The sequence below is a fragment of the Embleya sp. NPDC055664 genome (genome assembly GCF_053618075.1).
The window spans coordinates 1-57,671 of the sequence record NZ_JBSHGZ010000018.1 but is presented as its reverse complement, the minus strand read 5'-3'; the positions used below and the strand labels follow the sequence as shown (position 1 = coordinate 57,671).

44 protein-coding genes and 1 pseudogene (1 of these 45 running past the window's edge) are annotated in these 57,671 nt (G+C 71.2%); 24 read left to right on the top strand and 21 right to left on the bottom strand.

The window, feature by feature from the left end:
- Window positions 1-406: the 5' end (the start) of an amino acid adenylation domain-containing protein gene (locus tag ACWGR4_RS26605; protein ID WP_452133987.1), read on the bottom strand. It extends 2,624 nt beyond the left edge of the window; only the first 406 of its 3,030 coding nucleotides appear in the window; its start codon is at window positions 404-406; the stop codon falls past the left edge of the window.
- 217 nt (window positions 407-623) lie between these two features.
- On the opposite strand from ACWGR4_RS26605, the gene ACWGR4_RS26600 reads away from it, so the two are divergent.
- Window positions 624-1,793 carry a winged helix DNA-binding domain-containing protein gene (locus ACWGR4_RS26600; protein WP_452133986.1) on the top strand — a complete coding sequence of 390 codons (1,170 nt, stop codon included), beginning with the start codon at window positions 624-626 and terminating at the stop codon, window positions 1,791-1,793.
- 166 nt (window positions 1,794-1,959) lie between these two features.
- The gene (locus ACWGR4_RS26595; RefSeq protein ID WP_452133985.1) at window positions 1,960-3,483 is read left to right on the top strand and encodes an alpha/beta hydrolase; all 1,524 of its coding nucleotides are present in this window, start codon (window positions 1,960-1,962) and stop codon (window positions 3,481-3,483) included.
- Window positions 3,484-3,585: 102 nt separating this feature from the next.
- Here ACWGR4_RS26595 and ACWGR4_RS26590 read toward each other — a convergent pair whose 3' ends face one another.
- The 4 genes from ACWGR4_RS26590 to ACWGR4_RS26575 form a co-directional block, all read right to left on the bottom strand.
- The gene (locus tag ACWGR4_RS26590) at window positions 3,586-4,362 is read right to left on the bottom strand and encodes a tryptophan 2,3-dioxygenase family protein (protein WP_380000265.1); all 777 of its coding nucleotides are present in this window, start codon (window positions 4,360-4,362) and stop codon (window positions 3,586-3,588) included.
- The gene (locus tag ACWGR4_RS26585; protein WP_452130489.1) at window positions 4,359-5,612 is read right to left on the bottom strand and encodes a pyridoxal phosphate-dependent aminotransferase; all 1,254 of its coding nucleotides are present in this window, start codon (window positions 5,610-5,612) and stop codon (window positions 4,359-4,361) included. Before ACWGR4_RS26585 ends, ACWGR4_RS26590 begins: the two co-directional genes overlap by 4 nt.
- Window positions 5,613-5,769: 157 nt before the next feature.
- Window positions 5,770-6,651 (bottom strand): class I SAM-dependent methyltransferase, encoded by an 882-nt coding sequence (locus tag ACWGR4_RS26580; protein WP_452130490.1) that lies wholly within the window; start codon window positions 6,649-6,651, stop codon window positions 5,770-5,772.
- Between the two features lie 142 nt (window positions 6,652-6,793).
- A complete protein-coding gene (locus tag ACWGR4_RS26575) occupies window positions 6,794-7,669 on the bottom strand; it encodes an SDR family NAD(P)-dependent oxidoreductase (protein ID WP_452130491.1) in 876 nt (291 codons plus the stop codon).
- A 174-nt stretch (window positions 7,670-7,843) separates the two neighbouring features.
- On the opposite strand from ACWGR4_RS26575, the gene ACWGR4_RS26570 reads away from it, so the two are divergent.
- The 8 genes from ACWGR4_RS26570 to ACWGR4_RS26535 are packed head-to-tail and all read left to right on the top strand — an operon-like array spanning window position 7,844 to window position 17,445.
- A complete protein-coding gene (locus tag ACWGR4_RS26570) occupies window positions 7,844-9,667 on the top strand; it encodes an amino acid adenylation domain-containing protein (protein ID WP_452130492.1) in 1,824 nt (607 codons plus the stop codon).
- Window positions 9,667-10,920 (top strand): cytochrome P450, encoded by a 1,254-nt coding sequence (locus tag ACWGR4_RS26565; protein WP_380000255.1) that lies wholly within the window; start codon window positions 9,667-9,669, stop codon window positions 10,918-10,920. The genes ACWGR4_RS26570 and ACWGR4_RS26565 overlap by 1 nt, the downstream gene beginning before the upstream one ends.
- On the top strand, window positions 10,917-12,017 hold the full coding sequence (locus tag ACWGR4_RS26560; protein ID WP_452130493.1) for a cysteine synthase family protein: 1,101 nt from the start codon (window positions 10,917-10,919) through the stop codon (window positions 12,015-12,017). Before ACWGR4_RS26565 ends, ACWGR4_RS26560 begins: the two co-directional genes overlap by 4 nt.
- On the top strand, window positions 12,014-13,243 hold the full coding sequence (locus ACWGR4_RS26555; RefSeq protein WP_452130494.1) for an ATP-grasp domain-containing protein: 1,230 nt from the start codon (window positions 12,014-12,016) through the stop codon (window positions 13,241-13,243). The genes ACWGR4_RS26560 and ACWGR4_RS26555 overlap by 4 nt, the downstream gene beginning before the upstream one ends.
- Window positions 13,240-14,805 (top strand): lyase family protein, encoded by a 1,566-nt coding sequence (locus ACWGR4_RS26550; RefSeq protein ID WP_452130495.1) that lies wholly within the window; start codon window positions 13,240-13,242, stop codon window positions 14,803-14,805. The genes ACWGR4_RS26555 and ACWGR4_RS26550 overlap by 4 nt, the downstream gene beginning before the upstream one ends.
- Window positions 14,805-15,599, top strand: a complete 795-nt coding sequence (locus ACWGR4_RS26545) for a thioesterase II family protein (protein WP_452130496.1) — start codon at window positions 14,805-14,807, stop codon at window positions 15,597-15,599. The genes ACWGR4_RS26550 and ACWGR4_RS26545 overlap by 1 nt, the downstream gene beginning before the upstream one ends.
- Window positions 15,575-16,576 (top strand): ATP-binding cassette domain-containing protein, encoded by a 1,002-nt coding sequence (locus tag ACWGR4_RS26540; protein WP_452130497.1) that lies wholly within the window; start codon window positions 15,575-15,577, stop codon window positions 16,574-16,576. Before ACWGR4_RS26545 ends, ACWGR4_RS26540 begins: the two co-directional genes overlap by 25 nt.
- The gene (locus ACWGR4_RS26535; RefSeq protein ID WP_452130498.1) at window positions 16,573-17,445 is read left to right on the top strand and encodes an ABC transporter permease; all 873 of its coding nucleotides are present in this window, start codon (window positions 16,573-16,575) and stop codon (window positions 17,443-17,445) included. Before ACWGR4_RS26540 ends, ACWGR4_RS26535 begins: the two co-directional genes overlap by 4 nt.
- Before the next feature lie 46 nt (window positions 17,446-17,491).
- On the opposite strand, the gene ACWGR4_RS26530 is transcribed toward ACWGR4_RS26535, so the two are convergent.
- From ACWGR4_RS26530 to ACWGR4_RS26515, 4 genes are read right to left on the bottom strand one after another with little or no spacing between them, the layout of a single operon-like run.
- Window positions 17,492-18,400 carry a pyridoxal-phosphate dependent enzyme gene (locus ACWGR4_RS26530; RefSeq protein ID WP_452130499.1) on the bottom strand — a complete coding sequence of 303 codons (909 nt, stop codon included), beginning with the start codon at window positions 18,398-18,400 and terminating at the stop codon, window positions 17,492-17,494.
- Window positions 18,401-18,412: 12 nt separating this feature from the next.
- On the bottom strand, window positions 18,413-25,345 hold the full coding sequence (locus ACWGR4_RS26525; protein ID WP_452134250.1) for an amino acid adenylation domain-containing protein: 6,933 nt from the start codon (window positions 25,343-25,345) through the stop codon (window positions 18,413-18,415).
- A 17-nt stretch (window positions 25,346-25,362) separates the two neighbouring features.
- Window positions 25,363-26,394 carry an aldo/keto reductase gene (locus ACWGR4_RS26520; RefSeq protein WP_452130502.1) on the bottom strand — a complete coding sequence of 344 codons (1,032 nt, stop codon included), beginning with the start codon at window positions 26,392-26,394 and terminating at the stop codon, window positions 25,363-25,365.
- Window positions 26,387-29,386 carry a non-ribosomal peptide synthetase gene (locus tag ACWGR4_RS26515; RefSeq protein WP_452130503.1) on the bottom strand — a complete coding sequence of 1,000 codons (3,000 nt, stop codon included), beginning with the start codon at window positions 29,384-29,386 and terminating at the stop codon, window positions 26,387-26,389. Before ACWGR4_RS26515 ends, ACWGR4_RS26520 begins: the two co-directional genes overlap by 8 nt.
- A gap of 418 nt (window positions 29,387-29,804) precedes the next feature.
- Between ACWGR4_RS26515 and ACWGR4_RS26510 the strand changes: the two genes are divergently transcribed.
- The 3 genes from ACWGR4_RS26510 to ACWGR4_RS26500 all read left to right on the top strand — a co-directional run bounded on the left by ACWGR4_RS26510 (window position 29,805) and on the right by ACWGR4_RS26500 (window position 32,510).
- Window positions 29,805-30,623 carry a hypothetical protein gene (locus tag ACWGR4_RS26510; RefSeq protein ID WP_452130504.1) on the top strand — a complete coding sequence of 273 codons (819 nt, stop codon included), beginning with the start codon at window positions 29,805-29,807 and terminating at the stop codon, window positions 30,621-30,623.
- Window positions 30,620-31,729, top strand: a complete 1,110-nt coding sequence (menC, locus tag ACWGR4_RS26505) for an o-succinylbenzoate synthase (protein WP_452130505.1) — start codon at window positions 30,620-30,622, stop codon at window positions 31,727-31,729. The genes ACWGR4_RS26510 and menC overlap by 4 nt, the downstream gene beginning before the upstream one ends.
- Window positions 31,730-32,096: 367 nt before the next feature.
- The gene (locus tag ACWGR4_RS26500; RefSeq protein ID WP_452130506.1) at window positions 32,097-32,510 is read left to right on the top strand and encodes a DUF6069 family protein; all 414 of its coding nucleotides are present in this window, start codon (window positions 32,097-32,099) and stop codon (window positions 32,508-32,510) included.
- A gap of 223 nt (window positions 32,511-32,733) precedes the next feature.
- Here the strand turns inward: ACWGR4_RS26500 and ACWGR4_RS26495 are convergent, their stop codons facing one another.
- Window positions 32,734-33,504, bottom strand: coding sequence for an alpha-ketoglutarate-dependent dioxygenase AlkB (locus tag ACWGR4_RS26495; protein ID WP_452130507.1), 771 nt, complete (start codon window positions 33,502-33,504; stop codon window positions 32,734-32,736).
- A complete protein-coding gene (locus ACWGR4_RS26490; protein ID WP_452130508.1) occupies window positions 33,488-34,717 on the bottom strand; it encodes a hypothetical protein in 1,230 nt (409 codons plus the stop codon). The genes ACWGR4_RS26495 and ACWGR4_RS26490 overlap by 17 nt, the downstream gene beginning before the upstream one ends.
- A gap of 367 nt (window positions 34,718-35,084) precedes the next feature.
- On the opposite strand from ACWGR4_RS26490, the gene ACWGR4_RS26485 reads away from it, so the two are divergent.
- Window positions 35,085-35,405, top strand: a complete 321-nt coding sequence (locus tag ACWGR4_RS26485) for a hypothetical protein (RefSeq protein WP_452130509.1) — start codon at window positions 35,085-35,087, stop codon at window positions 35,403-35,405.
- Between the two features lie 294 nt (window positions 35,406-35,699).
- Entirely contained in the window at window positions 35,700-35,960 is a 261-nt protein-coding gene (locus ACWGR4_RS26480; RefSeq protein ID WP_452130510.1) for a hypothetical protein, read from the top strand.
- Here the strand turns inward: ACWGR4_RS26480 and ACWGR4_RS26475 are convergent.
- Window positions 35,926-36,996 (bottom strand): NAD-dependent epimerase/dehydratase family protein, encoded by a 1,071-nt coding sequence (locus tag ACWGR4_RS26475; protein ID WP_452130511.1) that lies wholly within the window; start codon window positions 36,994-36,996, stop codon window positions 35,926-35,928. The two genes, ACWGR4_RS26480 and ACWGR4_RS26475, sit on opposite strands and share 35 nt — an antisense overlap.
- On the bottom strand, window positions 36,993-38,258 hold the full coding sequence (locus ACWGR4_RS26470; RefSeq protein ID WP_452130512.1) for a wax ester/triacylglycerol synthase domain-containing protein: 1,266 nt from the start codon (window positions 38,256-38,258) through the stop codon (window positions 36,993-36,995). Before ACWGR4_RS26470 ends, ACWGR4_RS26475 begins: the two co-directional genes overlap by 4 nt.
- 794 nt (window positions 38,259-39,052) lie before the next feature.
- Between ACWGR4_RS26470 and ACWGR4_RS26465 the strand changes: the two genes are divergently transcribed.
- Complete coding sequence (locus tag ACWGR4_RS26465; RefSeq protein ID WP_452130513.1) at window positions 39,053-39,550, top strand: hypothetical protein; 498 nt, start codon at window positions 39,053-39,055, stop codon at window positions 39,548-39,550.
- A gap of 182 nt (window positions 39,551-39,732) precedes the next feature.
- Here the strand turns inward: ACWGR4_RS26465 and ACWGR4_RS26460 are convergent, their stop codons facing one another.
- Entirely contained in the window at window positions 39,733-40,443 is a 711-nt protein-coding gene (locus tag ACWGR4_RS26460) for a hypothetical protein (RefSeq protein WP_452130514.1), read from the bottom strand.
- Between the two features lie 402 nt (window positions 40,444-40,845).
- On the opposite strand from ACWGR4_RS26460, the gene ACWGR4_RS26455 reads away from it, so the two are divergent.
- On the top strand, window positions 40,846-41,052 hold the full coding sequence (locus ACWGR4_RS26455) for a hypothetical protein (RefSeq protein WP_452130515.1): 207 nt from the start codon (window positions 40,846-40,848) through the stop codon (window positions 41,050-41,052).
- The gene (locus ACWGR4_RS26450; RefSeq protein ID WP_452130516.1) at window positions 41,049-41,435 is read left to right on the top strand and encodes a hypothetical protein; all 387 of its coding nucleotides are present in this window, start codon (window positions 41,049-41,051) and stop codon (window positions 41,433-41,435) included. Before ACWGR4_RS26455 ends, ACWGR4_RS26450 begins: the two co-directional genes overlap by 4 nt.
- A gap of 70 nt (window positions 41,436-41,505) precedes the next feature.
- On the opposite strand, the gene ACWGR4_RS26445 is transcribed toward ACWGR4_RS26450, so the two are convergent.
- From ACWGR4_RS26445 to ACWGR4_RS26435, 3 genes are all read right to left on the bottom strand, one after another.
- On the bottom strand, window positions 41,506-41,943 hold the full coding sequence (locus tag ACWGR4_RS26445; RefSeq protein WP_452130517.1) for a hypothetical protein: 438 nt from the start codon (window positions 41,941-41,943) through the stop codon (window positions 41,506-41,508).
- 188 nt (window positions 41,944-42,131) lie between these two features.
- Complete coding sequence (locus ACWGR4_RS26440) at window positions 42,132-43,112, bottom strand: AraC family transcriptional regulator (protein ID WP_452130518.1); 981 nt, start codon at window positions 43,110-43,112, stop codon at window positions 42,132-42,134.
- A gap of 1,022 nt (window positions 43,113-44,134) precedes the next feature.
- Window positions 44,135-45,262: an FAD-dependent monooxygenase gene (locus tag ACWGR4_RS26435; RefSeq protein ID WP_452130519.1), complete on the bottom strand. Its 1,128-nt coding sequence runs from the start codon at window positions 45,260-45,262 to the stop codon at window positions 44,135-44,137.
- 429 nt (window positions 45,263-45,691) lie between these two features.
- On the opposite strand from ACWGR4_RS26435, the gene ACWGR4_RS26430 reads away from it, so the two are divergent.
- A complete protein-coding gene (locus ACWGR4_RS26430; RefSeq protein WP_452130520.1) occupies window positions 45,692-46,345 on the top strand; it encodes a hypothetical protein in 654 nt (217 codons plus the stop codon).
- A 1,050-nt stretch (window positions 46,346-47,395) separates the two neighbouring features.
- Here the strand turns inward: ACWGR4_RS26430 and ACWGR4_RS26425 are convergent.
- Window positions 47,396-47,590: a hypothetical protein gene (locus ACWGR4_RS26425; protein ID WP_452130521.1), complete on the bottom strand. Its 195-nt coding sequence runs from the start codon at window positions 47,588-47,590 to the stop codon at window positions 47,396-47,398.
- Window positions 47,591-48,110: 520 nt separating this feature from the next.
- On the opposite strand from ACWGR4_RS26425, the gene ACWGR4_RS26420 reads away from it, so the two are divergent.
- Window positions 48,111-48,506, top strand: coding sequence for a DUF2267 domain-containing protein (locus ACWGR4_RS26420; RefSeq protein ID WP_452130522.1), 396 nt, complete (start codon window positions 48,111-48,113; stop codon window positions 48,504-48,506).
- Between the two features lie 239 nt (window positions 48,507-48,745).
- A pseudogene (locus ACWGR4_RS26415) lies at window positions 48,746-48,908 on the top strand (IS481 family transposase); the annotation flags it as partial.
- A gap of 138 nt (window positions 48,909-49,046) precedes the next feature.
- Here ACWGR4_RS26415 and ACWGR4_RS26410 read toward each other — a convergent pair.
- The 3 genes from ACWGR4_RS26410 to ACWGR4_RS26400 all read right to left on the bottom strand — a co-directional run bounded on the left by ACWGR4_RS26410 (window position 49,047) and on the right by ACWGR4_RS26400 (window position 54,138).
- Entirely contained in the window at window positions 49,047-49,679 is a 633-nt protein-coding gene (locus ACWGR4_RS26410; protein WP_452130523.1) for an AfsR/SARP family transcriptional regulator, read from the bottom strand.
- A gap of 325 nt (window positions 49,680-50,004) precedes the next feature.
- Window positions 50,005-51,129, bottom strand: a complete 1,125-nt coding sequence (locus ACWGR4_RS26405; RefSeq protein WP_452130524.1) for a carboxylate-amine ligase — start codon at window positions 51,127-51,129, stop codon at window positions 50,005-50,007.
- 258 nt (window positions 51,130-51,387) lie between these two features.
- Window positions 51,388-54,138 carry a LuxR C-terminal-related transcriptional regulator gene (locus tag ACWGR4_RS26400; RefSeq protein ID WP_452130525.1) on the bottom strand — a complete coding sequence of 917 codons (2,751 nt, stop codon included), beginning with the start codon at window positions 54,136-54,138 and terminating at the stop codon, window positions 51,388-51,390.
- 142 nt (window positions 54,139-54,280) lie between these two features.
- Between ACWGR4_RS26400 and ACWGR4_RS26395 the strand changes: the two genes are divergently transcribed.
- The 3 genes from ACWGR4_RS26395 (at window position 54,281) to ACWGR4_RS26385 (ending at window position 57,606) form a co-directional block, all read left to right on the top strand.
- Complete coding sequence (locus ACWGR4_RS26395; RefSeq protein WP_452130526.1) at window positions 54,281-55,111, top strand: alpha/beta fold hydrolase; 831 nt, start codon at window positions 54,281-54,283, stop codon at window positions 55,109-55,111.
- 700 nt (window positions 55,112-55,811) lie between these two features.
- A complete protein-coding gene (locus ACWGR4_RS26390; RefSeq protein ID WP_452130527.1) occupies window positions 55,812-56,777 on the top strand; it encodes a helix-turn-helix domain-containing protein in 966 nt (321 codons plus the stop codon).
- Between the two features lies 1 nt (window position 56,778).
- A complete protein-coding gene (locus ACWGR4_RS26385) occupies window positions 56,779-57,606 on the top strand; it encodes a helix-turn-helix domain-containing protein (RefSeq protein ID WP_452130528.1) in 828 nt (275 codons plus the stop codon).
- Window positions 57,607-57,671 lie beyond the last annotated feature (65 nt).

The following is a 57,671-nucleotide window of genomic DNA, read 5'->3' as shown; positions in this document are numbered from 1 at the left end:
CCGGGGCCGCATCGATCACCGCCGCCGGCGCGCCCTCGTCCACCAGCACGAGTTCGGGACGGGCATCCGACAGGGTCAACGCGATGCGCTCGCCCGGATGGGCGGGATCCAGCGGCACGTACACCCGACCCGCCCGCATACAACCCAACGCCGCGGCCACCAACGACGCGCCGCGCCGCCCGCACACCGCCACCCACCCGCCGGGGGAGACCCGCCCGGCCACCGCCGCCGCCCAGCGGTCCGCCGCCGCGTCCAGGGCGGCGAACGAGGTCTCGCCGTGCGCGTCGAAGACGGCGGCCAGATCCGGCGAACGGCGCGCGATCGCGGCCACCGCCCGGGGGAGGGACCCGATCGCCGGGTCGGCGCGGTCGGGGTTCGGCTCGTCCGCACGATCGGGAACAGGCATTGCCATCCGTTCCGAGGCGACTCGACTTGCGCCTCATTTCCCGGAGAAATCGCATTACTTGCACGATTACCTCGGACCGGGGAACTCCGCAAAGATTCTGTCGGACATCTGTACGGAATCCTTCCCGGGCACTGATGTCGGCGGATATCGGCGTAGCATCGACAGGCATTCCCGACCCGACGCGTCCGAGAAATCGATCGAACGAAGAGGTGCGCTCGTGAATGACGGCGACAGCGAACAGGTGGACCGGGAGCGGGTGCTCGCGTTCCGCGCGGCCGGCCAACAGTTGACCGACGCGAGTGCGGCGCCCGACCTGTGGGCCGCCGCGGCTGCCGCAGGCGCCCAGAACACCCCACCGGGCAACGGGCCGATCGCGCTGCTGGCCCGCGTGCCGGGACTGACCGTCGACGAGGTGGACCGGGCCCTGGCCGAGGACAAGTCGCTGCTCCAGGCGTGGGCGGTGCGGCAGTCGCCGTACCTGTTCCCGACCCGCGACCTCCCGGTGTTCACCCGGCCGATGTTGCCCGAGGACGAGGAGTCCTGGCGGGTGGCCGTGCAGGGCTTCGTGCCGATGCTCGACGGGATGAAACGTTCGGCGGTCGACGTCGTGGAGCTGACCCGGGCGGCGATCGAAGACGCCCTGGACGGGCAGGTGTTGACCAAGCGCGAATTGGGGGTCGCGCTGGGGAAACGTATGCCCGACGAGTTCTCCGGATGGTTCGAGCCGGACACCTTCAGCGGCTTCACCGCGATCCTGGCCCGGGCCATCTCGCTCACCGGCCTGTTCGTGATCGCGCCGCGCGCGGGCCGCGAGGCGTCGTTCGTGCGGACCGACCAGTGGCTGGGCAAAAAGCCGCCGCATCGGTCCGCATCGGCCACGCGCAAGGAGTTCGTCCGCCGCTACCTGCGCGCCTACGGACCCTCGACTCCCGAGCACCTTGCCGAGTGGGCGGGCACCGCGCAGCCGGTCGCCGCCAAGGCGTGGCAGGCGGCGGCCGACGAGCTGCGCGAGGTGCGCGTCGACGGCCGCACGGCGTGGATCCATCGCGACGACCACCGGGCGCTCGTCGACCCGCCCGAGGCGCGCGGACTGCGCGTCCTCCCGGCCTACGACCCGTGGCTGCACCAGCGCGACCGGGAGACCGCCGTCCCGGACGGCGCGCTGCGCAAACGGGTCTGGAAGCACACCGGCAACCCCGGAGTGGTGCTGCGCGACGGCGAACTCGTGGCCCTGTGGCGGTCCCGAAAGAGCGGCCGCACGCTGCGACTGACCGTGGAGACGGTACGCAAGCTGCGCAAGGCGGACGTGGAGGGCGTCGAGCAACGCGCCGCCGACATCGCGCCGTTCCGGGGCTGCACACGAGCCGAGACCGAATTCACGGACTGAAACCGGGGCCGGACCCGCGTCGGGACCAGGCGTGTGCGCCGAGGGAGCGACAGATCCGACAAAGATCTCGCGCGAGCGAACCGCCCGTGTTCGAGCATGTGGTGGTGTCCGTCGTACCGCGCGCCCGCCGGTCGGGCGAGGCGTGCCCGATCGCGAGGAGACCACCGTGCAGTCGCAGCCGCGACCACCCACCACGTCCCGCCGCCGCTCGTGGCTCGTGTCCACGGCCACCGTGCTGGCCGCCGTGGCGACGACCCTGGCCGTACCGTCCTCGGCCGTCGCGACCCCCGGGCCCGCCGTGCCGAAGCCGACCTGGACCGGCTGCGGCGACGGCTTCGAATGTGCGACCGTCGGCGTCCCGATGCGACCGGGCGCGGCCGACGGCAAGACCGTCGACCTGGCCCTGATCCGCATCCCCGCCCGGGACCGGGCACACCGCATCGGCACACTCTTCGTCAACGGCGGGCTCCAGGGCGGCAACGGCGTGGCCCTGCTGCGCACCCGCACGGCCCCCTTCGCCGCCCTCGCGGACCGCTACGACGTCGTCGGCTTCGACCAGCGCGGCCAGTCGAACAGCGTGCCCGGCGCGCACTGCATGAGCTACGAGCAGGAACGCGAGATCGAGGAACCGCTCCCGGCCTACCCCACGCTCGCCGACCGCCCGGCCAAACTCGCCGAGGCCAAGGCGCTGACCGCCGCATGCGCCCGCAACACCGATCCGACGCTGCTGCGCACGATGAGCACCGCCGACTCGGCCGCCGACCTGGACCTGCTGCGTCGGGCCGTGGGCGACGACCGGCTCCACTACCTGGGCCAGTCCTACGGCACGGTGCTCGGGCAGATCTACGCCGCGCGCTACCCGCACCGGGTCGGTGCGATGGTCCTGGACGCGGCGATCGACGCGCGCGACCACGTCTTTGAGCCGCTGCGCTTCGACCGGGAACAACTCGCCGCCGGCGAGTTCGCGCTCGGCCGCTTCCTGAACTGGTGCAAGGGCAATCCCGCGCTGTGTCCATTCGGGGCCGGGGACCCGGTGAGGGCGTTCGACGCGCTGGTGGACAAGCTGGAACGCAACCGGATCGCCCACCCGGGCCGGCACGACATCCTCACCGGCGGCCTGCTGCTCACCCAGGTCATCGGCGGACTGACCGCCTCCGAAGGTTGGCCGCGCTTCGCGGCGTACCTGGCGGCGACGGCCGCCCAGGACGTGCCCACCACCGAACCACCCACCGGCCCGGACGACGTGACGGCCCAACAGCTCGCGAACTCCTGCCTCGACCGGAACGTGCCCACCGATCTGCGCGTGCACGACCGGCACTTCACCGCGTCGGCAGCGGCGTCGGCGCACTTCGGGCGGCTGTACGGCTACGGCGAACTCAAGTGCGCGCAGTGGCCGGTCCGGCCCGCGCACCGCTTCGAGGGCCCCTGGCGTTACACCGGACACGACCGCGCACTGGTGATCGGCGTCGACGGCGACCCGCTGGCCCCGCTCGCCTGGGCCCGCGATGTGACCGAAACGATGGGCCGCGCACGCCTGTTGAGCGTCAACGGCGATGGGCACACCGCGTACGGACGAGGCAGCGCGTGCGTCGACGACGCGGTCCGGACCTACCTCACGTCCGGCCGGCTGCCGGATCGGGCCGCGAACTGCACGCTGCCGGCGCCGAGTGCGCCGACCGCCAAGGGTTGACCCCACCGCCGCGAGCCGACCCGCGAAAGACCGCCGGTACCGAGCCATTCGGCTCGGTACCGGCGGCGTGTGTGTCGACGCGGGACCGACGAGCTGTCGGTCCTACCGCCCACCCCCGCCGACCCCGACCACTCCCGACCCGTGCAACGCCGAGCGCGCCTCCCACAGTTCGGGAAACGGCACCGCCAGCCGCCGGGCCAGGAAGTCCGCGCCCGTGGTGCGACCGGTACCCGGCCGGGCGCCGATCTGTCGCACCACCACCTCGACATGCGCCAACTGGCAACGGCGCACCGCCTGGGACAGGTCCACCAGACCCTCGGCCAGCAGATACGGCAAGCCGGACTGCGGCGCCCGCCGATACACCTCGGCCACGGTCAGATCCCGCTCGGCCAGAGCGCCCAGAAACTCGCGAAACAGCGCGCTCTCCGCGCCGTACAGCCCCAACGCCCGGTAGAGCGCGTGGAACTGCGCCGACTGGGCCCCGCTGGCCCGCCCGAGCGCGCCGCGAAAGCGGGCGAAGGAGGACACGGTCAGCCGCTCCAGCACGGTGAAGTGCTCGGCGATCATGGCCAGCACGTGTGTGGTGCGCCGGACCTGCTCCAGACACAGGTGCAGATCGCGCGGCCGGGAGCCGATCGCGTCGGCCGCCAACTCCAGGTCGAGGAGTGCCTGTTTGAGCCACAACTCGCAACTCTGGTGCGCGACGATGAAGAAGTGCTCGGCGGCGTGCGTACACCGGTCGCTCTCCGCCGTGGTCGGGGCCTGTGCGCCCAGGATCGTCGACAGGCGCAGATACCCGTCGTAGGTGGGCCCGGCAGCGCCGTCGGCTGCGCTCGTGTTCGGGTGCGGGGCGGACGTACGGGCCGCGGAGCCGTTCACTCCCGACCGCCCGACGCCGTGGTGAGCAGCCGTTCGACGCCGGCCCGCAGCAGCTCGCCGTCGCCGCAGAAGGCGATCCGCAACAACCCGTGTGAGCGCGGCGACTGCCCCAGGCCGGTCACCCGGCAGTGCGCGTCGATGATCGGGCGCAGCGCGAAACCCCGGCCCGGCGCCACCGCCGTACCATGCTCGGCGAGCAACTCGGCCGCGAACACATCCGCGTCCAGGCCCACCGAGGCCAGGTCCAACAGCGCGTACCAACCGCCCGGCGGGACCCGGCCCAGCAGGCCCGCCGCCACCAGGTCCGGCAGCGCCCGATCCCGATTCGCCCGCACCGTCTCGCGGTTGCGCGCCGCCGCGCCGGGGGCGCCGAGCGCGGCGAGTCCCGCGTACTGCACGGGAGTCGGCGGGGCCACGATGCTCGCTTCCTGCACCACCCGCAGCGCGCTCGCCGCGCGCTCGTTCGGCACGGCGATGTAGCCGAGCCGGTAGCCCGTCATCGCGTAGCTCTTGGAGAAGCTGAACGCCGAGTGCACCAGGCGCTCCCGCTCCGGCACGTCCCGCTCCAGCGCGGCCATGGACACGTGCGTGCCCTCGAACACGAAGTGCTCGTACGCCTCGTCGCTGATGATCCGCCAGCGCCGCCGCCGGGCGAGGTCCAACACCGCCCGCAGGAAAGGCTCGTCGAGCACCACACCGGCGGGGTTGGAGGGCGTGTTCAGCAGGATCAGCCGAGTGTCCGCGCCGCCCGCGTCGGCCAGCGAGTCCACGTCGGGCCTAAAGTCCCGGTCCAGCGGGTAGAACCTCGGCCGCAACCCGGCCAGCAGGGCCTGTTGGAGATGGATCGGCCAGTGGATCTCCGGCAACAGGATCTCGTCGCCGGGATCGGCCATCGACTGCATCAACGCCGCGAGCCCCTGACACGACCCGGGGGAGACGAACACCCGGTCCGGAGCGGTGTGATGGCCGTTCTCGGTGGCCAACTTGGCGGCCAGCGCCTCGCGCAGCTCGATCATGCCCTCGGCCGAGGTGTACGCGGCGCGCCCGTCGCGCGCCGCCGCGCCCAGCGCCTCGACCGCCGCGGCCGGGGGCGCGAACGCCGGCTCGCCCACGTGCAATCGGATCGCGGCGCGGCGGTGCGTGCGCTCCCACACCTCTGCCGAGCGGAACACGTCGTGCAGACACGACGGCGGGATGGACGCCGCGCGGGAGACGGCCAAGGGTGCCGCGCTCGTCTCGAAGGTCGACATGAGGACTCTCTTTCCGCTGGTACGCGTGGGTGCGACGGGTGCCGGACGGCTTCGCGAGGCGCGCCACCCGGCGGTGGCGGCGCCGCAGGTCGTCGAGAGCCGCCACCGACACGGCCCGAGGGTTCCGGGCCGGGGCGGGGGCGGATCCGAAGGCGCGTCAGCGCCGCGGTCGGGGCGCGAACTCGTAGAGGTAGAAGCTCTGCAGGTCCGGCGGCCGGTTGCCGATGACGTTGGTCGACAGCGGCCGGAACCCGTTGAGTTCCAGGTCGCGGCGCACGATCAGCGGGGAGAGCTTGTGCTCCTCGTCGAACGATGTGGTCAGGTCGTCGCGGGTGATCTGCAACTCGGCCAGCACCACGGTCCAGTTGTCCTTGGCCATCGCGTAGTCGACGACGAACTTGTACCAGTGCCACAGCGCGCGCCGGCGTTTGGCCTCCAGGTCGCGCGACCACTGTGGGACGACGCCGTCGGCCCGGTACGCGGCCACCTCGCGGTGCGAGGTCAGCACCAGGCCGTCGGCCAGGTGGATCACCTCGGCGGTGGTCACCCGGGCCGCGTCGTTGTCGTCGCAGTACTCCGGGCAGAACTCGTCGCCGATGATCAGCACACCGTCGTCGACGAGCAGCGTGCGCACATGGTCGAGATAGGTGTTCGGCAGGTGGTGGTGCGAGCCCCAGGAGATGACCACGTCCAGCGGCTTCTTCCACTCCTGGAACGGCCGGTCGAAGACCTCGCCGCCGGCGAAGTCGGCGAGCCGCGAGCGGGCCTGGGCGATCAACCGGGGCTCGACCTCGTTGGCGATCACCCGGTGTCCCGGAAGGCTGTGCGCCAACATCGCCGAGACCACGCCGGACCCGGAGCCGACGTCCATCACCGTCAGCGGGCGGCCCAGGGTCTGCGCCCGGCGGCGGACCAGGTCCACGATCAACCGGTCGCCGTCGGTGATGTCGGGGTGGCCGTGGCGCATCGTGTCGCCGATGTCGATGTCGGCGAACTCGGGTCGTCCGTATACGGTCGTGGCGTCTTCGGTGGTGGTCACGGTCTCTCCTCCTGCGATGTCGATGAGGTGTGGTCCGTGGTGGCCCTGGTGGCCCTGGCCCGTGCCGGGCCGCGGTCCGGTGCGGGTCGGGCGCGCGGCGCCCCGGGGTCCGGCGACCGGGGGACGCCGTGCGAAGCCCGCCCTACGCGGTGCGTCCGCCGTCGACCGGTAGCAGTACGCCGGTGATCCACCCGGACCGCTCGGCGTCCAGCAGCGCGCACACCCAGTGGGCGACCTCGTCGGGCGTCCCGAAACGGCCCATCGGGGTGCCGGCGAGCAGGCCCGCCCGCAACGCTGCCGTCGCCGGCCCGTCCAGGCCGAGGTCGTCGTACATCGGGGTCTCCACCGGCCCGGGCAGGACCGCGTTCACCCGTACGTCCGGCGCCAACTCGTGGGCCAGCGAACGGGTCAGGCTGTTCAGCGCGGCCTTGCTCGCGCCGTAGAGGGAGCGTCCCGGCATGGCCAGGACCCCGCCCACGGACGAGACGTTGACCACGCTGCCCCGGTCCGCGCGCAGCGCCGGCAGACAGGCCCGGATCAGCGCGACCGGGCCGCGTACGTGGGTGTCGAGCATGGCGTCCAGATCCGCGCTCGCGGCATCCTCCAACGGCGCGAAGCGGGCCACGCCGGCGTTGTTGACCAGACCGTCGATCCGGCCCAGCCGTTCGATCGCGGCGCCGACCAGTCGATCCGCGCCGGGCTCGGTGCGTACGTCCCACGGCAGTACGGCGGTTCGCGTGCGCTCGCCGGCGGTGCGCCGGATCAGCGCGGCGGTCTCCTCCAGCGCCCCGACCCGCCGGCCCACCAGGGCAACCGAGGCCCCGGCGCATGCGGCCCGCACCGCGACCGCCGCACCGATCCCGGATCCGGCGCCCGTGACGAGAACGACCTTGCCGGTCAGCGCCATCGAGAGGTCCCACGGGGCCGAATCCACAGTGCCCGTCCACGGTGTCGTAGGTGTCGTCGGTGTCTTGTCCACCGTGGCGTCATGTTCGTCGGTGAAATGCCGCGCCGTCATGATTCTTTCCCGGATGTTTCCCGTCGCGCCGCGCCTTCTCGGCGCCGTCCCGACTACCTTCCGAATTCCTTCGCGGACGTTGACCACGAGGCGCGTCCGAACAATTGTCGAAAAGCCATTCCTTTGGCGGTTCGGCGACGCGGAGCGGAGCGGAAGGCGATGACAACGACGAATATGACGGCGTCCGAAGCGCATCCGACGGAGCGCGACGCGGTGGTATTGCACGAACTGGTCGAGTATCAGGCACTGCGCGATCCGGACGCGATCGCGGTCGTCTCGATCGAGGGGGACACCCTCACCTACGGCGAACTCCACGCCCGGGCACGCGGGTTGACGAGTCGCCTGCGCGCCGCCGGGGTGGGCCACGAGGATCGGGTCGCGGTGACCGTGCCGCGCTCCCCGACGGCGATCGTGGCCCTCCTGGGCGTGTTGGCCGCGGGCGCCGCGTACGTGCCGATCGACCCCGACTTCCCCCTGGAGCGGCAACGCTTCATGGTGCGCGACAGTGCCGTTTCGGCCGTGGTCGCCGAACGCAACGCCGGCGTCCCGGACTTCGTGGACGACGGCGTGCCGGTGCTGTACGCCGACGCCGAGGCGGTCGACGGCGACGCGGCCGCGAACGATCCGCTCGCGGAACTCGCGGCCGGTCGGGTGCGACCCGACCAGGCGGCCTACGTGATCTACACGTCCGGATCCACCGGCGTACCCAAGGGTGTCGTGGTCGAACACGCCGCCGTGGTCGCGCTCGTCCTGGACGAGGAACGCATCGCGGTGCGTCCCGGCCAGTCGGTGGCCCAGTACGCGCCGATGGCGTTCGACGCCTCGACATTCGAGATCTGGGCCGCGCTGTGCCGCGGCGGCCGGGTGGAGATCCTGCGCGGCGGGCCCGTCGCGGTCGAGGACCTGTCGGCCGAACTGGCCAAGCGGCGGCCCGACTGGCTGTTCCTGACCACGGGCCTGTTCCACGTCCTGGCCGACCACGCGCCGCACGCACTGGAGCCGGTTGGCACGCTGATCACCGGCGGCGACGTGCTGTCCCCGCAGCACATACGAACGGCCGCTGCCGTGGCGGGACTTCGGGTCCTGGCGGCCTATGGGCCCACGGAGACCACGACGTTCGCGTCGCTGCACGCCGCCGATCCGGACGCGCAGTGGGATCGGGTGCCGATCGGCACGCCGCTGAGCGGACGCACGATGTACGTACTCGACGAGGACCTGCGCGAGGTCGAGCCCGGCGAGGTCGGCGAGTTGTACGTCGGCGGCGTCGGCGTCGCCCGAGGCTACCTGCGGCGCGCGGCCCTGACCGCGGAGCGGTTCCTGCCCGACCCCTTCCGGGGCGGCCGGGCGAGCCGGATGTATCGCACCGGCGACCTCGCGCGGCGCCGCGAGGACGGCGCGTTCGAGTTCCGCGGTCGTACCGACCGGCAGGTCAAGATCCGCGGCTTCCGGATCGAACCAGGGGAGATCGAGGCCGTGCTCAACGGCCGCCCCGAGGTGGCCGAGGCCGTGGTCGCCGTGTTCGGCACCGAGGCGGACGGAAAGCGCCTGGTCGGCTACGCGGTACCGGCCGGCGACGCCCGGGTCACCGCCTCCACGATGCGCGCGTGGCTGGGCGAGCGCCTGCCCGCGCACATGGTCCCCGGCACCTGCCTGGTCCTGGAGGAGATGCCGCACGACCCCAACGGCAAACCGGACCGGTCCGCGCTCGCGGCACCGTGGACCGCGCGCGAGCGACTGGGCGACCTGCCCGAATACCGGGCGCCGCACAGCGAGGCCGAATCGCTGATGGCCGACGTCTGGGCGGAGGTGCTCGGCCTGGACCGGGTCGGCGTCGACGACAACTTCTACGAACTCGGCGGCGACTCGCTGCTCAGCGTGGACACCATCGAACGCCTGCGCAGGCTCGGCATCGACTGCTCGGCCGGAGCGTTCTTCCGGCACCAGACCATCGCCGAACTGGCCGCGGCCACCGGCGGCGACCGCGACGGCGCCCGCTGATGGAGATCACCGCGCCCCCTCCCGGCCTGCGCGTCCCCTACGCCGACATCGACTTCACCGACCCCGCCGTCTACGAGGAGTGCCAACACGCCAGATGGCGCACGATGCGCGAGGACACGGCGGTGACCAGACACACCGCGCCCGCCGTCGGCGACGTCTTCCGGGGCTTCGCACGGCACGCCGAATGCGACCGCATCGTCAAGGACCACCGCGTCTTCGGATCCGAGGACGGCACCATCCTGGCCTCGGTCGGCGTCGGGGACAGCGCCGGCGGGCGCACCATCACGCTGATGGACCCGCCCCTGCACAGTGACATCCGCCGACCCACGATGCGCACCATCGGTCACGCGGTCGTCCGCAAACACGCCGCCGGAATCCGCGAGCGGGTCCGCACCCTGGCCCGACCCCTGCTCGACGGCGGCGAACACGACTTCGCGAAGCTGATGCGGCTGCTGCCGATGGTGGTCATCGGAGAACTCATGGGCATCCCGGACACGTACTGGGAGACCATCGCCCACTACACCACCGCCAGCATCGCGCCCGACGACCCCGAATACGCCAGCGGCGAGACCACCCACGAGACACTGCGCCGCGCCCACCACGAACTCTTCGCGTGCTTCACCGAGATCATCGAAAGCAAGCGCGCCCACCCGGGTGAGGACCTGATCAGCGCGCTGACCACGCTGGAGACCGAGGGCGCGCCGATGGACGACCTGCGCGTCGCGCTGAACTGCTACAGCTTCCTGCTCGGCGCCAACTCCACCACGCCGCACGTGGCTTCACACACCCTGCTCGCCCTCGCCGAGCGTCCGCACCTGTGGGACGGCGCACTGGCCGACGAGCACAGCACGGCCCTGCTGGTGGAGGAGGGCGCGCGCTGGACGACGCCGACCAATCACCTGGTGCGCCGGGTCCGCGAGGACACCGAGGTGGCCGGGACCACGCTGCGCCGAGGCGAGTGGGTGTGCGCCTGGGTGGCCTCGGCGAACCGCGACGAGAGTGTGTTCGCCGACCCCTACACCTTCGACCCGAGCCGATCGCCCAACCCGCACCTTGCGTTCGGCGGCGGCCCGCACTACTGCATCGGCGCGCCGTCGAGCCGGATGGCCCTGGGGATGCTCTTCGACGAACTGGGCACCGCCCTCGAAGGCGCCGAACCCACCGGAAAGGTCACCCACCTGCGTTCCAACTGGATCAACGGGATCACGTCCATGCCGATGCGTTTCCACCGTCGCGGACGGAACAGCCGGTGAACGGGCGGGCGTTGAACCGGCAGGCGTTGAACGGGACGGCGCCGGTCGCGCGAAGCGTCGGGATCGGCGACGCGGTCGCCGCCACCGAGATGCCCCGACTGGTCCGGCTCGAACACAACCTCTACGCGGCCTGCTTCACCGTGATGAAGCTGCTCCCGGCCCGGCACATCCTGGACACCGCCATCGCACGCGGCGAACTGCGGCCGGGCATGACCGTCGTGGAGACCAGCTCCGGCACCTTCGGACTGGGCCTGGCCATGGTGACCGCGCTGCGCGGCTACCCGCTGGTCCTGGTCAGCGACCCCGTCCTGGACGCGCCGCTGCGGGCCAGGCTCGAAGACCTGGGCGCCCGGGTCGAGATCGTCCCCGAGCCGGCGCCGGTCGGCGGACACCAACGCGCCCGCCTCGACCGACTCGACGAGATCCGCAAGGAGTACACGCCGGCCTTCGTGCCTTCGCAATACGACAACCCGCTCAACCCCGACGCCTACACGGCGGTCGCCGACCTGGTCCACGAGCGGATCGGGCCCGTGGACACCCTGGTGGGCTGTGTCGGCTCCGGCGGCTCGATGTGCGGCACGGCGCACGGACTGCGCCGCCACCGCCCCGAAACCCGCGCGGTGGCCGTGGACACCCACCACAGCGTGCTCTTCGGGCTGCCCGACGGCCCCCGCACGCTGCGCGGGCTCGGCAACAGCCTGATGCCGGGCAACGTCGAGCACGACACCTTCGACGACGTGCATTGGCTGGGCGCCGCCGAGGCGTTCGGCGCGACCGGCCGACTGCACCGCGATCACGCGCTGTTCATGGGGCCCACCAGCGGCGCCGCCCACCTGGTCGCCCGCTGGGAGGCCCGCCGGCACCCGGACCGAACGGTGCTGGCGCTGTTCGCCGACGAGGGGCACCGCTACCAGTCCACCTCGGGCGACCCGCACTGGCTGCGCCGGCACGGGCTGCACCTGACCGTACTGCCCACCGAACCGCACACCGTCACCGACCCCGCCCGGGTGCGCGGCCACTGGGACCGCATGGTGTGGGGGCGCCGCGCCGCCCCGGATTCGGCCCGGCCCCCGTACGAAAGGGCGCCGGTGCGATGACCGCGACCCTGGTCCTGGTGGAGAGCAACACCACCGGTAACGGACGAGCCCTGGTGCGGGCCGCGCGCCGCGAGGGCCTGCGGCCGGTACTGCTGTGCGCGCGACCGGAGCGCTACGCCTACGTGCGCAAGGACGACGTCCCGGTCGTGGTCACCGACACCGGGTCGCTCGACGCGCTCGTGGCGGCGGTCCGAGCCCTGCCCGGCCCGGTGGCGGGCGTGGCCGGCACCTCGGACCACTACATCGAGACGGTCGCCGCACTGGCCGGCCGGCTCGGCCTGCCCGGGGCCGACCCGCAGGCAGTGGCGACCTGTCGCGACAAGGGTCGACAGCGCCGCACCCTGGCGGCGGCCGGGGTGGCCGTACCCGAGGGCGTCACCGTCACCGACGTCTCGCTCCTCGACGACGCGCGACGTCGGCTGGGCCCCGGACCGGTGCTGGTCAAGCCGGTGACCGGCAGCGGCAGCGTGGGCGTGCGCCTGTGTACGGACGCGGACGAACTGCGCCGGCACGCGGCGGCGCTGCTGGGCGCGCCCGTCAACGAACGCGGACTCGCCGTGCCCACCGGGGTGTTGCTCCAGGAGTACGTGGCCGGCCCGGAGTTCTCCGTCGAATCGGTCGGCGGCCGGGTGGTCGGCGTGGTGGCCAAACACCTGGGCGAACTGCCGTATTTCGTGGAGACCGGACACGACTTCCCGGCCGTCGCCGAGCCCGAACTGATCGCCGCGCTGCGCTCGCGCGCCACGGCGGCGGTCACGGCGCTGGGGCTCGCCGACCAACCGACGCATGTCGAACTGCGGGTGGGAGCGAGGGGACCGGTGGTGATCGAGGTCAACCCTCGGCTTGCGGGCGGGCATATTCCCGAACTCGTGCTCGCCGCCCATGGGGTGGACCTGATCGACGCGCTTTTGGCCACGGCGTTGGGCCGGTCGGTGGCGCCGCGTCCGGCGGACCGTGCGGGGGCGGCGGCCGTGCGCTTTCTGCTCGCGCCCGCGAGCGGCGTGTGGGCCGGCGTCGACGGGGTTTCGGAGGCGGCCGGGATGCCGGGTGTGCGGCGGGTCGACATCGATCGGGCGGCCGGATCGATCGTGCGGCACGGTGACTTCCGCGACCGGGTCGGCGCGGTGCTGACCACCGCGCCGGACCCGGAGACGGCGGCGACGCTGGCCGAACGGGCCCTGCGCAGGCTTACGGCGCGCACGATGGTGGGGGAGGCGGTGCGGTGAGCGCCGGTTTGCCACAGTCCATCGACGACCGGGTACACACGGGCGGCCGCGTCCCGATGCATCCGCGTGTGCGGGCGCTGACCCAACAGCCGGGAGTGGACGCGGCGTTCGCGGGGGCACTCCGGCTCACCACGCAGATCGACCGGGCACATGTGGTGATGCTCGCCGAACGCGGCATCCTGCCGATGGACGCCGCCGCCCGACTGCTCGCCGCCGTGGACGACCTGCGCGCCGAGGACTTCGCGTCACTGCGCGAGCGCCCGGCCCCGCGCGGCTGGTACCTGATGTACGAACTGTTCCTGACGGAGCGACTGGGCCCGGACGTCGGCGGTCAACTGCAACTCGGCCGTTCACGCAACGACCTCACCGCCACGCTCCAGCAACTCCGGCTGCGCGGTCCGTATCTGGACCTGCTGTGGCAGTCGCTGCGCCTGCTCGGCACACTGACCCGCACGGCACGGCAATACGCACGCGTGGTGATGCCCGCCTTCACCCACCACCAGCCCGCCGTGCCGATCACGTACGGCCACTACCTGAGCGGTGTCGCGGTGGCATTGGCGGCCGACATCGACGCGCTGGCCCGCGTCGCCGAGGACCTGGACCGCAGTCCGCTGGGCGCGGGCGGCGTGGGTGGCACCACGGTGCCGATCGACGCCGGCCGCACCGCCACACTGCTCGGCTTCGCCGGGGCACGGGCCAATTCCGTCGAGGCGGTCGCCTCACGCGACGCGGGGTTGCGGCTGCTGGCGGCCGGCGCCGTCCTGGGCGTGCTGCTCGCCCGGGTGGCCACCGACCTGTCGTCGTGGACCACGTCGGACAGCGCGCTGTTGACCGTCCCCGACGAACTGACCAGCGGCAGTTCGATGATGCCGCAAAAGCGCAACGTCTTCGTCCTGGAACACGTCGCCGGCAAGGCGGCGGCCCCGCTCGGCGCATTCGTCACGGCCGCGACCGCGATGCACAAGACCCCGTTCAGCAACTCCATCGCCGTGCACGCCGAGGGCATGCGCCCGGTCGAGGACGCGGTAGGTCAACTCGCCCAGGCGGCGGAGCTGTTGCGCCTGGTCATCGGCGCAGCCCGACCGGACGCCGAGCGCATGAGGGCCTGCGCGGAAGCCGGCTACACGGCGGCGACCGAGGCCGCCAATCGCCTCGCCCTCGACACGGATCTCGGCTTCCGGGCCGCGCACGCCGCCGTCGCCGGGGCGGTCCGTACCGCACTGGCCAACGACGACGAACCGCTGGCCGACGCATTGGCCCGACTGCCCGACGCGAACGGCCTTACCAGGCCGCCTGCTTCGCCCGACACGGTGGCCGAGAGCGCCGAATACGGCGGTGGCCCCGGCCCCAGGGCGCTCGACGACTGCCTGCGCACGACCCGACACCGCCTCGGCGACCAACTCGCCCTGCTGCGCGCGCTGCGCCACCGCTGGACCGGCTACGAACCCGCCCTGGACGCGGCGGTGGCGGAGGTACGGCGGGCAGGAGCGGCCCATGTCGACACCCGCGGCCGCCCGAATCACCCGACGCCCCACGACCTCTCGGACCGAAGGAGCACGTGATGACCGGCCAACGCCGTGGCCCGTGGGTGACATCGCCCCGTCCGCGCCCCGACGCCGACCTGCGGCTGTACTGCCTCCCCTACGCGGGCGCGGGTGCCTCCGCCTTCCGCGACTGGCCCGAAGCGCTCGATGTGCTCGGGTCGTTCGAGGTCGCGCCGATCCAATACCCGGGACGCGAGACCCGACTCCGCGAGCCCCCGCACATCGACATCGACGCGATGGCCGCCGCGGTCGCCGCGAGCATCGATCGCCCCTACGCCGTCTTCGGGCACAGCATCGGCGGCCGGCTCGCATTCGAACTGTGTCGCAGGCTGCGCGACCTCGACGCACCACCCCCGGTACGGCTGTTCGCGTCCGGATGCCCGGCCCCCCAGTACCCCCCGACCGCGATCCGCGACTCGGACCTGCCCGACGACGAGTTCATCGCCCGCATCGAAGGTATGGGCAGCCTCCCGGCCGAGGTCGTTGCCGACCCGGAACTACGCGAACTGGTCCTGCCCGTACTGCGCTCCGACTTCGCGATGGTCGACGACTACATCTACCTCGCGCAGCCCCCGTTGCCCCACCCCATCAGTGCGTTCGTGGGCGACGCCGACCCGGAGGCCACCGAGGCGACCGCGGCCGGCTGGCAGGAGCAAACCACCGCCGACTTCGCCCTGCACGTCCTCCCGGGCGACCACTTCTTCCTCCACAGCGCCCGCAGCACCCTCCTGACCACTCTGGTCCGTGAACTGTCCGCCCCGACCACCCTCGAAAGGATCGTGGAGTCATGCCGGACGACGCCATCGCCGTAGCGGCGCTGTGCAAGAGGTACGGCGACGTACACGCGCTGGACGGACTCGATCTGACCGTCGAACAGGGCACGATCCTGGGCCTGTTGGGTCCCAACGGAGCCGGCAAGACCACGGTCGTGCGAATCCTGGCCACGCTCCTGCGCCCCGACTCCGGATCCGTGCACGTATGCGGGGTGGACGCACTGCGCCACCCCGAACAGGTCAGGCCCCGCATCGGCCTCACCGGCCAGTACGCGGCGGTCGACGAAAAACTCACCGGCTACGAAAACCTGCGCATGCTCGGCCGCCTCGCCCGCCGCGGTCGCGCCGAATCCCGCACCCGCGCGCACGAACTCCTCGACCAATTCGACCTCGCCGACGCCGCCGAACGCCTGGTCCGCACCTACTCGGGCGGCATGCGCCGCCGGCTCGACCTCGCGGCCAGTCTGATCGCCCGTCCCGAAGTCATCTTCCTCGACGAACCCACCACCGGCCTCGACCCGAGAAGCAGGGAATCGATCTGGCAGGTGATCACCGACCTGTCCGCCGCCGGCACCACGGTCCTTCTGACGACCCAATACCTGGAGGAGGCCGACCACCTCGCGGACACGGTCGCGGTCGTCGAACACGGCACGGTGATCGCACAGGGCACCCCCGACCAACTCAAGGACCGGGTGGGCGGCGAACGCCTGGAGATCCACCTCGACAACCCCGCCACCCACGAACGCGCCGAACAGGCGATCCGCCCGGTCATCCGCGACAGCCCGTGCAACCACGACGGCAAGGGCCGGCTGACGGTGACGACCACCGGCGCGGCACTGCTGATGCCCGACCTCGTCCGCGAGTTGGACGCGGCCAAGGTGACCGTCCTGGACATGGCGGTCCGCCGCCCCACCCTCGACGACGCCTTCTTCGCCCTGACCGACCACCACAAGCTCCCGACTCCCGACGCCGAACACCTCACCGCGGTCACGACCAAGGGGACGGAGCAGCGATGAGCAGCATCTCGCGCGAAAAGTCCGCACCGATCGCGCGCCCCAACCCGGGCACGTCAACGACCCAGGCGGCCCCCGGCGCGGGTACATACGTCCCCAGGGGCGGCATCAAGTGGTGGCTCTCCGACGCCGGGGAAATGGCGCTTCGCAACCTCAAACACCTCCACCGCACCCCCGATCTGCTGATGTACGCGCTCATCCAGCCGGTGATGTTCATCCTGCTGTTCCGCTACGTCCTGGGCGGCGCGATCGAGGTCCCGGGCGGCGACTACGGTCAGTTCCTGCTTCCCGGCATCTTCGTGCAAATGGTGCTGTTCGGGTCGGTCGCGGGCACCGCCGTCGGACTCGCCGACGACATGAACAAGGGCATCATGGACCGCTTCCGCTCGATGCCGGTGAGCCGATCCGCGGTCCTGGCCGGCCGCACGTTCTCCGAACTGGCCCGCACCCTGGTGGCCGTGGTCGTGATGGTCGCCGTCGGTCTTGCGGTCGGCTTCCGCTTCGAAGGCGAACCCCTGCCCATGGCGAGCGCCTTCCTCCTCCTTTTCGCCTTCGGCTATGCCTTCTCGTGGTTGGCCGCCCTCATCGGCATGGCGGTATCCAGCCCGGAAGCCGCCCAAGCGGGCGGCACGGCCTGGCTGTTCCCGTTCACCTTCATCAGCTCGATCTTCGTCCCGGTTTCCACGATGCCGTCCTGGCTCCGCCCCTACGCCGACCACAGCCCGACAACGGTGGTGGTGGACACCATGCGCGCCTGGTTCAACGGTACCGACGCAGGCTCATCCCCCTGGCAGGCATTGGCCTGGACCCTCGCCATAACCGCCATCTGCGCCCCTCTGGCGATAGCCCGATACCACAACAAATCCACCTGACCGGCGGGGAGGCGCGTGGACCGTGCCTCTCGCGCCTCGCACCATCTCAGCGGCCGGTCACCAGGACGATCTGGTCCCCGTGGACCTCGGCGGTCTCGGCATGGGCCAGCAGACCCGCGAGTCCGGCCGCGCCCGCTGCGGTGGGGTGTACTCCGTAGCGGCCCAGCAGGGCTTGGGCGGCCAGTAGTTCGTCGTCGGTCGCGGCGTGGGCCGCGCCGCCCGAGGCGGCGATCGCGGCCAGAGCCTCGGGGCCGTGCAGGGCATGCCAGTTGACCAGTGGCTCGTTGTGCTCCGTCGTGACCACCTCGTGGCTCGACAGCGTGCGGTACGGGCCCGGCCAACTCGTCACGATCGGGTTGTTGCCGGGGGAGCCGACCGCGTGGAGGGCCACCGGCCAGGCCAGGAGGCGGGCTTGGCGATGCGCGGCGACGATCGTCGTACCGTTGCCGACCGGGATCCACAGCGCGGCCGGAGCGGCGCCCAGCTCACGGTGCAGCACGCGCACGACATGCCCGTGCCCCGCCAGGATCGCGTCCGTGCAGGGCCCGTCGACATTGCCGTCCAGAGCGCCCAACTCGACGGCCAGGCGGTGGGATTCGTCGACGGCGTCCTCGTAACCGCCGCGCACGAAACGGATGTCGGCCCCGGCGGTCGCGACGGCGGCGCCGTCACCCCAGTCGGCGGGCAGCACCACCGTGGACCGCAGGCCCGCCGCCGCGCACGCCGTTGCCATCGCCCGGCCGTAACTGCCGCACGAGCCCACGACGATCCGGTCGTGCCCCTCGGCGACGGCGCGGGCCACGACCGCGCGGGCGGCGGGTTCCTTGTGGCTGCCGGAGGCATAGCGGGACTCGTCCTTGAGGAAGACGCGGGCGCCCGGCAGGAGGCCGTCCGCGACGACCAGGGGGGTCAGGTACGGATCGGTGGGCGACGCGAGGGAAATCGGCGGCAACACGGGGGAGTTCCTTCACCGGGTGCGGGCGGAGAGCAGTTCGTCGGCTTCGCGCTGCAGGTCGTCGCGCGAGCCGATCTCGGCGGGCGGTATGGCGTCGGGCAGTTCGTCCTCGATCAGCCGCAACCGGTCGTTGAACCAACCGCGGACGGACCAGGCCAGTTGCAGCACACCGCTCAGGACGATCAACAGGGCCAGGCCCCGTCCCGGGCCCTCGGATTCGAGCAGCGGTTGCACGAACCGCTCGGCCGGCGGCCCGACCACGAGATAACCCAGCGGCATCGTCAGCATCATCAAGGTGATGAACAGGGACAGGACTCGGCCCTGTAGTTCGAACCCGACCTTGCTCTGTACGATCGCGATCCAATGACCTTCGGCGAGGGATTCGCCGAACCCCACAAGGAACATCCCGACGACGATCAGCGCCGGGACGGTGGAGACTCCGACCAGGATCATCGCGAAACTGCCGATGCCCATCGCCATGAGCATCCCGTGACTGCGCCGGGCGGTACCGCCCCACAGACCCATCAGGACGCTGCCCACGATCCCGCCGACGCCGCCGGCACCCAGCGCCAGACCCAACACCGAATCCGACTGCTCCGCCAGCAACATGGGTGTGATGACGGCGAAGCCGAGGGTGTAGAAGACGTGGTCGATGACGAAGAAGCGAAGTGCCGCGCGCAGACCGGGTCGACGGGTGATGTAGCGCCAGCCGTTGCGGATCTCCGCGCCGAAGGTCTCCTCGCGTACCCGGAACATCAGGTTCGGGAAGCGCACGAGAAGCAGCGTGAGTGCCCCGATCGCGAAGGTACCCGTGTCCACGAGGAGCACACCGTCGATACCGATCGGGTCGATCAGCGCGGCACCGAGCATCGGTGAGAACACCAGCCCGACACCGACGCCGAGTTGCCCGATTCCGGCGGCGTGGCCGAGATAACGCTTGGGTACGAGCTGCGCGACCGCCGCGAGGTAGGCCGGCCGCTGGAACGCCCCGGCCACCGACGTCACCGACACGACCAGGTAGACGTGCCACAGGTGCAGGCCGTCGCCGTGCATGAGGACGACCAGGGCCGCCATCGAGACTCCGGCCGTGGTGTCGCTCGCCAGCATCACCTTGCGGCGGTCCCACCGGTCGGCGACGGCCCCGGCGAGCGGTCCCACGAGGATGCCGGGGAGCAGCCCGATCGCGCTCACCACCGCGAAGGAGGTGAGCGAGCCGGTGCGGTCCAGCACCCAGATGCTCAGTACCAGTGTGCTGAGCCCGCTGCCCATCATCGACAGGAGCTGGCCGAGCGCGACCAGCGCGAACTTGCGCAGATCGGGCGCGGTTCCCGCCGCCGGGCTCCGCGCCTCGGCGGGAAACCGCACCGTCGGGTTCACCCTCGACGCGGCGTTCGGCGAAGTGTCCGACCGCCGCGCACCGGCATCGACCCCGGCCACCAGGGCCTCCGCAAGCGGCTCCGCATGGCTCTTGAGGAAGAAGTGCCCCGCACGCGGCAGCACCACCAGGCCGAGATCACCCTCGGTGAAGTGCCGCCATTCCTGGTGGCGTTCCTGATAGTGCTCGGTGACCCGGTCCCGGGCGCCGACGACCGTGAGTACCGGAGCCTTCAGCGGACGGTACGCCCGCCGGTACGCCGCCGTGAAGTACTCCTCGGCGTCGCGCGCGTCGTGGCGGACGTTGCGCAGTACGAAGGCCTCCTGCCCATCGTCGTCCAGATCGGTGAATCCGCCGCGCGCGCGGAGGTAGGCCAGGTATTCACGGTCGGAGGTGAATCGATCCACCGGTACGTGCCGGTAGATCCAGTCGAAGAACCGTCCCGGCAGCCGGGCGGTCGGGAATCCCGCCCCGAGCGCGACGCCGGCCAGCCGTACACCCGCCGCCTCGGCGCGCCGTGCCACCTCCACCGTGAGTGCGACGCCCAGGCAGTGGCCGTAGAGCAGGACCGGGCCCTCGATCGTGCGGATTTCGTCGACGATGCGGTCGGAGACGACGGCGATCGGCTCCAACTCCTCGTCCGGCCTGGATCGATCGTGGCCCGGCAACTCCGCGGCGCGCAAGGCCCAGTTCGGCGGAAGCGCGTCGGCGAGCGGCTGATAGGCGACGGCGCTGCCCCCGGAGTAGGGCACCGCGACGACGGTGTGCCCGCCGGTCGCCGGGTCGGCGTCGGTGACGGTGAGCCGGTGCAGCAGCCCCTGATCGGCGGGTCCGGTCACCGAGCGCGCGTCGAGATGCGCGGCCAGGCGGCGGATGGTGGCGTACCGATAGAACTCGACCAGGCTGGGCGCCGGTTCGATGCGCCGGACGACCCGGAGAGCCGAGAACGAGTCGCCGCCGAGGTCGAAGAAGCCGTCGTCGATGCCGGGTTCGGGAACTCCGAGGACTTCCGCCCAGATCGCCGCGATCCGCTTCTCGGTACCGGTCCGAGCGAGCGTCACGGCGGACTCGGGCCCGGTCCCGGTCGGGGCGGGCAGTGCGCGCCGGTCCAGTTTGCCGTTCGGCGTCGAAGGGAGCGCGGGCAGCGTGACGATACGGGTGGGAACCATGTGCGCGGGCAGACCTGCGGCGAGCATCTCGCGGTAGGCGGCCTCGTCGACGTCCGCCCCGTCGCGGGTCACCACGTAGCCGACGAGCCGGCTGACGCCGCCGGGCGGCCCGTGTACGGCCACGGCGCATGCCTCCACCTGCGCCGGCATGCCGAGCCGGGCCTCGATCTCGCCGAGTTCGATCCGGTACCCGTTGATCTTGACCTGGTCGTCGAGCCTGCCGAGGAAGTCGACCGTGCCGTCGAGGTGGAATCGGGCCGAGTCGCCGGTGCGGTACATCCGGGCGCCGGGCGCGGCGACGAACGGATCGCTCACGAACCGCTCGGCGGTCAGCTCGGGCCGCTCGTGATAGCCGGGTGCGACGCCGAGCCCGCCCAGATACAGCTCACCGACCACGCCCGCGGGAACCGGTCGGCGGTGCGCGTCGAGGACGTAGACCCGGTTGTTCGGGAAGGGCCGTCCGATCGGCAACGGCGCGTCGTCGGCGAGGTGTTCGACCGAACCCTCGAACAGCACGTTGTCGACGGTGGCCTCGGTGACACCGTACGAATTGACGACGCGGTTGCCCGGCCCGACCAGGCGTTTCGCCAACGCGTACTCCTTGACGTGCCACTTCTCGCCGCCGCCGATCAGCAGCCGGACGAACGCCAGGTCCGCTCCGCTGCGTTCGGTGTGGTCGAGGAGCGCGCGCAGCACCGCGGGCACCAGTTCGGTGCAGGCGACGTGCTCGGTCTTCATCAGCGCGTGGAGATCGGCCGGGTCGAGCAGGGTCTCGCGCGGGGCGACCACCAGCCGGCCGCCGCTGAGGTGGGCCCGGAGCGTTTCGCCCACGAACATGTCGAAGGAGAAGCTCGCCGCCTGCAGGTAGGTCCACTCCGGCCGCAGCCGGTACGCCTGCCGCCACATGCCGGCGGCGTGCACGAGGTTGCCGTGCGTGACCACGACGCCCTTGGGCCTGCCGGTGGATCCCGAGGTGTAGATGACATACGCGGGATCGTCGGCCGTGTTGCACAGGGACAGGTCGCCGTCGTCGTCGGGAAGCCCTTCGGGCAGCCCTTCGGCGAGGTAGTCCCGGTTGATCACGACCGTCGCCCCGCTGTCGGCCGGCATGTACTCCAGCCGGTCGCTCGGGTAGGCCGGATCCAATGGCACGTATGCGCCACCCGCCTTGAGCACCGCCCACATCGCGGTGAAGAGTTCGACGCCGCGATCCAGGTTGATCGCGACCCGATGGCCCGGCCGAACCCCCTCCCGGCGCAGTCTCCGGGCGAGCCGATTGGCCCGGCGGTTCAACTCCCCGTAGGCCAAGGTGTCGTCGCCGACGGTGAGCGCGGGTGCGTCGGGTGTGGCTGCGGCGTGGCGTTCGAACAGCTGGTGTACGGCGACGGCATCCGGGATGGGGGCGACGATGTCGTTCCAGTCGTCCACGATGCGCCGATGCTCACCTGCGGTGAGCATCGGCAGCCGGGTGACCGGCGTACTCGCCCCGCCGATCGCCGCGTCGAGGAGCGTCAGCAGGTGGTCGACGAACGCCTCGACGCGTGCCTCGTCGAAGAGTTCGGCGGCGTAGTCCGCGTTCAACACCGCGCCGTCGGCGGGGAAGTCGAGCCCGATCGCGAGGTCGACCATGGTCGCGGCCGGCGCCAACTCACCGGCGTAGCGAAGGAGCTGATCGTCCGCCGTCGGCGTGTTGTGTACGGTCAGCATCACCGGACTCAGCCGCTTGGCCCCGCCGGGCCGCGCCAACGCGTCCACCAGATCCGGCAGCGCGAGTTGTCCGCGGTCGAGGTCGCCCAGAACCGCGTCCCGTACCCGCGCGACGAGTTCGGCGAACGACGGATCGCCGGACACATCGCCGCGCAGCGGCAGTACGTTCAACGCGGGGCCGATCAACGAGGCCGACTCGGCGGTCGATCGCCCGGCAACCGGTGCGAGCACGGTGACGTCCGTCCGCCCGGTGTACCGGCGCAGGACGACCTGGAGCCCGGCCAGGACCACCATGAACAGGCTTGCCCGCTGTGCGCCGGCGTAGGAACGCAGCCGATCCAGCAGGTCGGGATCGAGGGGACGGCTGATGCGGCCGGCGGCGTACGAGGGGGCGGCCGGGCGCGGCCGGTCGGTGGGCAGTTCCATGTCGAGATCGGCGCCGTCGAAGCGCTCCCGCCAGTACGAGACGAGTGCCGCGTCGGCCTTCGCATCGGCGGCGCGCGCGGCGAGATCGGGCGCGGCGGCGGCCGGCGGCAACCCGGCGCCGGTGATCGGATCCGCACCTTCGCGCACGGCCCGGTACAGCGCGGCGAGTTCCCGCCCCAGCACCCCCGCCGACCATCCGTCGAACGCGAGGTGATGCACGATCAGCACGAGCACGTCGCCGTTCAAGAAGGCGTGTGCGACGGGGCCGTGCCGGACGTCGATGCCCGCCCGATCCGGCTCGCCCGGCGTCAACGGGATCTCCGCCGCAGGTGCGACGACCATGCTCGGCTCGGTGCCGTCGTCGGGGAAGCGCGCCCGCAACAGCGGGTGCCTGCGCGTCAGTTCCGCGAGCGCCGTGGTCAGTGTCGGAACATCCGCCGGCGCTGCCCAGCGGTAGCGAATTCCCAGCGTGTACACGGGCAGATCGGCGCACAGCTGCTCGGCGATCCAATAGTCGCGCTGCATCGGACTCAGCCGGTGCGGGACCCCCTCGGCCAGGGTGGCGACGGGAGGCCCGTCCGCGGCGCCCTTCCCACCGCCGATCAGCTCCGCGAGCGCGGCGACGGTCGGATCCGCGTACCACCGGGTGAGCGTCAACTCCGCGCCGTGCCGCAACCGCAGGGCGGCGATGAGCCGTACGGCGTCCAGGGAATCGCCGCCGAGCGCAAGAAAATCATCGGCCGCACTCGTCACGGGAACGCCGAGAATCTCCCCCATCAGCGCACCGGCGCTGCGCTCCGCCGCCGTCCCGGCGACAACTGGAGCGTCCGGCTGCGGCACCGGCACCGGCACCGTCGCCGCGAGCGCCGCCTTGTCGATTTTCCCCTGCGGGTTCAGCGGAAACCGCCGATGCCCGACCAGCGCGGCCGGGACGAGATGGGCCGGCACCAGGTCGGCGAGCGCGGCCCGTACCGCCGCCAGGTCGGTCGTGGCCTCGGTGACGACATGCCCGATCAGCTTGGCGCGGCCGGTGTGCTCGTCGACCAGGACGACCGCGTCGGTGATGCCGTCGAGCGTGCGCAGCGTCGCCTCCACCTCCGCCGGCTCCACCCGGTGGCCCCGGATCTTCACCTGGTCGTCGAGCCGCCCCAGGAACTCCAACTGCCCATCGGCAGCACGCCGCACGCGGTCCCCGGTGCGGTACTCACGGCCCCGCCCCGGCGTCGTGACGAACCGTTCGGCGGTCAGCTCGGGACGGTTCAGGTAGCCGTCGACCACGCCGATGCCGCCGATCAGCAGCTCGTCGTCGGCGCCGATCCGGCAGGTCACGCCCGGGTGGGGGAGGCCGATCGGGACCACGTCCCCCGACCACTCGGTCACGTCCGCGGCCGTGGCGCCGACGGTGGTCTCGGTGGGGCCGTACGTGTTGAACAGCCGCGCGGCGCCGCCCACCGCGGTCTGCCAGCGGCGTACCGCGTCGGGTCGCGCGGTCTCGCCGCCGATGATCACGCACCGTACGGCGGCCGGGAGCTTGGTCTCGCCCCGGTCCAGCGCCGCGACCAATTGGTGCCAGTACGCGGTCGGCAGGTCCAGGACGGTGATCCCGAGCGCGTCGCAACGGTCGAGGAACAGGTCCGGCCTGCTGATCATGTCGTCGTCGCGCAGCACCAGGGTGGCGCCCCGGAGCAGCGGACAGAAGATCTCCTCGACACTCGTATCGAAGCTCAACGAGGCGAACTGCAGGATCCGGTCGCCCGCCGCGAAACCGAACCGGTCCGCGAACACAGCCGTGAAATCCCGCAGTTGCCGACGCCCGACCAGGACGCCCTTCGGCCGACCCGTCGAACCGGAGGTGAAGATGACGTACGCGGGGTCCCGTCGGCGCACGCTCTCGTCCAGCGGCAGCACGCCGTCGACCGTGATCAGCGCGCGCGGCCGGGTCTCCTCGATCATCAGGTCCAGGCGGGCCGCCGGGTACACCGGGTCGAGGGGTACGTACCCGGCCCCGGCACGCAGCACCGCAAGGATCGCCACGATGGCGTCCCGGCCGCGCGGCAGCCGGATTCCGACGAGATCACCCGGTCGTACGCCCGCGTCGGCCAGTCGGTCCGCCAGGTCGGCGACCAGGGCGAACAGGGCCGCGTAGTCCAGTTCGCCGTGCGCGTCGGCCAGTGCCGGCGCGTGCGGCGTCCGGGCGGCCTGCGTGGCCAGGGACGACCAGACGTCGCCGTCGACGGCGGCGGGCGATGTGTCGTGGGTTCGGGTCACCCGGATCTCCTCGGTGCTCACATCGACCAGTGCGTCGGCCGCCGGTCCCAGCGGTGGGCGCGCAGCGCTTCGAGCAACTCCGCCGGCAGCGGCGCCGATCCGGACACGCGCAGGTTCGAGCGCACGTGCTCGGGGCGGCGCATGCCCGGGATGACCACGGAGACGGCGGGATGGTGCAGTGCGAAACGCAGCGCCAGTTCCGGCAGGGTCTGCTCGGCGGGGACGAGGCCGCGCAGCGCGTCGACACGTTCGATGGTCGGCGGCAGGTTCTCCGGCCCGAAGTAGACGGCGCGCCAGTCCTCGGGGGGAAACACGGTGTCGGCGCTCAGGTTCCCGGTCAGCGAACCCTCGTCGAAGGGGACCCTGGCGATGATCGCGATGTCCTCCTCGATCGCGCGCGGGAACAACTCGTCCTCGGGAGCCTGGTCGAAGATGTTGTAGATGACCTGGATCGCGTCGACCAACCCGGTGTCGAGCGCGGCGAAGCAGTTCGTCGGCTCCCAGCGGTTGACGCTGATGCCGAATCCGTCGATCAGGTCCTGCTCCTTGAGCAGGGTGACGGCCTTCTGCCAGGCGGGCTCCGCGGCCCAGCGGTCCTCCCAGACGTGGAGCTGGAGAAGGTCGATCCTGTCGACGCCGAGGTTGTCCAGGCTGCGCCGCGTGTAGTCGAGGATGTGGTCGAGGGGGAAGACGTCCTCGATGGTGTCCTGCGGGCGCGGGGGCCATTCGCGGTTGAGCGGGGGAACCTTGGTGGCCAGCCGGATCCCGGCGTCGGGGCGGCGGTCGCGCAGTTCGCCCAGCAGTTCCTCGGACTTGCCGCGCCCGTAGGCCCAGGCCGTGTCGAAGAACGTACAGCCCATGTCCACGGCGAGGTCGAGGGCATCCGGGGCGATGTCGTAGTCCCAGCCGGTGAATCCGCCCGGGCCGCCGCCGATTCCCCACATGCCGTAGCCGACCTCGCCGACCCTCCAGCCGAGGCGTCCCATGGTGCGCCGGCGCATCGGCGTCTGTTGCTCGTTGACGACCATCGGTCGCTCCTCGTCATGCACCGACAGGCTCCTTCGGGCGGGTGTGCGATGTGGTGAACAGGGCGGGGTTGTCCTGCAGGAGGTTTTCGAGCACGCCGCGAAGGCCCGCCTCGTCGTTGCCGCAGCCGGCGGCGCGGTGCTCGAAGACGGCGAGCAGCGCGCCCAGTTCGGTGTCCCCGGTCGCCGCGGCGGTGCGCAGCCGGGACAGGAACAGCGAGCAGGACACCCGCTCCGCGCGCGCGTCGGCCAGTTCGTCGAAGTGCACGCTGCCCGGGCTGAAGAGGTGCACGGCACGTCCGTGCATCGCCGGATCCCGGATCGCCTCGACGATGGCCCGGGCGATCGTGTCCAGCGGGCTGTAATCCGACCGGATCGTCGCCCGGGGCACCGCGCCCAGCCGCTCGAAAGCGGTGAGCAGCAGATGGGTGAGCGCGGTCGGGTTGGGTACGGCGGTGGTATCGACGGCGGGCATGACCTCGCCCAGGCGCAGCACCGTCACGGGCAGGTCGTCGGCGGCGTCGACGAGCCGCTCGGCCACCCACTTCGACAGGCTGTAGCCGCTCGACGGCCGGGTCACGGCGGTGATGTCCACGTCCTCGGACACCGGGTGGCCGACGGCCAGTGCGTGGTCGTGCAGGACGCCGAGCGTCGAGATGTAGTGCAGGGGGATGCCGCCGGCTTCGCGGGCGAGGCGGATCAGCTCCGCCGTGCCCAGCACGTTGGGCTCGCGGTGCATGCGGTAGTCGTACAGGAGGTTCACCAGGGCGCCGCCGTGCACGATCAGGTCGCACTCCTCGGCGAGCCGGCGTCGGCGGGTGTCCGTCAGCCCGAAGCCGGGGAGGGCCAGGTCTGCGGCGACCGCGGTGATCCGGCCGGTGTACCCGGTGTGGTTCAGGCCCTGCGCGGACAGGGCGTCCAGGAGCCGTTGCCGCGCGTGGGAATCGTCGGTGCCGCGGGTCAGGCAGAGCACCGTCAGGTCGGTATTTGCGAGGAGTTCGTGGAGCAGTCGGGTACCGACGAACCCGGTCGCGCCGGTGAGCAGCGCCGTGCGCGGCGCCCGGCTGCGTCGCGCGGGACGAGGTGCAGGGATCGCCACGAGGCCGGCGAGGTCGGTGGCGACCAGGTCGGCCGAGGACGGTATGCGGTCGTGTCCGCGCCGTGTGATCAGCCGGCGCAGGCCGCTTGCCGTCGGATGTTCGACCATGTCCCGGACGCCGATGTCCGTGCCGAACCGGTCGCTCAGCTCGACCACGGCCGCAACCGCCTGCAGCGAGTTTCCTCCCGCGGCGAAGAAGTCGTCATCCGCCGCGAAGTCCGGGCGCCGCAGGGCGGTTCGGAGAATCGCCAGCACGGGATCGGCGCCGACGGCGGCGGGCGGCGCGTCGGGCCGCTCGACCCGGAGGGCCAGCCGTCGCCGGTCGATCTTCCCCGCCTCGGTGAGAGGCATCTCCGCCACGACCACGACGCGTTGCGGGATGCCGGCGCGAGGCAGCCCGGCCCGCAGGTGTGCAAGCACCGCCTGTTCGCTCGCCGTTCCGGTGATGACGAGCAACAGCTCACGCTCGCGGCTCTCGGCGGACCCGGTGACCAACGCGACGGCCTGGCGAACTCCCCTGCAGGCCATGGCCACGTTCTCGATCTCGCCCGGCTCGACGCGTACCCCGCCGATCTTGATCTGATGATCGACACGTCCGCCGAAGTGGAAGCGACCCTCGGCGTCGAGGTGCCCGAGGTCACCGGTGCGGTACATCCGGCCGAACGACGGCGAATCGAAGAAGCGTTGCGCGGTGCGCTGCGGTTCACCGTGGTAGCCGGCGCCCACACAGGCGCCGCCGATGACGATCTCCCCGGTCGCTCCGGGCGGCAGGGGCCGCCCGTCGACATCGACGACGACGGCGACGCAGTTGTCGATCGGCCGCCCCAGTGGGATGTCGTCGCCGTCCTCGGCGGTCACCTCGTGGAAGATCATCCCGATGGACGCCTCCGAGGGTCCGTACGCGTTGCTGACCCGCAGTCCCGGCAGCAACTCCCGCAGAGCCTGCACGTCCTGCGGATTGATCTGCTCGCCGCCGACCACGAGGTGTCGCAACGAGCGCAGCCGCTCGACCGTCGCCGGGCGCCGCTCCAACAGGGTCAGCAGCGCGCCCAGCACCGCCGGCACGAAGTCGGTGACGGTCACGGCGTGGGTGTCGATGAGGTCGATGGTGTGCTGCAGATCGAGATGCTCGCCGGAGGTGGGAACCACGGTCGCGCCGCCGGTGGTCAGCGGCCAGAACAGCTGCCAGAACGCCGAATCGAACGTGTGCCTGGTGTTCTGGAGCACCACCTCGCGGCCCGGTGGGGGACCGAACCAGCGGTCCATGAAAGCGAATCGATTCGCCAGGCCGCCGTGCAGGTTGACCGCGCACTGGGGCGTTCCGGTCGTGCCGGAGGTGTAGACGCCGTAGACGACGTCGTGCGGTGCCGGATCGGGCCTGCCTTCGGCGGTGAACTGCGCGTCACAGTCCGCGAGTTCGACGCGGATCGCCCGGTCGCGATGGGCGACGGGGACGGCGGCCGGGTCGGTGCACATCACCACAGGGGCGTCGAGCAGGTCGAGGGTGTGCGCGATCCGCGCGGCGGGCCAGCGGGGATCGATCGGTACATAGCCGATCCCGGCCAGCATCGCGGCGGCCCACGACACCGGCAGGGCGAGGCCGTCGGCGACGAGGATGGGCACCAATGCGTCCGTTTTCGGTGCGGCGGCGCGGATCCGAGCGGCCAGGGCGGCGGCGTGGGCGACGAACTGGCGGTAGGTCAGTGTTCCGTCGGCGGCGTACACCGCGACGGCATCCGGAAGGGACCGGCTGACGGCCAGAATCCGTTCCGGGACACTGCGGTAGGGGCCGTGGTCCACGCGTGGTCCCGCGAGCGGGCCGAGCACCGCCGACTCGGTGTCCTGGGACAGTGCGGCGAACCCGCCGAGGCCCAGGTGGGGTTCGGCCAGTACCGCGCCCAGCAGTTCGGTGTGCATCTCGGTGACCGCCGCCGTGGCCCGCTCCCACACATCGCCGGGAGGACATCGGAGTTCCACCGACAGCCGACCGGCGGAGTCGATCCGTACCCGCACGGTCGGCCCGGCCGTGTCGTCTGACGGATTGTGCGTGTGGACGGCGACGGCCGTCGGGTCGAAAGCGATTGCGCTGAGGGCCAGTTCCCGTCCGAGCCGTCGAGCGACTTCCGCCAGTGTCCGGACGGCGGCGTCCGCCAAAGAAATGTCGGGCCTGAGAAGGACGGGATGCCGATGGCCCCGCCAACCGAGGTTCATGGCCCCAACGTAGGTCGCGTTAGGGATCATTGGTGTGACCGGAAGTTGGCATCCACCCGACGATGATCTAAACGATGATCACGATTCCCCTACTACGCAAGCGAGTTGCGCATAATGGCGGGTCATGGACATCGGTGTGGCGGCAGCCATGGCACGAGCGAGCGCACAGCGCGCCGGCAAAAAATCCGGCGTGCGGGTCCGGATGTTGGATTCGACGGCGAGCAGCCACGCCTGCGCCCGCTTCCTTTGCGAGGTGTGGCAGAGCGATCCGGACCGACCGCCGCTCGCCGGCGACGTCGTCAAGGCGATGGCGGACGCCGGGAGTTACGTGGTGGGTGCGTTCGACGAGGCGGACGGCGACGACCGGCTGCTCGGAGCGTGCGTCGGCCTGTGGGGCCCACCCGGCCGGCCCGGAATGCACAGCCACATCGCGGGCGTCCACGTCGCCGCCCGCGGGCGCGACGTCGGCTACGCGCTCAAACTGGACCAGCGGGCACACGCTCTGGAGCACGGCGTCGATCACATCACCTGGACCTTCGACCCGCTCGTCGCCCGCAACGCCCACTTCAACCTCCACAAACTCGGCGGCACGGCGGACACGTACCTGCCCGACTACTACGGCCCCCTGTCGGACGGGCTCAACGCCGCCGACGAGTCGGATCGGCTGATGCTGCGCTGGGACCTGCGCGACGAGCGGGTCGTGGCGGCCTGCGACGAGGACCGCGGCCCGGCGCCTGCACCCGCTTCCGTTGCGGAGGAAACGGTCCTGATCGCCATACCGCCCGACATCGACCTCCTGCGGCTCCGGCAGCCGTCCGTCGCCCGTGACTGGCGCCTGGCCCTCCGGGAGACCCTGGGGACCCTGCTGGCCGACGGCGCCCGACTGGTCGACTTCGACCGCGCGGCATGCGGTTACGTGCTCACCCGAGGCGAGGGACGATGAGGATCGAGCGCGTCCGCCTCCGACGCATCTCCCTGCCGCTGGTGAGTCCCTTCCGCACGTCCCTGGGCATCGAATACGAGCGCTCGGCGCTGGTGGTGCAGGTGAGCACGCCGGACGCCGAGGGATGGGGCGAGTGCGTCGCCGGCGCCGACCCCGACTATTCCTCGGAGTACGTCGAGGGCGCCGAAGACGTCCTCCTGCGCCATCTGGTGCCCCGGCTGCTGTCGGCCGAGTCCGTGACCGCCCACACGGTGGCACCCCTGCTGGCCGCGGTCAAAGGCCACCGCATGGCAAAGGCCGCCCTCGAAATGGCGGTCATGGACGCCGAACTGCGCTCCCAGGGCGTGTCGTTCGCGGCCGGCCTGGGCGCCGTCGCCGACCGCGTCCCCAGCGGGGTATCGGTCGGCATCATGAACTCCATCCCGGAACTGATCGACGCCGTGGCGGACTATCTGGCGCAGGGCTACCAACGCATCAAACTGAAAATCGAACCCGGCTGGGACATCGCGCCGGTCCGCGCCGTCCGTGAACGCTTCGGCGACGACACCCTCCTGCAAGTCGACGCAAACGCCGCCTACACCCGTGCCGACGCCCGACACCTCGCCCGACTCGACGCCTTCGACCTCCTGCTGATCGAACAACCGCTCGACGAAGAGGACGTGCTCGGCCACGCCGCCCTCGCACGCACCCTGCGCACCCCGATCTGCCTGGACGAATCCGTGGTCTCGGCCCGCTCCGCCGCCGACGCCATCGCACTGGGCGCCTGCCACATCGTCAACATCAAACCGGGCCGCGTCGGCGGCTACCTCGAGGCCCGCCGAATCCACGACGTCTGCGCCGCCGCCGGCATCCCGGTGTGGTGCGGCGGAATGCTCGAAACGGGCCTGGGCAGAGCCGGCAACACAGCTCTGGCCGCACTCCCGAACTTCACCCTGCCAGGAGACATCTCCGCCTCGAACCGCTACTTCGCCACCGACATCACCGAGCCCTTCACCCTGCAAGACGGCCACCTGACAGTCCCCAAAACCCCCGGCCTGGGCGTCACACCCATCCCATCGGCACTCGACGAGGCCACCACGACAACAACCGAACTACACCAAAGCTGACCCCACCAAACCGCAACGCCACACGCAGAGCCCGCGATCCGAGAAGCCCCGACCGACCCCGCGCTCCCACCCAACGGCCCACCGCCGACGCCTCGGCCGTGCGAACGGCAGTCGACCGCGCGGGGGCCGACGACGGATGGCCGACCTCATCGTGGTCCCGGACGGTGCCCGCGTGGCCGAACGCCCGCCTGACCGACAACCCCTCCCGTTTGCGGGGTCCGACACCAAGCGCCGGACCACGTCGACCGAGCCGCGTCTCCGAGGTTGGTAAAAGTTGTTTCCGGGTGACCGATGAGTTGTGCCGGCGGAGCGGGTCTTCCCTGCATCGCGTACATCACCGTTGGCAGTTCGAACCGAAGAGGACACCATGACCATCACGGCCCCCACCACCACCGCCCCCGCCGTCGCACCCCGTTCGCTCATTCGCACCGGCATTTCGGCGACCGTACTCGCCGCCGCCGCGACCTCCATGGTCGCCGCTGCGGGCAACGCCGCCGGCATCAGCCTCGACATCGACGGATCACCGATTCCCGTCACCGGCTTCGCCGTGCCGACCGCCGTCTTCTCGCTCGTCGGCCTCGCGCTCGCCGCCGTCCTCAACCGCCGGGCACGCACCCCGCGCCGCACCTTCGTCCGGACCACCGTGGCGCTCACCGCACTGTCGGTCGTCCCCGACATCATCGTCGACGCCGCTCCGTCGACGAAGGCACTCCTCGCCCTGACACACCTCGTCGCCGCCACGATCGTCATCCCCGCCCTTGCGCGCCGCCTCGCCGCCTGACCGACCACAGCCGCCGAGCATGACCCACCGCCCCGTTCCACCACCGAGTCTGCGCAGGGCGGCGGCCATCAACCAGGACGCGCCCCACCCGGGTGTGCCACACCCAGGCAGCACACCGGGCCGCCGCCCAGTCTGCAGACATGCCCACCCGCAGAGTCGCCGAACTGCGCCGGGCAGTCGGCTTCGACCCGGACGACCCACGCCGGCGCGAACTCGTCCGAGGTCAGACCGGTGGCATCAGATCGCTCTCGCTGACGGTGTAGGACAGTGGGGGGTAGGTGAAGTCCGTTTCGTTGTTCTCGCGGCGCCGCAGGTGGTAGAAATCTTTCCTCTGCTCATCGTCGGCCGATATGAGACGCATACCCTGCGCAAGGTATGCGTGCCCGTCGTGAAAACGAACGAAGGTCTTGGACGTGCGAAACGTCACGCCCAGCCATTGATTGTCCGCCTGCCGGACGGGCGCGTCCGATACGATTTTGTGTTTGAATCGCCGATTCGAGTCGACGGAAAAGGCGACGATACTGTCGTGGGTGAGAGGAATCTCGAACTTCTCGCCGCCGGATGCCTTCGATTCGAAGATCAGCTTTCTCGGCGGGCTCGCGTGGGGATACTGATAGCAGGAGAAGACGGCGATGAACGACTCGTCGGCGAGATCGAGGGCCTGGTCGGAATGGCTGCCCATGGTTGTGTAGGCGTTCGTGTAGATCTCGATGAGAGCGTTGTTGAAATCGACCGAAAGCGCCGCGCGCTCTTGAACCCGTTGTGCCAGCCGTTCGTGCACCGCCCGGAAACGCTGCGCCGGGCTGCTGTACCGAGTGGTGGTACGTACGAGGGCCACGCCACCGGCCTCGTCGACCTTGGTCAGCACGGCGCCCCGCCGGCCTTTTCCGACGTCTTCCCAATGAGCCGACGCGGACAGCTCTGCAAAGAGATTCTTTTCGGTCGACAAAGTGCATGCGAGGATTTCATCCGGGATTCTAGACTCGCGGGGCAACGTAGTCTCCCGTGTTCATGCTGAAAAGAAACTCGTTACCGTAGTCGATGAAGGACGTGGTCCGGTTCTCCTCTGCGTACAGCCTGCGCAGCTCGTCCATGCCGGCCGGTGTGGGTGGCGCCAGCTTCACCAAGTCTTCGGCCGCTTTGAGGAACGTATGGCCGTTCTTGTGCACGGCTTCGGCGCTCGAACAGCGCACCACGTATCCCAGGCGGGTGGGGAGGAGCTCGGCGTCCAACGTCGAGGGCCGGATCTCGTGTGTATACAGGCGGTTGGTGGACAGCGGCATGAAGAATACCGAGCCGGGATAGAGCGTCAGAGTGAACTGCGAGGGGAGTGCGCCCCCATCGCGCCCTGCGGTCGGCTCCTTGAGGTGAAAGCGGAGTCTGGTCAGGCCGCTGACGCCCTTCACGCCGTGGTCGAACGCGTCTTCGGCCAGAGGCCGCAGCTTGTCCAGCTCGTCGTAGAAAGTGCAGAAGGCCATGATGCCATTGACCGGCATGTCCTTGGTCTTGTCGGCATGGGCCGAGATCTTGGCCTTGGACTGCTTGCGCTCGTCCGTGGCAAGGGTGTTGTGGTAGGTCTGAGCGAGGACGTGGTTCAGGGGTGCCTGGTCCCGAAAGACGGTGGCGGCCTCGCGGTTCAGAGCCTCGACGATGTGCGTGTCGGTCGAGCGAAAGTTCTCGGTCGGCCCCGAGAGATTCGTGGAGCACCGGAGCAGACGGAAATGTAGTTCGTCACCGTTTTGTGTGACGGGCGTCAGATATATGCCGCTGCGGTGGGCCGTTCCAGGCTTGGTGGACTCCGTCAGAGACTGGAACGCGTGCTCCGCGTGGATCCGCCCGAAGTGGTCGGCGCCGAGTCCGAAAAAGCGGCGGTAGTACACGCCGATGCCGTGCACCCGGATGGGAACCCGACCGAGGTCGACGAGCGTCCAAGGTTCGTCGACGCCCTCGTGGTAGCCGTGTGACAGCTCCCTGATGACGAATACCCGGGCAGCCGCACGCAGTTGACGACCGCTGACCCCGGATATGTCGCCACACAGATAGACAGTCTTCTGCGCGAGATCGGGCGAACCGGACGCAAGATCCTCCGGTGTGATCGTGGACCCGAAGAAATCCCTGACCAAGTCGTTGTCATGCAACACCGAAGGCGCGACCAGGATGTTGCTCGCATCGTCGATGCGGGCTTCCGCCGACTCCGGTGTGTACATCAACGCTACCTGCCGTTCGCAGAACTTGATGATTTGCTCAAAATCTTGATCCTCTCACGGGGGCTCGACAGCGGGCAACGGGCCTCGCGGCACGGGCGCTTGGGCGGCGATCAGGTCGGCGGCCGGCCGACCCCTCGCCGGATCAGCTCGGTCGCGGACCAGGCGCACCCACGGCGCCGTTCACGAACGCAGCCGACCGACGATGGGGCTCGTGGCCGTATTCGCCGGGGGCTACCCCCACTGATTCCTCGATTCCTCCGCGTCCGGGTCCGGGAGCGATGGTCCGGGACACCGATGCGGTGGGCCGGGAGCGCCCGACGTTCTTCGACGCCTGACAGCCACGAATCGCCGCGTGTAGCGTCACCCCATGACCGACGAGATCACGGCCAGGGCAGGCAGAGAGTTCTACACATTCGACGGCCGGATCCTGGAGATCTTCGGCGGCTATCCGAAGCGCTTCCACATCCGGAACATGGCCCTGCGCGTCACGCCCCCCGACCGCAAGGGGAGGCGGACCATCGAGATCATCGCCGGTCCGCCCGAAGCCCCGGCATCGAAGCACACATGGCACCATTCGGCCGAGGAGTGGCAACAGGCCCAGGGCCTGGAAACCCTACTTGAGGCAGTACAGACGGCTATCGCGTCGACCCGGGACCACGAAGCCCAAGGGCGTTTCCCACAACCGTGATCGAGCACGACCACACGGTGTGGACCGGCGCCGACCACGTCTTCGCGGCCGCGCTGCGCCGGGTCCGGGGTTGGCGCCGGTCCCGGCCGACGTGACCGGGGAGCTGTACGTGGCCGGTCCCGGCGTGGCGCGTGGATACCCCGGGTACCCCGGGCAGACCGCGCAGCGGTTCGTGCCGCGTCCGCTCGGCCGCCCGGCGGGCGCATGTACCGGACCGGCTGCGGTGGGGCGCCGACGACCTGCCGGAGTACGTGGGCCGAGCCGACACCCAGGCACGGCAACGACACAGAGCGGGTGCCGGCCCAGGCACTCGCCGACGTGCTCGACATCGACCGGGTGGCCCGCCCCGATGCCCGGATGGACGCGCTGCGCGACGAGTTCGGCTCGCTCATGGTGTTCGACGACGTCAACCGGTATCTGCGCGGCATGCTTGCCGGCCTAGACATCCGCTATCGGGTCGGCGGCAACCGGGCGGCCGAACCCGCCGGCATCCCCGACACCTCGGCACTTCGAACCGCCCTCACCACCTGGTTCGGCCCGCCCCGGCGGGGCTGACACACCCGAATTCCTTTCGCCGGCGCCAAGTGGCCAGGATCCGCCGCTCCTTCGCCGGTTCCATTCCGTGTTCGTCGTGGCGGGGGTGCGCCACGGCGGGGTCGCCGGTGGTCATCCATGCCCAGGTGTCGTGGATGGTCTCCTCGATCGGGCGACAGGAGAATCCGGCGGCACGCGCGCGGTCGCCCGCGATGGTCCACGTCCGGGGTCCGGGCTGCCACAGGGGCAATTCGGTGAAAGGGCTGATGCCACAGCGCCGGAGGAGGCCGTCGTCCACCCAGGCGAAGGAGGCCGTGGAGCCGGTGGTCAGCCGGCAGGCATGGAGCATTCGGGCGAAGGTGAGCGATCCGTCGAGGGGCGTGGCGAGGTTGAACGACGTGTCCTGCGAGCGTGTGGCCACGTCGAGGGCGAAGGTGGCGATGTCGCGCACATCCGTGACCTGCACCTGCCGGTTCGGATCCCCCGGGGCAAGTACGGTCCCGCCGCGCTGCACGCGCCGCAGCCACCACGGCAGACGGCCGACGTATTCGTACGGGCCGACCAGGACGCCGGCTCGCAACATCGTCGATCGGTCGCCGAAGACGGCGCGGACGGCGCGTTCGCAGCCCGCCTTGAGCTCTCCGTAGCGTTGCGGTGCGAACGGCCGCACGGAGCCCGGCGGTGAACCGGTGGCGTCCGGTGGGCAGTTCCGGATCGCCGACTCGTCGCTCACGTGCCGCTCGGGCCAGTCGCTGTAGGCGGCGGCGCTCGACACGAACACGTACCGGTCGACGGCCTCGTGGAGGCTGCGCGCGCCGTGCAGAACGGTGTGGGGGATGTAGCCGCTGGTGTCGATCACGGCGTCCCACGGGCCATACGCCGACAGGCTCGGCATGGCGTCGGGCGACGAGCGGTCGCCGCGCAGGGCCCGGACGCCGGGTGTGTCGGGGCCCGACAGGCCGCGGTTGAACGTGGTGACGCACAGGCCGCGCCGGACGGCCTCCTCGGCCAGGGCACGGCCGAGGAACCAGGTTCCGCCGAGAATCAGCAGCCTCACGAGCGACTCGGCTCCGCCCGCGGAGGTTGGGTCGGGATGACGGGCGGCGTCGGCGCTTCGAGGTGGGCCAGGGACTGGAGGTAGAAGTCGGCCATCCGCTCCCCGAGGGGCAGCGCCTCGTCGACGACGAGGCACAGTTGTGCACTCGTGCCGTGGACGAGCAGGGCCGCCACGAACAGGTGACCGGGCGGCAGAGCGGGATGGAAGGCCACGAACTTCGGGTCGAAGCCCGCACCTGCGGTGAACACGAGCGTGGTGCTGCCGCCGATCACATGCCGGGGATGCAGTTGTCGACCCAGCAGCCAACCGCAGAGGCGACCGGGCAGCCACCGCACGAGGTCCTGGGCCGCCGCGCGACGACTTCGGGCGGCGGCGCCTCGGGCGATGAGGTCCACCAGCCGCTCCCGGGGCGAACCGGACGCGCCGAGCAGGGGCAACCGCAGGGCGAGCACACGGTTGCCCCACGACGGCAGGTCGTCGGGACGGCGGGCATCGACGGCCAGGAACAGCGCGGGCCGGCGCAGCCGTACTCCGGACGCCGCCGACCATCGGTGCAACATGCCGGTGAGCGCGGCGAGATGGGCCTCGTTCGGGCCGCCGCCGAGCGGCTGGGCCACGCGTCGCAGGCGTGCCGTGTCCACGTGGGCGTACAGGAGACGACGTCGCCCCGACAGCGGTGTCGCCGCGCTCGCCCCGACGACGCTAGTCGCGGCGATCTCGCCCAGCAGTCGGCCCATCAGCGCGGCGGCCCGCACCACCCGGCCCGGCAGCGGTGCGGGCCGGCTCGTCCCGGTCGGAGCGGCGCCGGTGAGCACGGTGCGCAGTGTGTGCGACGCCGCGCCGCCGTCCTGGCAGCAGTGGTGGACGCGGTAACACAGGCTGTAGCAGCCGGGTTTGTAGCCGTGGATCAGCGACAGGTCCCAGTCGGGCCGATCCCGTTCCAGCGGGCGGTCGAGCACGCGGGCCGCCACCGCTTCGAGGGGCGTGTCCCTCGCCACCTCGACCTCCACGACGTGCCGGTCGAGATCGAAGTGGTGGTCGTGGACCCACCGGGCGCGCCGTGACGAGCCCACGAGCCGGCAGGTCAGTCCCGGCAGAACATCGACGAAGCCCGCGAGCCACGCGCGCAGATCCTCCACACGCGGTGGGGCGCCCTCGAAATGTGCGATCCCCGAGACATCCGAGCGCCCCGGATCGCGCTCCTCCCATCCGAGGAACATGCGGTCGAGTCCGTGCGCCCGAAAACTGGGTGTCAACGTCACGACCGGGAGCGTACCAACTTTCATGCCGCATACATGACATACAGTAACCAAATGGGCGAACGGGCAATCCCTGATCGCCTTGCATCTTTCCCACGTCTCGGACCCGTGCCCGGCCGTGTCGGTCCGGCTCGCCAAGGAGACCGGCACGGTGTGAGCGTGCCGACGATGCCCGAACAGGCACGAGAAGCGAGCCTGTTGCTCTTCAACGCCGGCCCTCACACCCGTTCCCACTACGCGGGCCGCAATACCCGTCGTTCACCGCGGGCGGCGCGTGGTCCGCCGAGGTCACCACGACCGCACCGCCCGAGCGCCGCGAACCGAGACGGCCCGTCTTCCGCGCAGGCCGGGGCTCTCGCGTGTTGCGAGGACTCGAATGGTTCCCACAAGAGCGGAAACTCCTGCGGGTCACTTGGCTGTCGGCCGGCCGGGTCCACGTGCGATGGCAGAAGCCCGGCACAGACCGGTGGTGACGGCGCGTCGGATGCGGGCGGCGGTGGGGCGTCGCCCGAACAGGCGGGTGCAGACCCCGGGGGAGGGGACTGCCGGAGGTGGCGAGCCGGGGAAACCCCGCTCGGAGTTCGGCCGGTCGGGCCGACGGTTGTCGAACAACTCGGACCCGGTGCGCGCGGCACACCGCCGAAGCGAGACACGCCACCGTGCCCATCGGTGGCCTCCCGTTCGGGAACCCGACGTTTCGTCGGGGCACCGGGCCATGGTGTGGCCGGGCCGTTGGTGGTGCCCTTCCTGCTGCGCATCGCGGCGGACACGTCCACCCCCGAGCGACTCTCGGGACTGTGGATGTGTGCGGTGGTCGCGCGCCGCAACTACTGCACGACCCCGACCCGCAGGTGCGGGAGGCAGCCGCATACGCCCCGGCCGCGGCCTCGAGCCGCGCGGGGGAGATCTCCGCTGCCCTACACGAGCGCCTGCGCACCGAAACCGTCCCGCGGGTGCGCGCGGGCCTGGTCTTTGCGATCGCGCAACCGGCCCGGGAGCACCGCCACGAGGATGCCGCCGCGTTCACCCGCGCCCTGTGGTCGGATACGACCCATCCCCCGGAGATCCGGGTGAGCGCCGCGTTGGGGTGGCTGTGCCTGGTCGACGACCCCGTCCCCGACACCCTGCGCGCCGTGATCGACAAGACCGTCACCCCCGAACTGCACCGGGTGTTGTCCCCGTCGCCCTGGATGAGGCAGGTCGAGGACACCGGCGCCGAAGGTTTGTCGCACACTCTGTGGCAGATGCTCGACCCCGACACCTGGCCCGGCCCCCCGCCGGAGCCCTGCTTCTGACGTCCCGCCCCCGAACCGCGGTGCCCGGATGCCCGGATGCCCGGATGCCCGAGGCGGGAGTCTCCCGGGTACGGCCGGGGCGTCGATGCCCCGGGGCGTATCGGTCCGTCGTCGGATACGACGCGTTGGTCGAACGCGGGAGCCTGCCGGTGGGCGCGGGCACGGGGAGAAGCCGTCGTGTGTCACAGGCAGCTCCACGGCCGGTGGCCGCCTGCGCAGGTGGCGGGGGATTGGGGGAACATCGGGGTGCGGGGTGGAGTGGGCTTCGGCTTGGTGCGCTCGGTCCGGTATCGGGTCGTCACGGATGCGCGGACGACGAACGGGTGCTCGGTGTAGGCGTGTTGCCAACGCACGGGTTCGGCATGCAGGCCGCTCCCCGGCGGACCGTATTGCTCGCCCGCCCCCGGAGGTGGCGTCGGGTCCGGGAAGCGCAGGTCCGGAACCGGTTGTGGCCTCGCCCAGTTCGCCGTATCCGGCGTCAACCCGAGCCTTCGTGCCTCCCGCTCGAACTCGGCCATCGACGTCGTGGGATCGTCCGCACCGTAGAAGTGCACGGCCGTGAACGTGCAGATCACGCCCATCATGCCCGCCTGCGGCTTGGGCCGGGGCGTGGTGTCGCGCCAACACCGATCGAATTCGAAGCGCTCGAACTCCGCACTCGCCGGCCCGAGGAAGACCCCGAAAGGCACCTCCACATCGTCCCGGGCGCGCCTCTCTTCCGCGCGGTGCCGCTCGTACGCCTCCTTCTCCCTCCCAGCAGCCGCGAACTGCCGTTGGCACGCGTACAGTCCGCCGAAGAAAGTGACGACCGCCAGGGTGATCACAGCCAGGACGAACCGTCCGAGCCACAACAGACAACCACCCATCGGCCGCGTATCGGGACGCGAAGACATACGCCCATCATGGCCCGCAACTCCGCCCGGTTAAGCGCTCGTTGCCCACTCGCAACCCACCCCGCCACGCACATCCCCTCGGCACGCACATCCCCTCGGCACGACACGACGCGGCACGACCCAAACCCGGCACGCCACGCCCGACCGGGCCCGTCGGCCACGGTCGAGGCCCGCCCCGGACAGCCTTGCCGATCCCGGACCGGTCGTCGAGCAACGCCCAGGGCTTGTCCTTTTTGCGCCGGCCCGGGTCCGTATTCCCCGGGCGACAGCGGGGAAGCGGTTGTTTCGCATGCCCACGTCGGAGGCAGCGTTCCACCGGCCGCCGACGACGGCTCCCAGGGCGCCCGCCGTTTTGGTACCGGGCCGGTACCGCCGGTGGTACCTGCCTGGTACCTTGTCGCCATGCCAGCTTTGAACATCGAGTACACGGACGAGGAACTCGCCGCCGTGCGCAAGGCCGCGCAGTTGGGGGGCAAGTCGGTGAAGGCCCATGTGCACGACCTGAGCGTGTCCGAGGCCGCCCGCCGCAACTTCGTCATCGGCGCCGCCACGTTCGTCACCGACCACCTGGCCGAGTTCGAGGATGCCTTCCCCGAGGGGCAGCGTTGATCCTGCGTGTCGACGCCGGATGGGTCCTGGACATCCAGACCGCGAACACCCCGGTGAACCTGCCGCTCACCGACTGGGGATCGTTCGCGTTCTGCGTCGAGCGCCACCGCTACGAACGCTTCCGCGGCGAGCTGTACTACGAGGAGACCGCCGCGCGCGCCGCGACCTTCGTCCACTCCATGATCGTCCTGGAGCCCTTCGCCGACTTCAACGCCATCGTCGGCTGCGCCTGCGCCGACCGCTACATGGCCGGTTCCGACGAGCCCCTCACCGTCCCTCCCGGCGGCTGGGTCCAGTTGACCCGCGACATCCGCGAACGCAAACACTCCCTCACCGACGTCGCCCGAACCCTCCGAGCCTGGAGCCGGCCGCAAACCGATTGAACATCGGCCCCATCCCTCGGCGGCGACAACTCCCGTACCCGCGTCGACCCCCGCCGCCCGGGTTCGGTGCTCAGTCCCAGACCAGGGACACGACCCGGTGGCCTTCGGGGCTGTCGGGAAGGTCCGTGAACCGGTCGACCCGGTACACGAATCCTTCGATCACCCCGTCGGCACACAACGATTCGTGATCCACTCGGCGTTCGATCTCCCGCGTCGAGGCGCTCGTGCACACGGCGACGGCCTCGGCCACGACGCCGTCGCGACAGACGAGGTCGTCGTGCGGTTGCACACGGATCCACGCGACGTCGGGCGCTTGCTGGAGAACGCGCAACCGCCGGTGGATCTCTGCGAGTTCGGGACGTGCGTCGGCGGGACGGTCCACGTCCCATTGGTTCGGGGCGAGGGAGTCCTGCGCGTGGTTGCCCACGAAGAACTCGTCGAGCGTGAGCAGCGGGAGGGCTCCGCCGGCGGCCTTGGAACGGGCGATGAGTTCGATGGAGGTGATCACAAGGGCACCGTACGGCCGGCAGTGTCGACACACGACCCGCGAGCGCGAACACCGCCGAAACCCCGCCGGCCGCAGCGCCCTGGCGGGCTCGCTCGCGCGGGTCGACGGACATGCGTCCCGATGAGGTCCCGGAGCGGACCGGGCCGAGGCGGTGTTCGGGAGGCAGGCAGGCGAGGGACGCCGTCGGGCTACCTGCGGAGCGCGGTGTGGGAGGGCAGTTCGGCGAAACGGTCGCGATACTCGCCGGCGAAGCGGCCGAGATGCGAGACGCCCCACCGGTAGGCGATCGTGCCGACGGGGTCGGTGGAGGTGAGGATGTTCTCCCGAATCCGGTCGAGCCGCAGGTTGCGGACGTAGGCCATGGGCGAGAGGCCGAGCCGGTCGCGGAACGCGGAGCCGAGGGTCCGCGGGCTGCACCCCGCGGCATCCGCGATGTCGCCGAGACTGATGTGCTCGGCGAGGTTCGCCTCGATGAACGCGAGGGCTGCCCGCAAGGAGCGCGGGTAGCCGGGTTGCGGACCGTCGTGCAACTCGCCGGTGTGCGAGTGCGGCTGGCCCAGGAGCAGGGCGGTGACCAGGCAACGCACCTGGCTGCGCTGGAGCTCCTCGCGCCGGAACAGCGGGTCGCCCGAGTCCAACTGTTCAAGCAGGGAACCGACCAGCAGCCGCACCGTCCGGCCCTTGGACGCGGCCAGGTCGAGCGCGAAATCGAAGCGCACGGGGGACACCGGGGGATGTCCGGTCAGCGCGGCGAATTCCTGGTCGACCAGGGCGGCGGCGATCCGCAGGCCCAGGAACCGCGTCCTTTGGCTGCGCAGGGGGCGCAGTTCCTGGGTGTCCCCGGGGTTGGCGACTCCCGCTGTCGCCTCGTCGAGGCCGGCCCGCAGGCCGCCGCACGATGCCGAGATGGCGCCGGAGACACCGATGTTGACGAAGTAGGAGCCGCGGTCACGGCCCTTGGTCGAGGCGACGCGCACGTCGAGTGGCGAGGCGAAGTAGCCCACCGCGAAGTCGTGTGCGGCGACGCCGCGCAGTTCGTGATCGCCGCCGCACAGCTCGTCCAGAGGCGATGTGGTGATCGAGCCGCCGAACAGGCGGGTGGCGGCGTTGAGCAGATCCGCGGGGTTTCGGGATCTGGTGATGAGGTGATTGCGCAGCGGGGTCGGCACGATGTGGGGTCACCTCCCTGGAGGCCATCGTCGATCACGGCGGTCGGCGGAGTCGAGTCCCGGTGTGCGCCGGGGCGTGCGAACCGATGAGGGTTGCCTCGAACGCCGATCGGAACGCGGCGCGCGGCGTCAGGCGGCGACGAAACGCTGTCTCGGTTCCCCGACGCCCGTGACGGAGCCGACGAGTGCGTCGCCGTCCGCAAGCCAACGCCCGGGGCGGGCCGCGCCCCATGCCGACTCCCGCAGGTGTTTCGGTGAAGCCCCAATGCCGCCACCCGGTCGGCGTCCAGGTCCTTTTGCTCGCGCAGCCAGGCGAAGACGGGATCCCACTGCCGTTCGGCGTCACGGCCCGCGTGCACCGGCGACTGCCCGACCCCGGGCATGTCGATGTGCAGGGGTGGCGAACCCGCGTTCGCGCAGCAGTCGGCCGCGTGCGTAGCTCTCCTCCTTCCACACGTCGATCCCCCCCACATCATGACCACCGGAGGGCGCACGGCTCCCGTGGATGGACGTGCCACGAAGAACCGCAGCACCTCCCCTCTCCGGCACACCCGCCGAAGGGCAACGTCACGTGCCGAACCGGCACGCGCTCCAGCGCGGACACCCGGCCGAAGTACTCCACGGCCCGGTCGTACGCGTGCTGCTTCGCCGGGTGCAGCGGGCAGGGGTATCGGCCCAGGAACGCGAACCGGTACGCCTGCCACCGGTTCTCCAGCGCTTCGTCGCGATCGCCACTCTCCTCGGCCGTGCGCGCCCGGGTCGCGAAATCCTCCGCCCCGGCCGGCCAATGCCCGGCCCAGGACAGGGGATCGGTGCCCGGAAGCGTTTCGATGTGCCGCGCGGCGGCATTGTGGCCGATGGCGTTGAACGGGTTCTTGCGCTGCTCCAGATGCTCGCGCAGCCACTGCTTCGCCTCGGGCAGGGTTCGGGTTGTTGCAGCAGACGTTCGTTTCTCCTCGTCCGTCTTTCCTCGTGCGTCGCGCGAACGGCGGGTCGTCGAAGACGCCCTTCGCGCCGGCTGGTTACGCGGGCTCGGCCATGAGCCGGTGGCAGGAATCGACCAGCGGATACGCCTCGAAGTGGCGCTGCGCCTGCTCCAGGCCGACGATCGCCACCGAGGTCTCCACGAGCGTTCGGCAGCGCTGCGTACGCCGGCCGACGAACGCCCGGATCCCCGCGCCGACCGATGCGTGCCGCCCGAGCTCCCGGGCCAGCAGGAGGCCGTCCTCGACGGCCAGGGCGGCGCCGCTTGCCATCTGCGGTGCGGGCGCGTGCGCGGCGTCACCGATGACCACGCTGTTGCCCCGATTCCAGGCACCCGCCAGGAGCGCCGTCAACACCGGGCGGCGCACCACCGATTCCGACCCGGACACCATGGAGCGGATCTCCCGCACCCGACCGGGGAAGGTCGCCTGCAACTCCAGTAGGCGCGGGACGAGTCGGGTGTCGGGCAGGACGCTGCGTTCCACCCCGTTCTCGGTCAGGAACACGTACGCCCGCGTGTCCGAGAGGGGCACGAGACCGGCCGTGTCGGTCTTCCCGGCGAACTGATGGATCCCGGTGGCCCACGGCGGGCGGGGCACCAGAGCCCGCCAGACCATCTGCCCGTGAAAGTCGAGTGAGGTCCGGAGCCCCAGCAGGTCCCGCGTCGTCGAGCGAATCCCGTCCGCGCCCACCAGCAGCGCCACCTCGCGGACCGTCCCGTCCGACAACCGCGCCCGGACCGACTCGCCCTCCTGCTCCACCGCGGCAACGGTCACTCCGTGGCGTATCTCCACGCCGCACCGCTCGGCTTCCGCGCGCAGGATCCGGTGCAGTACGGGGCGCGCGATGCCGACCATCGCCGGCCGCCGCGCACCGATAAGCCGCGGCAACCGGATCTCGTTTACCCGCTCGCCGTTCACGTCCACGTGCGTGATCGTGTTCATGCCGAAGCCCTCGGCCAGACACGCCTGCGCCAGACCCGACTCGTCCAGCGCGCGCAGCGAAGGACCGGTCAGGCACAACCCCCATCCGGACGTCGCCTCCGGCGGGCCGATCTCCACGATCTCGACCCGCCACCCGTCGCGTGCCAGCGCGGTCGCCGCGGTCAGACCGGCCACTCCCGCACCCACGATCACAGCCGTCCGCGCACCGCGATAGCCGTCCACATACGCCTCCAGAGCGCCGATTTCCTCGGAACCCTAGGACGCGTCGGCGCTCGGCATTATCCGAATCGGGCGACGGCCATCCACTGTCGGCAGGCGATGGTTCGAGCGGCTGATTCCGGGGGTGGTCGGCGGATCGCAAATGGGGCTGCCGATGCGTCCGAAGTCCTCACCGAACGCGTCCTCGCCGAACACGTCCTCGTCGCAACGGACGAGGTTGGCACGGGCCTTCGCGGCTTGTGCATGCATCGTGGGTCGAGGACGGCGATCCGGTGCCTACTCGGGTGTACTTGAGTACGCGTACTCTGCTGCGCGCCGTGCGGCGCTCCTAGGTTTGGCTCGAAGTCGACGAGAGCACGACGTCGACGCGACCTCGGGAGAGACATGATGCGGGCCGGAACCGGACCTCGGAACACATTCGCCGCGATCGTCGTGACCACGGCGGCGCTGACGCTCGTCACCGGGTGCGGGCACGCGGAAGCGGGAGCGCGAGATGCCGGGGCGCCGGTCGGCGCGAGCGAGGTGTCGCCGGCGCCGGCCGGTACAGGCGAGGCGCCGCCACCGGACGAGGACGCCTCGAGCGGCGACGACATACCGGGCGTGCGGGTGAACGACACGAAGGCGCGGTTGAGTTACGTACGGCCCTCCGGATGGACGGACATGATCCAGGACTACCCGGACGTGCTGACGTCCGGCGTGAAGACCGGCAGGCAGTGGCAGCCGTCGGACGGCATCGGCAGGCCCGCCGACGCGGCGTACTTCCATGTACAGACGCTCGATGGGCCATTGCTCGCGGCATCCGGCGGCACCTGGCACGCGGCCAAGACCTTCACGAACATCATCGCCTGCCCGCACGAGTACCAGGGCAGACTCGTCGCGGACACCGAGGCCACCCGGGTCGACGGCCACGACGCCTGGTACTCCGAGGGCGAGTGCGTCCTTCCGGGCACCGATCGGCCGCCGCTGCGCACCCGCGTCACCTTCATCGACACCGGCGGCGACGCCGTCATCGTCACGGGCAGCGCGAGCGCGCCCGCACGACTGGACGAGATCGCCATGATCACCAAAAGCCTGCGGGTCCAATAGGCCGACGCCATCGGGCGACCTCGAAACGCGCCACCGAACGCCGACGCCGCCTCGGGCCCGTCCGTACGGTCGTCGACGAACCGCATACGCAACCCGGGCATGCCCGACTCGGTGAGGAGCCGTCCGTGTGCTCGCGGCTCGATCCGCGGTCGCACCCGACCGGCACCGCCACCCCGCGCCCACGACCGAAACCGGCCCCGACTCGACCCCACCGCGCGAACGGCGGGTATGCGTAGGGATGCCGGCGGGCGCCCGTGTCGTCGACAAGGCGCCCCTGCCGCCCCGGCCGGGCGGCCGGGAACGCCACCCGACCGAGCGCGATGCGCGCCGCGGATCCGGCCCACCGCTGTCCTCTCGCCACGCTCTCCGGCGGGAACGCCCCCAGTCCGTCGCGGTGTTCGCGGATCGTACGGCGAAGGATTCCGATGAGAGGTAGGGGACCGACAGCGCACGAGTAGACGCGGGGCACGGTGGCGGAGGCGATCGTGGTCCCCGACAGGAACAAGCACTGAAGACGCGACAGCCAGGGCCGGTGACCGGAGCACGTATCCACCACGGCGACCGGGGGGCGGCCGGATGAGCTTGGACCACCGGGCCCTGCTCGTGTTCCGCCGGACCTGACGTCGTACCCGGCGGCACGCGGCGCGGTGGGCGGGATGGCACGAGGGCGTGGTGCCGGCCGCGGCACGGGACGGGCACGACACCGCCGCCCCGCCCGCACCCGCACGACGCGGTGCCGGTGCACGCGATCGACGGGGCGCTCAGGACGTACGAGTACGAGGGATCCCGCGCCATCGCGACCGACGCTTCCGCGAACTCCGGCTCGGGACATCCCCGAGGGATCGATACCGGGCGCCACGGCGAGGAAGAACGCGGGCGCGGGTGTGTGGTGGTCGATCCGGCTCGAGTTGATCGGAGGCGGCATGGGCAGGTTGTTGTGGCCGCGGCCCGGCCGGGTGTTCGCGGTCAGCCCCGCGCACACTCTCCACCAGTCGGTGGAGGTGATCGACGACGCGTTCGCGCGCTGGGACCGGTCCCACCTCCACGAGTTCACCTTCCCCGCAACCGGCCGCACCGCCAACCGAGCACCGCTACGGCGCGGACTTCATCGACGACAAACTCGACGCCGACACCACCCTCGTCGGTGAAGTCCCCACCCCGGCCGCCGACTTCGAGTACGTCTTCGCCGTCTTCGCGCAGCGCGCCGAGGCGGCAGCTGTTGACGATCAGCGCTCCGTCGCGCACCGCCGGCATCGCCAACGGGGCTTGCCGGCGGGCCGGGTCGAGCCCTGGAGTCGGCGCGGCCCGACGTGCACGCGGTGGATGGCGAGGCGGCCGTAAGCGCCGACCTTCCGTATCAGGCGCTACTGATGACGCGCGCGGCGACGTGCGGACCGACCGCATGCGCGCGGGCGTGGTTCTGCGGGCGGACGACCACGCGCCGCGCCATGATCCGAAGAGGGATGCGACCGATGCCGGGGCGACCGGTCTCGAGGCCGGATGACGAGATCGCGGTCCTCGGCTCGCCTCGGCGCGGGACGGGGGGTTGGTCGTCCGGGGCCGCGAGCCCCTCCCATCCAATTGTCATCCGAACGATGACGCTAATGCTTGTCATCTAATAGACGACATGCTACAAAGGTGTCAGCGAAGCGCATTGGCGGCAACCGCCCGAACCGGTGCGGAGGACGGGCACCCGAACTACCTCTCGCCTCGCCCTCCGCACCCCCGTGGGCAGCCCGAAGGACAGGAAGGGGTGGCGGCCGCGATGGTCATGCGACACGAAAAGTTCCTCGACCACGTCAAGGAGCGCGGCGAGTACGACACCGTTGGGGAAGCCGAGCGCGCGGCCCGTGTGGTGCTCGCCCTGCTCGGCGCGCACTTGGTCGGCGAGGTCCGCGCCCGGCTCGCCGCCCGGCTGCCGGACGAATTCGCCCTGATCCTCCTGAACCCGCTGCAGAGCGCCGAACCGCTGCCGACGGAGCGGTTCGTCAGGGCCACCGCAGCCTGGATCGAGGGCGCCACCGAGCAGACCGCGACCTGGGACGTGAGCGCCGTGCTGTCCACGGTCGCCGACGCCGCCGGCGACGACCTGATGGAGCAGATCCTGCTCCAGCTCCCCGCCGGCTACGACCTCCTCTTCGGCCGCCACCAGCCCACCTGACCCCAACCCCGGGACCACAACACCCGCACTGCGCACGCAAGGCCCGCAGCGAGGTCGCCGTCGTCCAGGGTGCGCGGTGATGCGGCGATGCGGTCGGCAGGCGCGCGCGGTGGATGGCGCCGGTTGGTTCGACGACCACCGTCGTGCACCCCGCGCGTGCGGTTCACCATTCGCCGGCGTCGCGGGTTCCCGCCTTCGGCTGGGGCGGACCATGATGGAGCCCTGGGAGGGCATCCGAGTTCGGGGTGCCTTCCGAGGTGTTGACCGACAACGGCAAGCAGTTCACCGGCAAGTACACGAAGCCGTTCCCGGCCGAGGTGCTCCGACCACATCCGCCGCGAGAACGGCATCACCGCCAGGCCGACCAAGCCCCGTTCGCCTACGACCACCGGCAAGATCGAGGCGGCCTGCGGCGTCGACACTGCCCGCCGGGCAGGCGGCGGCCCGGCTCCTGTGCCACGGTGTCGGGGCGCCGGCCGTGTCGGGCCATGCGCTCGCGCCGGGCGCGAGCGGGTGACGCTGGGGGCCCGGCGCCCTTCGTCACGCCGCGCCGGGCACGATCATCTTCGCCAGTTGGGCCGCGGCGCCGGTCACGACGCCACCGCCCAACGCGATCGACGCGACGCCCAACACGATTCGACGCTTCACACGTGCGATCACATCCACCTCCGGGGTGGGGGTTCGACGACCGAGCGTGACGCGACCATCCTTGCGGGTCGCGGTGATCGACTCAAGACGCCCGGCTGTGAGTGGGTGGTGCCCGTCGGCGAAGGCGTCCCCGCGCCAGAGGTCGAGTGACCGTGCCCAGTGCGACGCGGCACCGTGGTCGTCGTCCGCGCGCCGGCCCCGGGCGGCCGGATCGCGGAAACGATGCAGATCGACGACCGACGTGTCGGTCTCCAGCAGGTAGCCGCCCGAGCGCCGGGCGATGCGCGCCTGCGTGGCGCGCAGTCGTCGGCGCAGCCGGGAGACGTAGCTGTACAACGTGTGGCGGGCCCGGTCCGGGCAGTCATGACCCCACACCCGTTCGACGACGGACTCGATGGGCACGACGCGGTTGGCCTCGACCAACAGCACGGCCGGCACGCACCGTTGACGGATATGGCCCAGGTCGAGCGGTGCCCCGTCCATCCGGGCCTCGATGTCGCCGAGGACGCCGAATCGCGGAATCATCCGCACCTCCGGTCGTACACTCCGCTCGCCCCGACGGTATGGCCGGGACATCGTGGGCCGGGCCGGCAACCGGGGCCGGGAGGGCCGGCCACATCGGGATCGGGGCGGCAGGCACTCGAGATCATGAGGTTTCCGCATCGTCGAATACGCGAACCGCGTGCCACCGATACTTGAACCGAACAGTCGCTCCGAGGAAGCCCACATCGGCCCCTCGCGCTGCCCCGAACATGTTCCGAACAGCCCGAACAGGGCAAACTCGGTGCTCGGCCGGTCGGTGGACGGCGTCGGCATGCCCCCGATGTGTTGTGCCGCGCTCCGGCCTTCGTCAGAATCGCCGGATCAGGTGGTCGACGACGTCGGCGAGTTCGTGTCGATCCCGATAGGCGGCGCGTTGGCGGTCGGCTCCGTTGCCGTGGGTGTTCAGGCGGGCCAGGCCGGCTTCGACGGTTTCGAGATCGCCGTGTCGTCGAAGCGCGGGTTCGATGCGGGTCGCCAGTTGTTCGACGAGCGTGGGCATGGCGACCAGGCGCCGCGTGCGCAGGTCGATGCCCTGTCCGGTCAGGCCGTCCTTGGCGGCCCGCCAACACGCGGCACGCAGGATCCCCGGATGGGGGCGCAGCGGGGGGATTCCGGTTCCGATCTCGGCCAATGCCGTGGAGGCCAGTCCTCGAACGACGGCGGCGAGCAGTACGAGGTCCTCGGGGGTGGGGGCCGCGTCGGGGGCTCTGATCTCGAGGGTGGGTACGTGGTGGGAGGGTCTGATGTCCCAGTACAGGCCCCCGCGTCCCATGATGCTTCCGGTTTCGACCAGGTCGTCGACGAGGTCTTCGAAGTGTGCGCGTGATTCGTGGTGGGGAGGAGGGCCGGCGGCGGGCCAACGGGCCCATGCCATGGTGCGCCAACTCGCGTGGTGGGTGTCGCGGCCCTGCCAGAACGGTGAGTTGGCGGCGAGGGCGATGATGACGGGCAGCGACGTGCGCAGATGGTTGCTCACTCGTAGTGCCGTGTCCGGGTCCGGCATGCCGATGTGGAGGTGGCAGGCGCAGACGCTTTGTTCGTCGTCCAGGGCTCCGAACATCGCCAGGCTCTCGGCGTAACGGTGACCGTCGCTGGGCGGGGGTGGGATCGGGTGCCCCAGAGGGGGCGTGCCACTGGAGATGACGGCCAGGCCGTGGCGCGCCGCGGAGCGGGCGACCGCCGCCCGCATGGATCGGACCTGCTCGGCCAGGGCGGTGAGGTCGAGGTGCGGGTCGGTGCGGGCCTCGACCTGGTAGCGCGTGAATTCCGTGGTGACCCGGTCGCCGAGTTCGCGGGCGGTGTCCGCGATCACCTTCTCCGCATCCGGGCGCACCTGTCGGGTGACCGGATCCACCAGGAGGTATTCCTCTTCCGCCCCCACTGTCAGGGGATGGGCGTTCGCGTCGTTCGTGCGAGCGGGGTCGTGGGGCATGCCGGCCACCTCCTGTCGCGATATGTGATCATCCTGGCACACGGAGCGAGTATGCGGCTCGGGTGGAGCAGTGTGTCCGGTCGGCGGCCGGAAGTCTTCGCCTCCTCATGGGGCCGCTCCGCCCATCGCACCACTGTGTCGACCCGCGTCCCCTGTTGCACGGGTCGGGAGTATGCGGCCGGTGCCGGCCGGTCGTGCCCGGAGGTGGCCGCGAGTTACGTGACGTGGCGGGCGCCGGGTACCGGATCTCCGTGTCGTTCAGCGCGCGGGTGATCCGGGCCGTGCCGCCAGCGCATCACGTAGGGCGGAGCGTGAGGTGATGCCCAGTTTCGGGAAGATGCGGTACAAGTGGGCGCTGACGGTGCGCGGCGACAGGTAAAGGCGTTCGGCGATCTCCTTGTTGCTGAGCCCCGTCGCGGCGAGTTCCGCGACCTCCATCTGCTGCGGGGTCAGCAGTTCGGCGCCCTGGCCCGGTGCATCGCTCGGTTCACGGTGCACCGCCACGCCGGAGGCGCGCAGTTCGTGTTCGGCGCGGCGGCACCAGGCGGTCGCGCCGATGCGGCGGAAGATGTCGGCGGCGCGCTGGAGTTCCGGTCGTGCGTCGCCCGGGCGATGGTTGCGCCGGTGCAACTCGCCCAGCAGGAGCCGGAGTCGGGCGTGGTCGAAGGGCCACTGTTCGACCATGGGCAGTGCCAGGGCGGACCTCAGCCGTGCTGCGGCCGCTTCGGGGGCGGGGGCCGCGTCGATCAGGGAGTGGGCCGCGGCCATGTGCAGCCGCAGCCGTGGGGTGCGGTCGGCGACCGCGGCGCGGTCGGCGGCGGCCACCTGGGCCGCGGCTTCGGCGACGCGCCCGGTGCGCATCGCCGCCTCGACGAGGTCGAGCAGCATCCAGGGTCCGTAGCCCGGCGCGGCGGCACTGTCCGGCACCCCGCCGTGCACACACTGCTCATAGGCGGCCTCGTAGTCGCCCTGGGACAGTTCGGCCAAGGCCCGGTTCCGCGCCGACAGCACCAGGTGGAACCGGCTGCCGCGCGGCTCGGCCCACTGCTCGACGGTGCGGCTGTAGGCACGGGCGCTGTCCACGTCGCCGCGGCCGGCGGCGACCCAGCCGAGTGCGCAGCGCAGGTCCTGGGCCGGCAGTTCCAGGTCGTGGCGCACGCACAGGTCCAGGCCCGCGTTGGCGGCCGCTTCCGCCTCGTCCCATTCTCCGGACAGGGTGTGGTCGTGCGCTTTGAACCAGTAGCCGCCGGCGGCGTACGTCAGTGCCCCGCGACCGGTCTCCTGCTCGACAAGCCGGGCGAACTGGGGTCTGCACATATGGAGTTGGTCGATCCACGCGGCGGCCCGGCACAGCTCGGCGACGTATCCGGGCGGCGCGGTCTCGGCCGTGTCGGCGAGGTGTGCGCCGAGCCGGTCGGCCAGTCCGGAGGCGGTAGTCGGCAGGTCGGCGAGCACGTCGTACATCAGGGCCGTCAGCGCTCCGGGACGGGCGCCGTCGGCGGGCTTCACCAGGTCCCGCAGGCGTTCCCATTCGGCCGGGTCCTGAGCGTACGCGGCGGCGACCAGCCGTACCTGAAGGGCCTGGTCGGTCGCGTCGCCTGCGGCCGGCGCGCGGTCGAGGAGCCGCCGGACCGCGGCCAGATCGCCGTCGCGCAGCAACAGGACCCGGGCGCGGGTGGTCAGGCCGTGGGTCAGGTGCTCGGGGCGGTCCACGGTGCGGCGGGCTTCGTCCACGAGGCGCTGCGCGGCGTCCATCTGCCCTGATTCGCTGGCCAGTTCGGCGGCCCGCTGAAGCCTGCGCGCGGTAGCACCGGACTCCGGGGTGAGCGCCGCGGCGCGGCGCAGCGCGGTGACCGCGAGTCCGGCTCCGCCGCGGGTGCACAGGGACTCGGCGGCGCTTTCTATTTCCGCGGCGACCTCCTCGTCGGGTTCGACCGCGGCGGCCGCCAGGTGCCACATCCTGCGTTCCGGTTCGCGCCGGTACTGCTCGGCCAAGGTCGTGTGGGCGTCGCGGAGTTCGTCGGGCGAGGCGGTCGCGATGATCGCGGAGCGCACCAGGGGGTGGCGGAACCGCAGGCCCGAGGGGGTGGAGTCGCGGGCGATCAGGCCCAGGCGTTCGATGGCCACGATGTCGTGCGCCGTCAGGCCGCTGGGCCGCCGCACGTCGGCCGCGCTCTCCAGCCCGTCGCCGTCCAGCGCGGCGCGCAGCAGGGCGGTGCGCAGGGCGGACGGCAGGGTCAGGGCGCGGCCGGCGTACCCGGTCTCCAGGCGGCTGCGCAGCGGCGCCCCGGAGGGCAGCAGGTCCAGGCTGTCGGCGGCGTCGGTGCCGAACGCGGCGGGAAGTTCGGCGATGGCCAGCGGATTGCCGACGGCGTCGGCCAGCACCCGGTCCCGGACCGCCGCGGGCAGGCCGGGGTGCAGTTCGGCGAGGAGCTCGGCCGCGGCCTCGGCGTCCAGCGGGGGGACTTCCAGCATGCCGATGCCGGGGGACACCCGTTCGGTGGCGGTCAGCGGCCGGCGGGCGAACACGGCGCGGATGTCGTACGGCTCCAGGCGCAGGATCAGGAACATCACGACCTCGCGCGTCGGACGGTCCACCCAGTGCGCGTCCTCGACGGCGATCAACACGGGACCGTCCTCGGCGACCGCGGCCAGCACGGACAGCGAGGCGATGGAGACCGCCAGCCGGTCCGGCGCCGGCCCGTCCCGGAATCCCATCACCCGGCGCAGCGTGTCGCGGTGGAACGGTTCAACCCGGTCGAAGTAGGCCGGCACGGGCGCGAACAGCTGGTGGAGGCCGGCCCACGCCATCTCGGCCTCGCTCTCGTAGCCGGTGCCGCCCAGGACGCGCATGCCCCGTTCCCGGCCGTAGGCGACCGCCTCGCGCAGCAGGACGGACTTCCCCACCCCCGGATCCCCGTGCAGCGTCAGGTTGCACGGCGCCGATGGCGCCCTGTCCACGGTCGCCCGGATCGCGGCCAACTCCCGCTCACGCCCAATGATGCGCACATGCGCTCCTTCCCCCGTGCGGCGCGGGCACCGGTCCGCGTGTGACATCGTGCGGTCGTGCGCGGCCGTGTGCAGTCAGATGACCGATGGCAACACCCGGGCCCCTGAACAGACTGGAGGCGTCTGCGAAGGAGTACCAGCGATGCCGAACGTACGGGTCCACCCCGGAACCCCCGATGAGGTCGAACTCGCCTACGAGGCGGCCGGTTCCGGACACCCGGTGATCCTGGTGCACGGCTGGCCGTTCACCTCGCGGTTCTGGGACGGGCAGATGCGCACGCTCACCGACGCCGGCTACCGCGCGATCCGTTACGACCGGCGGGGCACCGGGAAGTCAGCCCATCCGTGGAGCGGTTACGATGCCGAGACCCTGGCCGGGGACCTGCTCGCGTTCCTGGACCATCTGGACGTCGGCCCCGTGGCGGCGGTGGCCTTCGGGTCGGCGGCCGCCGAGACCGCCCGCGCCGCGGTGCGCGCGCCGGAGCGCTTCGCCCGGCTGGTCCTGGCCGGGACCGTCGTGGCCTCCGCCGACAGCGCACGGATCCGGGACCTGGCCACCGCCGCACGCCGGCATCGGATCGCGATGCTGGACGACCTGATCGGGCGATGCTTCTCCGTCGACGGGGAACGCGTGCTGGACGAGCCGACCCTGCGGCACCTGGTGCACGACGCGGCGGCGGCGTCCGCGCAGAGCACGCTGGACGCGCTCGCCTCGTGGTCCGCCGCCGACTTCCTCGCCGACCTCGAACGCGTCGCCCTGCCGGTGCTGGTCGTGCACGGGGCCGCCGACGCGTTCATGCCGTACGCGGTCAGCGGTGCCCGTGCGGTTGCCGCGGCACGGGCCGCCACCTCGGTGGTGATCGACCACGCTCCTCATGCCATGCCCCTCACTCATCAGCACGAATTCGACACGGCGGTACTCGACTTCCTCAGCGGTCCAACCGCGTCGGGAGCCGCATCCGGGACGGCGTGACCCGCCGGGTCGAGGGCCGTGCGCGATGCCGCCGTGCACGAACACGGCCCACGGCCGTAAACCAGGAGCCACCCCAGGATCGTCGCAACCAGGGGCTCGCGCCGATCGCCCCTGTCTGCCGTGTGCGCGACTCTCGGTGCCATCCGCCGACCGGCGCAACGACCCGGGCACGCCCGGCCCTGGGAGTCGGTCCGCGACGCTGCGCCTCGGCACCGCCGCCGCCCCTGCCGAGAACCGCGTCCACGCGTTCGCCGAGGCGTTCCTCGACGTCTCGGTCCCCTCGCACGTCACCCATGAGGACCCGGCCGCGCACACGCGGGCATCGAGGCCTGGGGCTTCGGCGGCGCCGCCCGGACACCCGCCACCGCCCCGTCGCCGCCATTGCCCGCGACGCTTCCGCGACGCGTTCCGCGAGCCTCCTCGTCGGTGGCGGGACCGGCACCTGCACGATGAGGCGGGCGGACGCGGACGGCCCCGCGATCAGTCGCCGGATGACCCCGTCGCGCCCGAGGCGACGGCGCAGCCGGCCCCGTTCCCACCCGCCGGCGATACGGGCGATACCGCACCGGATCCGGCAGCGGCGGCAGATGCGGCCGCTGGCGCCGCGCGGCGCGGTTGGCCACGATGTAGCCGGGGAGACGCGGTGCTCGGTGTTCGGCCGAGCAGCGGGCCGGTGCGTCGAGCGTGGAGGGGGTGCCGCGTGTTGCTGTTGGAGACGGACGATGTGCCGCCGGCCGACCGGATCGAGCTCTACCACACCGTGGCGACCGGCGCAGCAGGCGCGAGTTCGGTCGAGCACGAGCCGGGCGAGCGGTTCCGCAAGCGTGTGGAGACCTGGACGTTCGGGCCGGTCGTCCTGTTCGCGACCAGCGGCTCGGGGATGCGTTACTGGCAGACCGCGCGGCATCTGCGCATGGACTCCAGGAACACTGTCTCGGTCATCACACAGCCGGTCGGGCGAGGCGGCTTCATCTGGAACGACCATCAGCGGGCGGTCACATCAGACGACCTGGTGCTGACATCCAAGAGCGCCGGCTACTGGGAGACGCGTTGGTCCGGCACGGGCACCAGCGTCGCGTTCATGGTGGACGTCGAGCAGTTGGAATTGCCCGAACGGGTGATCCACAACGCCGTTCCCCTCATCGGGCGCAGCCCGATCACCCCGCTGCTGCTGTCGCATCTGCGCGCCCTGCACCATGACGCGGACCGGCTGGTGGACACCGTCGGCGCGCAAGACATCGGCGGCTCGACGTTGGCGCTCACCAGGGCGCTGGTGGCCTCATTGGCGCAAGGACCGCAACAGCGGACCGTCGCGGAGGAGACGCTGCTGATCCGCGTGTTGGCCTACGTCCGGGCGCACCTACGTGATCCAGGGCTGACACCCGCGAAGGTGGCGGCAGTACACAACGTTTCGGTCCGGTCGCTGTACCGGGTGTGCGAGGAGGGCGGGGTCAGCCTGGAGCAGTGGATCATCCGGCGGCGACTGGAAGCCGCCCGCCGCGAACTCGTGGCGCCCGAGCACGCGCATCGGACCATCGACGCGATCGCACGGTCGTGGGGCTTCGCCAGCCCCTCCCATTTCGGACGGCGTTTCCGCGCCGCGTACGGCACCACCCCGCGCGCGTGGCGCGCCGGAGGCGGGACACCGGCGAGGACGGTGAATTGACATGCTTTTGCTGGACACCGACCACCTTCCCCCGGCCTCTCGGATGGACGCGTACCGCGACATGGCGATCGCGGAGGCGGGCATGTGCGGGATCGAACACGAAGGCGACGCCGACGCGCGGTTCCACAAGCGGATGGAAGCCTGGTACTTCGGCCCCGTCACGCTGTTCCGGACCCGGGGCTCGGGAATGCGGTATTGGCAGACCCCCGCGCACTTGCGCCGGGATTCTTGGGACACCGTCTCGCTCATGACGCAGACGACCGGGGCCGGCGGGTTCGGGTGGGGAGGGCTGCAGCGCCGACTCACGTCCGCCGACATCGCGCTGGCCGGCAAATCCGTGGGCCCCTGGGAGTGCCGGTGGTCGGGAACCGGCGAGAGTCTGGCGCTGATGTTCGACGCCGACCGGCTCGGCCTGTCCGACGGCATGGTCCGGAGCGCCATTCCGCGTATCCCGCACAGTGAGATCACCCCGCTCGTGCTTGCCCACTTGCACGCGCTCGGCGTCGACGCCGACCGGCTGGCCACCGATGCCGGCGCCGAGGCGATCGGCGACTCCGTGATCGCCCTGGCGCGCGCTCTCGTCGCGTCCGTGGCCGACGGCGCCGCGAGCCGCGACGTCGTGGAGGAGTCACGCCTGCCGGTGATCCTGGCGTACGCCCGCAGCCACCTCCACGAGCCCGACCTCACTTTGGCCCGGATCGCCGCGGCCCACGACTTGTCCTTGCGGAGGCTCTACCGCGTGTGCGAGGCGGGTGGTCTGGACTTGGCCGACTGGATCACCGGACAGCGCCGCCGCGCCGTGCGCCGGGCCACCCGCCGGGGCGTCTGAACGCAGGTCCTCAGATCCGGAGTTCGACCTCCGGCCGGGCACGCCGGCGCGTGCCCGCCCGGAGG

Bases quoted from the DNA above. Each gene is read 5' to 3' on its own strand.
- ACWGR4_RS26585 (WP_452130489.1), bottom strand. From the start codon at position 5,612: ATGTCGACCTTCGAGACGAGCGCGGCACCCTTGGCCGTCTCCCGCGCG.
- ACWGR4_RS26575 (WP_452130491.1), bottom strand. From the start codon at position 7,669: ATGACGGCGCGGCATTTCACCGACGAACATGACGCCACGGTGGACAAG.
- ACWGR4_RS26570 (WP_452130492.1), top strand. From the start codon at position 7,844: ATGACGGCGTCCGAAGCGCATCCGACGGAGCGCGACGCGGTGGTATTG.
- ACWGR4_RS26565 (WP_380000255.1), top strand. From the start codon at position 9,667: ATGGAGATCACCGCGCCCCCTCCCGGCCTGCGCGTCCCCTACGCCGAC.
- ACWGR4_RS26555 (WP_452130494.1), top strand. From the start codon at position 12,014: ATGACCGCGACCCTGGTCCTGGTGGAGAGCAACACCACCGGTAACGGA.
- ACWGR4_RS26545 (WP_452130496.1), top strand. From the start codon at position 14,805: ATGACCGGCCAACGCCGTGGCCCGTGGGTGACATCGCCCCGTCCGCGC.
- ACWGR4_RS26540 (WP_452130497.1), top strand. From the start codon at position 15,575: ATGCCGGACGACGCCATCGCCGTAGCGGCGCTGTGCAAGAGGTACGGC.
- ACWGR4_RS26535 (WP_452130498.1), top strand. From the start codon at position 16,573: ATGAGCAGCATCTCGCGCGAAAAGTCCGCACCGATCGCGCGCCCCAAC.
- ACWGR4_RS26515 (WP_452130503.1), bottom strand. From the start codon at position 29,386: ATGCACACCGAACTGCTGGGCGCGGTACTGGCCGAACCCCACCTGGGC.
- ACWGR4_RS26510 (WP_452130504.1), top strand. From the start codon at position 29,805: ATGGACATCGGTGTGGCGGCAGCCATGGCACGAGCGAGCGCACAGCGC.
- menC (WP_452130505.1), top strand. From the start codon at position 30,620: ATGAGGATCGAGCGCGTCCGCCTCCGACGCATCTCCCTGCCGCTGGTG.
- ACWGR4_RS26500 (WP_452130506.1), top strand. From the start codon at position 32,097: ATGACCATCACGGCCCCCACCACCACCGCCCCCGCCGTCGCACCCCGT.
- ACWGR4_RS26490 (WP_452130508.1), bottom strand. From the start codon at position 34,717: ATGTACACACCGGAGTCGGCGGAAGCCCGCATCGACGATGCGAGCAAC.
- ACWGR4_RS26485 (WP_452130509.1), top strand. From the start codon at position 35,085: ATGACCGACGAGATCACGGCCAGGGCAGGCAGAGAGTTCTACACATTC.
- ACWGR4_RS26460 (WP_452130514.1), bottom strand. From the start codon at position 40,443: ATGTCTTCGCGTCCCGATACGCGGCCGATGGGTGGTTGTCTGTTGTGG.
- ACWGR4_RS26455 (WP_452130515.1), top strand. From the start codon at position 40,846: ATGCCAGCTTTGAACATCGAGTACACGGACGAGGAACTCGCCGCCGTG.
- ACWGR4_RS26420 (WP_452130522.1), top strand. From the start codon at position 48,111: ATGGTCATGCGACACGAAAAGTTCCTCGACCACGTCAAGGAGCGCGGC.
- ACWGR4_RS26410 (WP_452130523.1), bottom strand. From the start codon at position 49,679: ATGATTCCGCGATTCGGCGTCCTCGGCGACATCGAGGCCCGGATGGAC.
- ACWGR4_RS26405 (WP_452130524.1), bottom strand. From the start codon at position 51,129: ATGCCCCACGACCCCGCTCGCACGAACGACGCGAACGCCCATCCCCTG.
- ACWGR4_RS26395 (WP_452130526.1), top strand. From the start codon at position 54,281: ATGCCGAACGTACGGGTCCACCCCGGAACCCCCGATGAGGTCGAACTC.
- ACWGR4_RS26385 (WP_452130528.1), top strand. From the start codon at position 56,779: ATGCTTTTGCTGGACACCGACCACCTTCCCCCGGCCTCTCGGATGGAC.